Genomic DNA, 53,768 nt, shown 5'->3' with positions numbered 1-53,768 from the left:
CGAGGCCCGGCGAAGCCGGTTCCTCGGTGTTTCCCGAAGAGACCGCGAGGCGCGGCAAGTGTTTGAGTAGCTGACATGTTGACCATTCTTTTCGACGGCATCGCCTACGGCATGCTGCTCTTCGTGCTCGCCGTGGGGCTGGCCGTGACGCTCGGGCTGATGAACTTCATCAACCTCGCGCACGGCGCCTTTGCCATGGCCGGCGGATATCTCACGGTGTTTGCCATGCAGAAGCTGGGCGTGCCGTTCCTGGCCTGCCTGCCGCTGGCGTTCATCGTCGTCGCGCTGGCCGGAGCCTTGCTGGAACGCACGCTCTACCGGCCGATGTACGGCAAGCCGCACCTGGACCAGGTGCTCTTTTCCATCGGCCTGGCCTTCATGGCGGTGGCCGCCGTCGACTACTTCGTCGGCTCTTCTCAACAGAACGTGCAGTTGCCCGAATGGCTGCGCGGGCGCACCGAGATCGGCGACGGCGCGCTGCTGCTGGGCATGGGGCACTACCGGCTCTTCATCATCGCGGTCTGCGCGGTGCTGACGGTGGTGCTGCAGCTCATCCTGTCGAAGACGCGCTTCGGCAGCCGGCTGCGCGCGGCGGTCGACGACCCGCGCGTGGCGGCGGGGCTGGGCATCAACGTGAACATCGTGTTCCTGCTGACCTTTGCCGTGGGCTCGGGCCTCGCGGGGTTGGGCGGCGCGCTGGGCGCCGAGATCCTCGGGCTCGACCCGACCTTCCCGCTCAAGTACATGATCTATTTCCTGATCGTGGTTTCGGTCGGCGGCACCTCGTCGATCACCGGGCCGCTGGCGGCCGCGCTGCTGCTCGGCATTGCCGACGTGGCGGGCAAGTACTTCATTCCGAAGATGGGTGCGTTCACCGTCTACCTGCTGATGATCCTGATCCTGATGTGGCGCCCACAGGGCCTGTTCACGCGCAAGGGGGGCCGCTGAATGAGCGCTCCTTCTTCCGCCGCCGATTTCCAGTCGGCCCTGCTGCGCAAGGCGCGCTGGCATCCGCTCGAGTTCGTGGCCTGGGCCGTGGCCTTCGCGCTGCCGCTGGTCATGCCTTCGCATTCGCTGCTGGTCAACGAGATCGCCATCGTCGCGCTGTTCGCGATGTCGCTCGACCTGATCCTGGGCTACACCGGCATCGTGTCGCTGGGCCATGCCGCCTTCTTCGGCTTCGGCGCGTATGCGGCGGCGCTGTTCGCCAAGCTGGTGATGCCCGACCCGACCGTGGGCCTTCTGTTCGCCGTCGTGCTGTCGGCGTTGCTGGGCCTGGTGGCGAGCGTGACCATCCTGCGCGGCAGCGACCTCACGCGGCTGATGGTCACCCTGGGCACGGCGCTGCTGCTGCTCGAACTGGCGAACAAGCTCGACTGGCTGACCGGCGGCGCCGACGGCCTGCAGGGCGTGGTGATGGGCCCGGTGCTCGGCATGTTCGACTTCGACCTGTACGGCCGCACGGCGGCCTGGTATTCGCTGGCCGTGATGCTGGTGCTGTTCCTGCTGATGCGCCGGCTCGTGCATTCGCCGTTCGGCGCCACGCTGAAGGCGATCCGCGACAACCGGCTGCGCGCGATGGCCATCGGCATCCCGGTGGTGCCGCGCCTGGTCACGGTCTACACCGTGGCGGCCGGCGTGGCCGGCGCGGCGGGCGCGCTGCTGGCGCAGACCACCGGCTTCGCATCGCTCGACGTGCTGGCCTTCGACCGCTCGGCCGACGTGCTGCTGATGCTGGTGATCGGCGGCGTGGGCTGGCTCTACGGCGGGGTGGCGGGCGCCATCGTCTTCAAGCTCCTGCAGACCTGGCTGTCGGCGGTGACGCCGCAGTACTGGATGTTCTGGATCGGCCTGATCCTGGTGCTGCTGGTGCTGGTGGGCCGCGACCGCCTGCTGAAACCCTGGACGTGGTTCGGCGCCGGCAGGAAGAAGGGCGGTGCGGCATGAGCGACACCGTGCTCTCCACCCACGGCCTCGTGATGCGCTTCGGCGGCATCACTGCCACCAACAACGTGACGATGGAGCTCAAGCGCGGCGCCCGCCATGCGCTGATCGGCCCCAACGGCGCGGGCAAGACCACGCTCATCAACCAGCTGACGGGCGTGCTCACGCCGACCGAAGGCCGCATCACGCTGCTAGGCGAAGACATCACGAAGCTCGCGCCGCACAAGCGCGTGGCGCGCGGCCTGGTGCGCACATTCCAGATCAACCAGCTTTTCGACTCGATGACGCCGCTGGAAACGCTGGCGCTGGTGGTGTCGCAGCACCAGGGCGCGGGTGCGCAGTGGTGGCGGCCGCTCGGCTCCAGCAAGGCGATCGTCGAACGCGCGACTCAACTGCTCGAGCAGTTCCACCTGAGCGACGTGGCCCGCCAGCAGGTGAAGCACCTGGCCTACGGCAAGCGCCGCCTGCTGGAAATCGCGATCGCCCTGGCCTGCGAGCCGCGCGTGCTGCTGCTCGACGAGCCGGTGGCGGGCGTGCCCGCCGGCGAGCGCGAAGAGCTGCTGCAGACCGTGGCCGCGCTGCCGGCCGACGTGTCGGTGCTGCTGATCGAGCACGACATGGACCTGGTGTTCAGCTTTGCCGACCGCATGACCGTGCTGGTCAACGGCACGCTGCTGACCGAGGGCGACCCCGAAACCATCGCCAACGATCCCAAGGTGAAAGAGGTCTATCTGGGCCACGGAGAAGCTGCCCATGTCTGAGCTGCTGCGAATAGAAAACCTGAGCGCCGGCTACGGCGAGGCCGTGGTGCTGCACGACGTGGCGTTCACGCTGGGCGAAGGCCAGACGCTGGCGCTGCTGGGCCGCAACGGCACCGGCAAGACCACGCTGATCAACACGCTGGCGGGCGCGACGCGCCAGCACGGCGGCAGCATCGCGCTGGGCGGCCAGGCGCTGCACAAGCTGGCGCCGCACCAGCGCGCGGCGGCCGGCATCGGCTGGGTGCCGCAGGAGCGCAACATCTTCAAGTCGCTCACGGTGCACGAGAACCTCACCGCCGTGGAGCGGCCCGGCAAGTGGAACACCCAGCGCGTCTACGAGATGTTCCCGCGTCTTGCCGAGCGCAAGACCAACCTGGGCACGCAGCTCTCCGGCGGCGAGCAGCAGATGCTGGCCGTGGGCCGCGCGCTGGTGCTCAACCCCAGGCTGCTGCTGCTCGACGAGCCGCTCGAGGGGCTCGCGCCCATCATCGTGGAAGAGCTGCTGCGCGCCATCCGCCGCATCACGCAGGACGAGGGGCTGGCCGCGATCATCGTGGAGCAGCATCCGCAGGCGATCCTCGCGATTTCCGACGAGGCGGTGGTGCTGGACCACGGCACCATCGTGCACACCGACTCGGCCGCGGCGCTGCGCGCCCAACCGCAGGTGCTGGACCGGCTGCTGGGCGTCGCGCGCTGAAGCCTCTTCAGATCGCGCAGCCGTCGGGGCCGCACACCGGCGGCGTCGCGGCGGTGTGGGTGGCGGCGGGCTGAGACGCCGCGACCAGCGCGGCGAGCTGCGCCTTCCAGTCTTCGGCGCGGCCCAGCCAGGGGCCGATGTCGATGCGGCCCGCGCGGCCGTCGGCCTGCGTCAGCACGAAGGTCGGAAAACCCTGCCCGCCCGCGCGCTGCAGGAATTGCCGGCTCTCGGCAATGTGCTGCGCAGTCGGCGCGCCCGCGAGGCGATCGAATGCCGCGGCGAAAGCCTCGGCGCCGAGACCGAGTTCGGCCGCCAGTGCCTTCAGCACTCCCACGTCGGCGATGCGCCGGCCTTCCACGTAGTGCGCTTGCTGCAGGCGATGCGCCATGTCCAGCCCGCCGCCGTCGCGCAGCGATTCGGCCGCGAGTACGGCGGTGGTCGGCGGTTCGGAGTCCATCACCGCGCCGGTGTCGCGCAGCAGGCCTTCGAAGTAGTTCTCGCCGAAGGGTTGGCCCGTCATCTCGGCGATGCGGTGGTCGTGCGGCAGCACATAGTCGCGCCACTGGGGCGTGATCTGGCGGCGGTTGGCGCCGGTCATCATGCCGCCGCCGTGGAACTCGACCCTCAGGCCGGGTACGCCGCGCGCCGCGTCGACCAGCGGCGCGGCGGCGTAGCACCAGCCGCACAGCGGGTCGAAGATGTAGTGCAGGGTGGTGCCTTGGTCGGTTGCTGCGTTCATTGCGGCCATTTCATTTCTCCCTTGAAGACCTTGGCGCCGAGTTCCAGCGACGAGGCGTCTTCCAGTTTCGGGTAGCGCTTCTTCATCGCGGCGATGAGCGCGGCCGAGTCCTGGGCCTTGGCAGCCTCGGTCTCGAAAGCCTTGAGGTAGCCGCGCGTGAATTTCACCGACGCGATGGTGTACGGCGCCGAGCCGTCGGCATTCGGCAGGTAGTGGCCGGGCACCACCGTCTTGGGGTGCAGGGCCTGGATGCGGTCCAGCGTCTTGAGCCAGTCGCGGCGCGATTCGGGCGTTTGCGTGTCGGCCACCCACACATGGATGTTGGCCGACACGGGGATGCCGCCGACCACCGCCTTCAGCGAGGGAATCCACGCGAAGCTGCGCTCGGGCGTGGGGCCGTCGAGGCCGACGACCTGGATCTTGCGGCCTTCGAGTTCGAGGCTGTCGCCGGACAGCGCCTCGGGCACCACCAGCGACCTGGGCGCGTTGTCCTTCAGGATCGGGCCCCAGTGCGCGAGCTTGCCGTCCTTCGACGCCTGGATGGCAGCCACCGTCTGCGGCGTGGCGACGATCTTCGCGTCGGGGAAGGCGGCGTGGATCACGTCGAGGCCGAAGTAGTAGTCGGGGTCGCTGTGGCTGATGTAGACCGTGGTGAGCTTCTTGCCCGTGGCCTTGATCTTCTGCACCAGCGCCTCGGCGTCGTTGCGCTGGAACTGCGCGTCGATCAGCACGGCGTCGGTCTGGCCGGTCACGATCTCCGAGGAGACCGGGAACATCGACTTTGCGCCCGGGTTGTAGACGTCGAGCTTGAGCGGTCGGGCGGCCGTTGCGGCCTGCGCGGCCAGCGGGGCGAGGCTCAGGGTAGTGGCGAGGGCGGCGGCGGAGAGTAGGGCTCTGCGGAACATGGTGCGATCTTTCTGTGTGCGGTGAGGGGTGTGACAGCGCTGATGTTTCGAATGTTAGGTTGCGTGAACCGAAACAAAAACCCGACGAACCGCAATGAATCGTTTCCGATTCCGGTCGAATCGGAATCCCGGCGCCCTTATTAGTCCGTCGCGCAGCGCTGCAGATGCGCCACCAGCAACTGCGCCGAGGGCGACAGTGTGGCCTCGTCCCTGAAGCAGATCGCGAACCGCCGGCGCGCCCAGGCATCGGTCAGCGGCATCAGCCGCAGGCCGTAGGCATCGGTGAAGGGCCGCGCCACTTCCGCCGGCACCACGCTGATCGCCAGCCCGGCCCGCACCACGCGCAGCGCGGCGTCGAAGTTCGACACCAGCACCCGGTGCACCAGCGGCTTGCCCGCCACCGCCGCCTCGCGCGCCAGCATCAGCTGCACCGCGCTGAGCGCGGGCATGCCGACGAATTCATGGTCGAGCACGTCCTCGAAGCGCACCTGCGCGTGTTGCGCCACCGGGTGCGACGGATGCGCGACGATGGCCAGGTGGTCGGCGCGGTAGCTGCGCCGCTGCAGGCCTTCGAGGTCGGCCGCGTCCCAGCACAGGCCGATGGAGGCAATGCCTTCGCGGATGCCGCGCACGATCTCCGGGCTCACGCGCTCCTCCATGTCGACGCGGATGTTGCGGTGCGCCGGGTTCTGCAGGAAGCCGGCCACGTCTTCCGCCAGCGATTCGGCCATGACCGACGCCGAAGCCAGGATGCGCACATGCCCGCGCGCGCCGCCGGCATAGGCGGCCATGTCACGCTCGATGCGGTTCACGCTGCCGAGCATGGCGCGGGCGTGCTCCAGCAGGGTCTCGCCGGCCGGCGTCGGCACCACGCCGCGTCGCTTGCGCAGCAGCAGCGGCGTGCCCACCGCCTCTTCAAGCTGCGCCAGCCGCTTGCTGATGGCCGAGCCGACGATGCTGGCCTGCTCGCCCGCGCGCGCGATGCTGTGCGTTTCGCAGACGGAGACGAAGAGGCGGAGGGTGGTCAGGTCGAGGTCGCGCATGGTGTCTCAAGATGTTCCAGTTTGGAAGCGAATCGCTTCCAAAATATACCTTCTGGATCGAATCGGAACTTCTAACATCCGGCCCATACCCTCACGACGGAGACAAAGTCTTGATTCACGCCTTCCTGCCGCCCCGCGCGGTCGTCCGCGAAGTGGGCCTGCGCGACGGCCTCCAGAGCATCGCCCGCGTGCTGCCCACCGAACGCAAGCTCGAATGGATCCGCGACGCCCATGCGGCCGGCCAGCGCGAGATCGAAGTCGGCTCTTTCGTGCCGGCGCACCTGCTGCCGCAACTGGCCGACACCGCCGAACTGCTGGCTTATGCGAAGACGCTGCCGGGCCTGTTCGCCTCGGTGCTGGTGCCCAACCTCAAGGGCGCCGAGCGTGCCATCGCGGGCGAGGCTGACCTGATGATCGTGCCGCTGTCGGCCAGCCATGCGCACAGCCTTGCCAACCTGCGCAAGACGCCGGACGAAGTGGTGGCCGAGGTCGGCCGCATCCGCGCGGCACGCGATGCGGCGGGGTCGAAGACGCTGATCGACGGCGGCGTGGGCACGGCCTTCGGCTGCACGCTGCAGGGCCGTGTCGATCCCGACGAAGTGCTGCGGCTGATGCAGGCGCTGCTCGACGCCGGCGCCGACCGCGTGAGCCTGGCCGACACCGTCGGCTATGCCGATCCGGCGATGGTGCGCAGCCTGTTCGAGCGCGCGCTGCGCATCGCGGGAGACCGGCTGTGGTGCGGCCATTTCCACGACACCCGCGGCATGGGGCTCGCGAACGCGTATGCGGCGCTGGAGGTCGGCATCACGCGTTTCGACGCCTGCCTGGCCGGCATCGGCGGCTGCCCGCACGCGCCCGGCGCCAGCGGCAACGTCGACACGGAGGACCTGGTGTTCATGCTCCAGAGCATGGGCGTCGAGACCGGCGTCGACCTGCCGAAACTGCTCGACCTGCGCCGCCGCGTGGCGGGCTGGCTCGATGGCGAAACGCTGCAGGGCACGGTATGGCGCGCGGGTTTTCCCAAGACCTTTGCCGTGGCCGAGGGAGTCGCCGCATGAGCGCCGCCGAAGAAAAGAAGCGCCTGCCGCTCGCGGGCATCCGCGTGGTCGAGTTCACCCACATGGTCATGGGCCCGACCTGCGGCATGGTGCTCGCGGACCTGGGGGCGGAAGTCATCAAGGTCGAGCCGATCGAGGGCGACCGCACCCGGCACCTGCTGGGCGCGGGCGCGGGCTTCTTTCCCATGTTCAACCGCAACAAGAAGAGCATCGCGCTCGACCTGCGCAACCCCCAGGGGCTGGAAGCCGCGCTGCGCCTGTGCGCCACGGCCGACGTGGTGGCGCAGAACTTCAAGCCCGGCACCATGGACAAGCACGGCCTGGGCTACGCCGCGCTCGGCAAGCTGAACCCGCGCCTCGTGTACGTCAACCACACCGGCTTCCTGCCCGGCCCCTACGAGCACCGCACCGCGCTCGACGAGGTGGTGCAGATGATGGGCGGGCTGGCCTACATGACCGGGCGCCCGGGCGATCCGCTGCGCGCAGGCACCAGCGTGAACGACATCATGGGCGGCATGTTCGGCGCCATCGGCGCCATTGCCGCGCTGATGCAGCGCGCCGAGACCGGCAAGGGGCAGGAAGTGCAGTCCGCGCTGTTCGAGAACAACGTGTTCCTGGTCGGCCAGCACATGCTGCAGTACGCCATCACCGGCCAGGCCGCCGCGCCGATGCCCGAACGCATCTCGGCGTGGGCGCTGTACGACGTGTTCACGGTGAAAGACGGCGAGCAGATCTTCCTGGCCGCGGTGAGCGACGCGCAATGGAAGACGTTCTGCGACGCGCTGGGCTTCGACGACCTGAAGGCCGACGCCGCCCTGCAGACGAACAACGAGCGCGTGCGTGCGCGGCCCACCTTGCTGGCCGACTTGCGCGAGCGGCTGGCCGGGCGTTCGGCGTCGGAACTGTCGGCCATCTTCGAGGCCAACGGCCTGCCTTTCGCGCCGATCACGCGGCCCGAAGACCTCTATGCCGATCCGCACCTCCAGGCCACCGGCGGCCTCGTGGACATCCGCCTGCCGGACGGCGAGCGTGCCGGCGAAATGGCGCAGACCACGCTGTTCCCGATCACGCTCGGCGGCGAGCGCCTGGGCGTGCGCATGCACCCGCCGACGCTGGGCGAGCACACCCGCGAACTGCTGGCCGAGCTGGGCTATGCGCGCGAGCAGGTCGATGAACTGCTTGCGGGCTCGGCGGTGGCCTGATCCACGCGCCGGCGCGAATTTTCAAAACCATAAAGAGAGACAAAGCCATGAGCGACAAGACATTCCTCCCGATGAACCGCCGTTCGGTGCTGGGCCTCGGCGCCTGCGCCGCGGCGGTGGCCGCATGCCCGGCGCTCGCGCAGGGCTCGGACAAGCCGATCCGCTTCATCCTGCCGATCAGCGCCGGCTCCGGCGTCGACACCATCGTGCGCGCGGCGGCGCCCGCGCTCGGCAAGGCCTTCGGCCAGCCCGTGGTGATCGAGAACCTGCCGGGCGCCGGCGGCATCACCGGCGCGGCGGCCATCGTCAAGGCCGCGCCCGACGGGCTCACGCTGGGCATGGTGTCGAACAACCACGTCATCAACCCGGCGGTGTTCAAGAAGATGCCATTCGACGCGATCACCGACATCACGCCGATCAGCGTGGTGGGCGCCACGCCGCTCGTGTTGGTGGCCAACCCGAAGCTGCCCGCAAAGAACGTGCAGGAGCTGATCGCGCTGCTGCGCGCCAAGCCCGGCGGCTACAACTACGCGTCGTCGGGCAACGGCACCATCATTCACCTGGCCGGCGAGATGTTCATGGACGAGGCCGGCGTGAAGGCGCGGCACATCCCGTACAAGGGCACGGGCCCGATGGTCACGGACATGATCGGCGGGCAGGTCGAGATGGGCGTGGTGTCGTTGCCAGCGGTGCAGCCGCACATCAAGAGCGGCGCGCTGCGCGCCATCGGCCTGTGCGGCGCCACGCGTTCGCCGGCCGCGCCGGACATCGCGACCATCGCGGAGCAGGGGCTGCCCAACTACGCGGTCGAAGGCTGGTTCGCGGTGATCGGGCCGGCGAAGATGCAGGCTGCCGACGTGCAGCGTGTGCACGACGCGGTGGCGGCGGCCTTTACCAGCGCCGAGGTGAAAGAGGCAATGGACAAGCAGGGCAACGCCATCAAGCCCACCACGCCCGCGCAGGCCGCGGCGTATTTCCGCAGCGAGGCGGCGCGATACGCGGCGCTGGTGAAGAAGGCGAACGTCGTCCTGGAATGAAGGATTCGCTCCTTCCCCTTCCGGGGGAAGGCTGGGATGGGGGCAGGCAGAGCGTCTGCAATGGGCGCCGCTTTGGGCAATGCATCAGGGCCTAGGCCGGACCGACCGCGCGGTAGAGCGCCCGCACGAAATCCGACTGCGTGATCATTCCCGTCAGGCGCTTCTCGTCGTCGATGATCGGGATGTGGTGATGCCCGCCTTCGGAGAACAGCGGCACCAGGTCGACCACCGGCCGGTCGGCGCTGGCCACGCGCACCTGGCGCGTCATGATCTGGCCGACCACTTCGGGCTTGTTCGACATCACGGTGCGCGTGGCACGGATCAGCTCGCGCAGCCTGCCCGCGATGCCGTCGTGGTGCTGCAGGTCGAGCTGGCGGAAGAAGTCGGCCTGCGTGACGATGCCGACCACGCGGCGCGTGCGGTCCGTGACCGGCAGGGCCTTGATGCGGCGTTCGTGCATCAGCGCCCAGGCCTCCTGCAGCGGCGTGCCGAACTCCACCGAGACGGGCTCGCGCGACATGATGTCGGCGCAATGCAGCGTGCCGAGGCGGCGCTTGTACGACTCCAGCTCGGTCTGCTGGATCAACGATTCGAGGTCGTCGCGGCTGATGTCCAGCACCTGGTTGTAGCGGGCCAGCACGGCGTCGATGTCGGCCTGGCTGAAACGCGCGTCGGCGGCCGGCGGGCGCGCGACCTGCACATGCGGATAGCGCCGGCCGGTGAGGGTGTTGTAGAGAACGCCCGCCAGCACCAGCAGCAGCGAGTTGGTGAAGAAGGGAAACAGCGCGGACGAGAAATGCGTGGTGTGCGTCAGCACCGCGAGCAGCGCCGCGGCGCCGCCGGGCGGGTGCAGGCAGCGCGCGCCGAACATGAGCGCGACGGCCAGTGCCACGGCCACGGCTGCGGCGATGGTCGGCTCGGGAATCCAGCTGGCGCAGGCGATGCCCACCACCGCCGACAGCGTGTTGCCGCCGATCACCGGCCAGGGCTGCGCCAGCGGGCTGGCCGGCACCGCGAACACCAGCACCGCGCTGGCGCCCAGCGGCGCGATCAGCCAGACGCTTGCGTGCAGCGGACCTGCCAGCCAGTGCGACAGCAGCGCCGCCGCCAGCAGGCCGAGGCCCGCGCCGGCCACTGCGCGCAGACGTTCGCGCGCATCGACGGTGGTGCGTGCCGGCAGCCAGGCGCGCGCGTGGGCCAGCAGGGCGTCGAACCGCATAGGAGCGTGCGCTGCCTGCTCAGCCTTCGTGCGCCACCATGCGCCCGATCTCGGGCCATCGGCCGTGCAGCCACACCCAGGCGACGAGTCCGATGGCGAGCATGGCCATGGAGGTCAGCGCCAGCGCGAGCGTGGAGTGCATCACCAGCGGCGCCACCGCGCCGGCCACGATGCCGTTGGCGGTGGAGCCGATCACCGCCTGCAGCGACGAGGCCATGCCGCGGCGCTCGGGGTGCAAATCGAGCACCAGCAGCGTGACCACCGGCACCATCAGCGCCCAGCCGAAGGCGAACACCGCCAGCGGCCACAGCGCCCATGCCACGTGCGCCTGGAAGAAGGTGTTGGCTACCACGTTGACCACCGAGGTGACCAGCATGATGAGAAAGCCGTCGCGGATCTGCCGCTTGGGCGCCACCTTGCCCGCCATGCGCCCGCTGGCGCGCGCGCCGAGCATGATGCCGCCGATGGTCAGCAGGAAGAACCAGAAGAACTGCTGCGGCTGCAGCGCGAGGTGGTCGCCGAGGAACGCGGGCGCGGCCAGCACGTAGAGGAACATGCCGTTGAAGGGCACACCGCTGGCAAAGGCCAGCAGCAGGAAGCGCGGGTCGGAGCACAGGTCCCAGTAGCCGCGCATCAGGTGGCGCACCTGGAAGGGCTGGCGGTGGTCCTTGTGCAGTGTCTCGGGCAGCAGCTTGTAGTTGGCCGTGAACAGCACCACGCCCACCGCCACCAGGAACCAGAACACCGCATGCCAGCCCGCGTGCACGAACAGGAAGCCGCCCACGATGGGCGCGATGGCCGGCGCCACGCCGAAGTAGATCGTGACCTGGCTCATCACCCGCTGCGCCTCGGCGGGCGGGAACATGTCGCGGATCACCGCGCGCGAGACCACGATGCCCGCTCCGGTCGACAGTCCCTGCAGTCCGCGGAACAGCACCAGCTGCGTGATGTTCTGCGACAGCGCACAGCCCAGCGACGCCAGCGTGAACACCGCCAGGCCCCACAGCACCACCGGGCGGCGCCCGAAGCTGTCCGACAGCGCGCCGTGGAACAGGTTCATGAACGCGAAGCCGAACAGGTAGGCCGAGAGCGTCTGCTGCATCTCTGCAGGCGTGGCGCCGATCGACTGCGCGATGCCGGAGAACGCCGGGATGTAGGTGTCGATCGAGAAGGGCCCGAGCATGCCCAGCACGGCGAGCAGCACGGCAAGCGCCCAGCGCGGGGCCTGCCAGAGTTTGTCTGCATCGGGATTCATGGAAAGGCAGCTCCGTTGTACTTGTTGTCTGTCTACGAAAAAGAGAACGCCCGCCGCCCGTATGAGGGGCAAGGCGGGCGCTTTGGCTTCAGCGAACCCGGATTACAGGGTGTCGATGAAGCTGCGCAGCTTGTCCGAACGGCTCGGGTGCTTCAGCTTGCGCAGCGCCTTGGCTTCGATCTGGCGGATGCGCTCGCGGGTCACGTCGAACTGCTTGCCGACTTCTTCCAGCGTGTGGTCGGTCGACATTTCGATGCCGAAGCGCATGCGCAGCACCTTGGCTTCGCGCGGCGTGAGCGAGTCGAGGATGTCCTTGACCACGTCGCGCAGGCCGGCCTGCATGGCGGCTTCGATGGGCGCCGTGTTGCTGCTGTCCTCGATGAAATCGCCCAGGTGCGAATCGTCGTCGTCGCCGATGGGGGTTTCCATCGAGATCGGCTCCTTGGCGATCTTCATGATCTTGCGGATCTTGTCTTCCGGGATCTCCATCTTCGCGGCCAGGATGCCGGCGTCGGGCTCGAAGCCGAACTCCTGCAAGTGCTGGCGCGAAATGCGGTTCATCTTGTTGATCGTCTCGATCATGTGCACCGGGATGCGGATGGTGCGCGCCTGGTCGGCGATCGAGCGGGTGATGGCCTGGCGGATCCACCACGTCGCATAGGTCGAGAATTTGTAGCCGCGACGGTATTCGAACTTGTCGACCGCCTTCATCAGGCCGATGTTGCCTTCCTGGATCAGGTCCAGGAACTGCAGGCCGCGGTTGGTGTACTTCTTGGCGATGGAGATCACGAGGCGCAGGTTGGCCTCGATCATTTCCTTCTTGGCATCGCGCGAAGAAGACTCGCCTTCGTTCATGCGCTTGTTGATGTCCTTGAGCTGCGTGAGCGGCACCACCACGCGCGACTGGATGTCGGCGAGCTTCTGCTGCAGTTCCTGCACCGGCGGGATGTTGCGCCCGAGCACCGTGCTCCACGGCTTGCCGGCGGCGGCCTGCTTCTCGACCCACTTGAGGTTCAGCAGGTTGGACGGAACGACGTTGCCGTTCTTGTCGAAGCCGCTGAAGTCGCGGATGAACTCTTCCTGCGGGAAGCCGCACTTGTCCACGATGATGCGGCGCAGCTCGCGTTCCTTCTTGCGGACGTCGTCCACCTGCGTGCGCACCAGGTCGCACAGCTTCTCGATGGTGCGGGCGGTGAAGCGGATGGTCATCAGCTCGTCCGACATGGCCTGCTGGGCCTTGGCGTACGCCGGCGTGCCGTAGCCTTCCTTGTCGTAGATCTTGTGGACCTTCTCGAACAGGGCGGCGATGCGGTCGAAGCGCTCGAGCGCGTCGCGCTTGAGTTCCTCGAGCTTCTTGGTCAGGGCCTTGGAGCCGCCCTTGCCGTCGTCGTCGTCTTCCTCGTCGAATTCGTCGAAGTCTTCCTCGGCCACGTAGTCGTCGGCCTCGTTGGGGTTCGAGAAGCCGTCGACGATGGTCGAGATGACGACCTTGCCTTCACGGATCTCGGCGGCCAGGCGCAGGATTTCGGCGATGGTGGCGGGGGAGGCCGAGATGGCTTCCATCATGGCCATCAGGCCGCCTTCGATGCGCTTGGCGATTTCGATTTCGCCTTCGCGGGTCAGCAGCTCGACCGTGCCCATTTCGCGCATGTACATGCGCACGGGGTCGGTGGTGCGGCCGAACTCGCTGTCCACCGTGGACAGGGCCGCTTCGGCTTCTTCCTCGGCTTCTTCCACCGTGGTGGCGGTGGGCGCGGTGTTGTTCAGCAGCAGGGTCTCGGCGTCGGGCGTCTGCTCGTACACCGCCACGCCCATGTCGTTGAGCATGGTGACCACGACTTCCATGGTCTCGGCGTCGACCAGCTTGTCGGGCAAGTGGTCGGAGATTTCGCCGTGCGTGAGGTAGCCGCGGGTCTTGCCCAGCGTGATCAGGGTCTTCAGGCGCGAGCGGCGCTTGGCCAGGTCTTCTTCGGAGAGCACGGTCTCGTCGAGGCCGAACTCCTTCATCAAGGCGCGTTCCTTCGCCTTGCTGATCTTCATTCGAAGCGGCTTGACCTTCTCTTCGGTGGTCGTGGCTGCCGCGGGTTCGTCGCCGGCCAGGTCGTCCTCGATGTCCGACAGGTCGATGTCGCTCTCGGGCGCGTCCTTGTCAGCCTTGGGCTTGCGGCCGCGCTTGGCGCCGGTGGAGGCAGCGGCGCCGGCGGCCTTGGGCGGGCGCCCGACTTTCTTGGCGGCGGGGGCGGCGGCTTTTTTGGGATCGTCGAGAGAGGTCGATTTCGTGGGCACGGTTTTCACTTTCGTTGCGGCTGCCGATTTGGTTGCGGCGGCACCCGTCTTAGTTGCCGGCGACTGGCCGGCTTTCAACGGTTTTTCTGCTGCGGGCGTGGTGGCGACGCTTTTGGCAAGTGAAGGAGCAGGCTTCTTTGAACTGGGCATACGACCTCGTTACGGCAAGAAAAGACAAGCGGAATCACAGGCGCGCCGTCACGCAGACAGCGCCACCACGCCCGTGCACAGGCACGGACAAAACAATTGGGAAAGAGGAAGTAATTCCTCAACAGGCAAGATGTCGGGCGAACATTTGGTGTGCAGTCCTTGCGGTTATTGACCCTTTCCGCCGGAATTTACCGTTGGAGTGCGTTGCGCTAGGGGTCGGCCCGGAGGTGCTGCTGTCGCTCTTGCCTAATTTCGCCAGTTGCGAAGCCCTACATTATAGCGCGTTGCGCAAATTTCAAGCACTTTCTGTACCGGACGGGCGCAGGCGGTTGCGCAATTCGAGCCGGCGCGCCTCCAGCGCCTTGTAGCGCTCCAGGGCCTTCGGGTCCTTGCCCACGGCCGCGATGGCCTCGCTCTGCTGGGCTTTCAGGCGGTCGTCGAGCATGAAGTCGAGCACGCTGGTCAGCTCCTTGGCGGCGTCTGCCAGGTGCTGTTCTTCCTCGCCCTCGGGCACCGGTCCGGCTTCGGACACGGCCATGAGCCGCTCGGCCAGCGGCTCGAATTCGAGCCCGCGCAGGCCCTCGCGCAGCGCCGCCCAGGGCTGTACGCCGTGCTCGTGCAGCTGGCTGTCGAGCCAGGTGAAGAGGGCGCCGTGGGCGCCGGGCAGGTCGCACAGCATCAGGTGCAGCTCGTGCGAAAGCGCCTCCCACTGCGCCATGTTCGACAGCAGCAGCCGCACCGCCACGTCGGGCCGGCTGGGCGGGGTGCCGCGGCCGCGCAGCGGTTCGATGGGTTCCTCGAACTTGCCGCCCCAGCGCTTGCCCTTGGTGAACTTGCGCTGCGGCTGGAACTTGGGCTTGCTATCGCTTTCATAGCGCGGCGGCTCGTAGTCCTGCGGCGGCATGTCGGGGTAGTAGTCGTCGCCGCCGCCCGTGTACATGGGCGGCTCGTTGTGGCGCTGTCCGGCGGAGGCGCCGCCAGGCTTGCGCGGGCCGGGCGTGGAGGCCCACAGCTCCGAGAGCGCCGCCGCGTCCAGCTGCACCAGCGTGGCGATCTCGCTCAGCAGCTGCCGCTTGAGCGCGCCGTCTGGCATCGCGCTCCAGAGCGGGCGCACGTTGCTGGTCATGTGGGCGCGGCCTTCGGCGGTGGTCAGGTCGCAGCCTTCGCGGGCGGCCTCGAGCATGAAGCGCGACAGCGGGGTGGCCTCGGCCACGAAGCGGGCGAAGGCTTCGGCGCCGTGTTCGCGGATGAAGCTGTCGGGGTCGTGCTCGGCCGGCAGGAACAAGAACTTGATGCTGCGCACATCGGTGGCGTAGGGCAGCGCGCCGTCGAGCGCCTTGCGCGCGGCGCGGCGGCCGGCGGCGTCGCCGTCGAAGCTGAACACCACCGATTCGGTGAAGCGGAAGAGCTTTTGCACATGCTCGCTCGTGCAGGCCGTGCCCAGCGTGGCCACCGCATTCGGAAAGCCGAGCTGCGCCAGCGCCACCACGTCCATGTAGCCCTCGGTGACCAGTGCGTAGCCCCGGTCGCGGAAGGCGGCGCGGGCTTCATAGAGGCCGTAGAGCTCGCGGCCCTTGCTGAACACGGGCGTCTCGGGCGAGTTCAGGTACTTGGGCTTTTCGTCGCCCAGCACCCGGCCGCCGAAGCCGATGCATTCGCCCTTCACGTTGCGGATCGGGAACATCACGCGGTCGCGGAAGCGGTCGTAGCGCTTGGCTTCCTCCTCGCTGAGCTTGCCTTCCTCGTTGTTGACGATCACCAGGCCGCTCTCGGCGAGCAGCGGGTCGTCGTAGTCGGGGAACACGCTGGCCAGCGCGCGCCAGCCGGCCGGCGCATAGCCGATGCCGAACTGCTTGGCCACTTCGCCGGACACGCCCCGGCCCTTCAGGTATTCGATGGCGCCAGGCGCCTGGCGCAGGTGCTTGCGGTAGGCGTCGCCGGCCTTTTCGAGCACGTCGGTCAGCGTCGCCTGCTTCTGGCGCTGGCTGGCCGCGCGGGCGCGCTCGGCGGGGGAGGCGTCGTCTTCGGGCACCTGCAGGCCGTACTGCCCGGCCAGGTCATGCACCGCCTCGACGAAGCCCATGCCCGCATGCTCCATCAGGAAGCCGATGGCGTTGCCATGCACCCCGCAGCCGAAGCAGTGATAGAACTGCTTGGTCGGGCTGACGGAGAAAGAGGGCGATTTCTCGCCGTGGAACGGGCACAGGCCCATGAAATTGGCGCCGGCCTTCTTGAGCTGCACATAGCGGCCGACGATTTCGACCACATCGGCGCGCGCGATGAGTTCCTGGATGAATGAAGCGGGGATGGTCATGTAGGCGAAGAGCGGCAAATCATACGCAAGCCGCCGAACGCCCGGGGCCGGGCGGCATACTGGCCGCGACCGAAATCCACGCATGACGATGTCCAACCCCTTGCAACATGCTGCTCCCGTGCTGCGCCACCCCGTGCGATTCGCCTGGGAAGCGCTGAAGGAATTCCGCGCCAACCAGGGCCTGCTGCTCGCGGGCGCGGTGGCTTACTACGCGCTCCTGTCCATCGTGCCGCTGCTGATCGTGAGCGTGATCGCGCTGTCGCACGTCATCGAGCAGGCCGAATTGCTGCGCACCATCGGGCGGTACCTCGAATGGCTGCTGCCGGGGCAGTCGAAGGCCATCGTGGCCGAGCTGTCGAGTTTCCTGGACCACCGCGACGTGCTCGGGCCGGTGCTGCTGGTGACGATGATCTTCTTCAGCTCGCTGGCCTTCAGCGTGCTCGAGAGCGCAATGGCGGTGTTCTTCCACCACCGCAAGGCCGCCCACAAGCGCCATTTCCTCGTGTCGGTGGCCATGCCGTACGTCTACATCCTGTGCCTGTGCGTGGGGCTGCTGCTGGTCACGCTGGTGTCGGGCGCGCTGCAGCTGGTGGGGCAGGAGAGCGTCGACCTGTTGGGCCACAGCTGGTCGCTGTCGGGCATTTCGGGGCTTCTGCTGTACCTGCTGGGGCTGGGCGGCGAGATCTTCATGCTGACCTCGCTCTACCTCGTGATGCCGGCCGGGCGCATGTCGCTGCGGCATGCGCTGCTGGGCGGCGTGACGGCCGCGCTGCTGTGGGAGGCCACGCGGCGCGTGCTGATCTGGTACTTCTCGACGCTGTCGCAGGTGAACGTGGTCTACGGCTCGCTCACCACGGCGATCGTGGTGCTGCTGAGCCTGGAGATTGCGGCCACCCTGGTGCTGCTGGGGGCCCAGGTGATCGCGCAGTACGAGCGCCTGGACCGCACCGGCAGCACCAAGCCGCCAGCCTCGGAGGTCAGCGGGGAGCCAATCGAATCGCTCCGTCCAGACGAATCACCTCGCCGTTGAGCATGTCGTTCTCGATGATGTGCTTTGCCAGCTTGGCGTAGTCCTCGGGCGTGCCCAGGCGGGAAGGGAAGGGCACGCTGGCGGCCAGGGCGTCCTGCACTTCCTGCGGCATGCCGAACAGCATGGGCGTGCCGAAGATGCCGGGGGCGATGGTCATGTTGCGGATGCCGCTGCGCGCGAGGTCGCGGGCGATCGGCAGCGTCATGCCGACCACGCCGCCCTTGGAGGCGCTGTAGGCCGCCTGGCCGATCTGGCCGTCGTAGGCCGCGACCGAGGCGGTTGAAATCAGCACACCGCGCTCGCCGGTGGCTTCGGGCTCGTTCTTGCCCATGGCGTCGGCCGCCAGGCGGATCATGTTGAAGCTGCCGATCAGGTTGACCGTGACGGTCTTGCTGAACACCGCCAGCGCGTGCGGGCCGTTCTTGCCCACGGTCTTCTCGGCCGGCGCGATGCCGGCGCAGTTGACCAGCCCGACCAACTTGCCGAGCTTGAGCGCGGCGGCCACCACGGCCTGGCCGTCGGCTTCCTGGCTCACGTCGCACTTGACGAACACGCCGCCGATTTCCTTGGCAACGGCTTCGCCCTTGTCAGCCTGCATGTCGGCGATGACCACCTTGCCGCCGTTGGCGGCCAGCATGCGCGCCGTGCCTTCGCCGAGGCCCGAAGCGCCACCGGTCACGATAAAAACCTTGCCGTCGATCTGCATAAAAAGTCTCCTGGGATAAGCCTTTCATTATCGAAGACGCCCGCCAGGCCAAAAAAAAGGCCTCATCCGAAGATGAGGCCCTGAATTGGATCCGTGAGGACCCAAGGAGACAACTGGTGGTGGTCGGCGGCTCAGCGCTTGCGCGAAGCGGTCGCGGTCTTCGCGGCGGCGACGGCTTGGTTCGACACGGCGTTGAAGTTGGCTTCGGCGACGTCCGACGCCTGCTTGACGGCCTTCTGGACCGATTCGAAAGCGTTGTTGGCGGCGGCCACGGCGCTCTTCATCACGGCGACGGCGGTTTCCGAACCGGCCGGGGCATTCTTGGAAGCGCTGTCGACGAGGCCGACGAAGGCTTGCTGGGCTTCGGTGGCCTTGGCTTCGAATGCCTTGCCGAACTCGGCGCCGGTGCCTTGGGCGATGTCGTACAGGTGACGGCTGTAGGCGGCGGTCTTTTCAGCCAGGGGCTGGAACAGGCTGGCTTGCAGCGTCAGCAGTTCTTGCGCGTCCTTCACGCTCAGGGCGGCCTGGGCGGTGCTCTGGGCTTCGGCCAGGGCTGCCTTGGAAGCGGTCACGTTCAGTTCGACCAGCTTTTCGACGCCTTCGAATGCCTTGGTGGTCAGGCCGAACAGGGTTTCGAGGTTGGCCTTTTGGGCGGCGAGGATTTGGTCAGCGGTCAGGGCCATTTGAGATCTCCAGAAGGGATGATTGGGTGGTCGGTTCACGTTGCGCTGTCTCGCCGTCTATGTTGCGGTGCAGCATGGTCTCAAGTATAGGCAGCTGGTTTTTGCGGGCAAGGGGTTTTTGCTGCTCTGCAGCAATTTAGAACCCGTCTTCTAAATTCGGCCTGCCGCTCCAGAATGCAGCCATGCGCGCTTTCTATTCCGGCCAGTTCGTCCTGCCCCTGCCCGAGGGCCATCGCTTTCCCATGTCGCGCTACGCCATGCTGCGCGACCGCCTGCTGGAGCAGCTTCCGGCCGTGGTGATGGACGTGGCCCCGCGCGCCGGCGACGACGAACTGGCGCTCGCCCACACGGCCGAATGGATCTCCGCCGTCAGCGACGGCAGCGTCAGCCCGCAGGCGATGCGAGAGATCGGCTTTCCCTGGAGCGAGGCGATGGTCGAGCGCTCGCGCCGTTCCGCCGGCGCCACCGTCGCGGCCTGCCGCGCGGCCTTCTCGGAGGGCGTGTCGGCCAACATGGCCGGCGGCACGCATCACGCCTACGCCGACAAAGGCAGCGGCTTCTGCGTCTTCAACGACGCCGCCGTGGCTGCCCGGCTCATGCAGGCGGAGCACGCCCGCGCCGGGCAGTTGCTCCGGGTGGCGGTGGTCGATCTCGACGTGCACCAGGGCAACGGCACCGCGAGCATCTTCCAGGGCGACCCGAGCGTGTTCACGCTGTCGCTGCACGGCCAGAAGAACTTTCCCTTCCGCAAGGAGACGAGCGACCTCGATGTCGAATTGCCCGACGGCTGCGGCGACGCCGAGTACCTTGCCGCGCTGGAGCACGCCCTTGACGAGTTCGATCGGCGCTTCGCCCCCGGTCTCGTGATCTATCTCGCCGGCGCCGATCCCTTCGAGCGCGACCGCCTGGGCCGCCTCAAGCTCAGCTTCGACGGGCTGGAGGCGCGCGACCGGCGCGTCTTCGACTGGGCCTGGCAGCGCCGCCTGCCGATGGCGTTTGCCATGGCCGGCGGCTATGCCAGCGACATCGCGGAGACGGTGCAGGTGCAGGTCGGCACCTTCAGGGTGGCCCTGGAGTACTGGCGCCGCTGGCAAAATGCCGCGCGATGAGCGCCACCACCAAACCCACCCCGCATACACGCGACGGCTATCGCGCCTTTCGCAGCATCCCGACGCGCTGGGCCGACAACGACATGTACGGCCACGTCAACAACGTCGTCTACTACAGCTGGTTCGACACTGCGGTCAACGCGCTGCTGATCGAGCGCGGCGCGCTCGACATCCATCAGGGCCAGACCATCGGCTTCGTGGTCGAGACCCAATGCAACTACTTCGCTCCCATCGCGTTTCCCCAGACGGTGGAGGCGGGCATCCGCGTCGCGCAGGCCGGCCGCTCCAGCGTGCGCTACGAGATCGCGCTGTTCGCCGAGGGCTCTGACAGCGCAGCGGCGCAAGGCCACTTCATCCACGTCTACGTCGACCGCGCCACCCAGCGCCCTGTGCCGCTGCCAGAGGCCTTGCAGCAGGTGGTGGACTGGCTCAAGGCCTGAGCGGACAACCAGCTCTTCAACGAGAAACGGCGCCCGAGGGCGCCGTTCCGTCTGTTGAAGGCGCTCAGGCCTTACATCGTCTTCTTCATGGCCTTGATGTCGGCCTTGCCCTTGTCTTCGTCAGCCTTGGCCTGGTTCACGCAGGCGCTCTTGGCGTCGCCCTTCTGGTCGTCGCACTTTTCCTTGGCGACCTCGTAGGTGGCCTTCACCTTTTCCTCGGCGACCTTGCGGGCATGGCTGTCGCTCGGCTGATATTGCTGTTCCAGCTCGGCCTTGGCCACGTCTTCCTTGCCCTTGGCTTCCTTCTGGCAGACATCCTTGGCGTTGTCCTTCATCGTGTCGCACTGGGTCTTGGCGACCTTGTAGTCGGCCTCGATCTTTTCCTTGGCGACCTTGTATTCGTCCTTGGTCATCGCGCTGGCTTGCGTGGCGACGAAGCAGGTGGATGCCAGGGCGAGCATCAGCAGGTGTTTTTTCATATGAGTTTTCCTTCAGGGAGATGTTGAAACAGGGTTCGGTTCAGCGAACGGCTCAGTAGCGCTCGAACCAGAGTGCATCGGGCGTGCGGCCGTCGCGGGATTCCCACTCCTTGACCTGCTTCTCCGCCTCATCGCGGCTGATGCCGTGGCGCTCCTGGATGCGGCCCAGCAGTTGGTCGCGCTTGCCGGCAATGACATCGAAGTCGTCGTCGGTCAGCTTTCCCCATTGCTCCTTGACCTTGCCCTTGAGCTGTTTCCAGTTGCCTTCGATGGTGTCCTTGTTCATGCGACTCTCCTTTGAGATGTTGATCCGGCGGACTGTTGCGCCGCCGTGAAGTCAATGTCGCCGGGTCGATTCACCCCCGTGGTAGGACGTGCTGTCCGGGCCTCGTAGGCAGAGGCCGACGCCTCCCGTGATAATCGAGCGGACGCCGAAAGTTTGAGACACCGCATCGCGTACAGCACCATGATCATTCACAGCCTGCTCGACACCGACCTCTACAAATTCACGATGATGCAGGTCGTGCTGCACCACTTTCCCGGCGCCCGGGTCGAGTACCGCTTCAAGTGCCGCAACCCCGGTGTCGACCTGGCCCAGTTCGCGGGCCAGATCCGCGACGAGGTGCGCAGCCTGTGCTCGCTGCAGTTCCGCGACGCCGAGCTCGCCTACCTGCGCTCCATGCGCTTCATCAAGAGCGACTTCGTCGACTTCCTCGGGCTCTTCAGGCTCAACGAGAAGTACATCAACATCATTCCCCAGCCCTCGGGCGAGCTCGAGATCCGCATCAAGGGGCCGTGGCTGCACACCATCCTGTTCGAGATCCCGGTGCTGGCCATCGTCAACGAGGTCTATTTCCGCAACACCCGCAAGAAGCCCGATTTCGAAGAGGGCCGCCGCCGGCTCGAGACCAAGATCGCGCAACTGCAGGACGAGGGCCTGGCCGACCTCAAGATCGCCGACTACGGCACGCGCCGCCGCTTCTCCAAGGACTGGCATGAAGAGGTCCTGCGCACGCTCACCGCTCGGCTGGGCGCAGTCACGCCGCCGGCGGTGCAGCAGCCCACGGGCGCGCGGCTGCCGCAGCTCGCGGGCACCAGCAACGTGCTGTACGCCATGAAGCTCGGCCTGATTCCGCTGGGCACCATGGCGCACGAATACCTGCAGGCCTGCCAGGCGCTCGGCCCGCGGCTGCGCGACAGCCAGATCTTCGGCTTCGAGAGCTGGGCGCGCGAGTACCGCGGCGACCTCGGCATCGCGCTGTCCGACGTGTATGGCATGAGCGCCTTCCTGCGCGACTTCGACCTGTATTTCTGCAAGCTCTTCGACGGTGCCCGCCACGACAGCGGCGACCCGTTCCAGTGGGGCGAGCGCATGCTGGCGCATTACGTCGCCAACCGGGTCGACCCGCGCACCAAGACGCTGATCTTCAGCGACGGCCTCACGGTGCCGCGCACCATCGAGCTCTACCAGCAGTTCCGCGGCCGCTGCCAGCTGGCCTTCGGCATCGGCACCAACCTCACCAACGACCTGGGCTACGAGCCGCTGCAGATCGTCATCAAGATGATCCACTGCAACGACCAGCCGGTGGCCAAGCTGTCGGACACGCCGTCCAAGAACATGTGCGAGGACGAGAAATACCTGGCCTACCTGCGGCAGGTCTTCGAGATCGAACAACCCCCCGCCTGACGGCTGTACCCGCGCCCCGCCCCGCACGGTCTGGTACGGTACAGCCCCGATGAAAAAAACGATCCGACTGACCGCGGCCGCGGTGCCGCTGCTCCTTCTTCCCGCCCTGGCCACGGCCGCCGACTTCGACGGCGGCAAGCTGTCGCCGCTGTGGGGCGTGCCCTTCGCGGGCATCCTGCTGTCGATCGCGCTGATGCCGCTGCTTGCGCCGTCTTTCTGGCATCACCACTACGGAAAGATATCCGCGGCCTGGGCCCTGGCCTTCCTGCTGCCCTTTGCCGCCACCTACGGCGCGACGCTGGCCGGCGTGCAGCTGGTGCATGCGCTGGTGGCCGAGTACATCCCGTTCATCATCCTGCTGACGGCGCTGTTCACCGTGGCGGGCGGCATCCATATCCGGGGCAACCTGCGCGGCGCGCCGGGGCTCAACACGGCCATCCTTGCCATCGGCGCGGTGCTCGCAAGCTTCATGGGCACCACGGGGGCCTCGATGCTGCTGATACGGCCGCTGATCCGCGCCAACGACAACCGCGTGCACAGGGTGCATGTGATCGTGTTCTTCATCTTCATCGTGTCGAACGCGGGCGGCTCGCTCACGCCGCTGGGCGATCCGCCGCTGTTCCTCGGCTTCCTGAAGGGCGTCAGCTTTTTCTGGACCGTGCAGAACATCCTGCCCGAGACGCTCTTCATCCTGTCCGTGCTGCTGGCGTTGTTCTATTTCATCGACCGCCACTACTACCGCAAGGAAGGCGTGCTGCCGGTTGACCCGACGCCGGACACGACGGGCATCCGCTTCGACGGCGCCGCCAACTTCTGGCTGCTGGGCGGCATCGTCGCGCTGGTGCTGATGAGCGGCTTCTGGAAGTCGCCCGTGGTGTTCGACGTCTTCGGCACCGAAGTCGGCCTGCCGGGCCTGCTGCGCGACGTGGGGCTGGCGCTGATCGCGGTGGTCTCGTACAAGCTCACCGCGCCCAAGGTGCACGCGGACAACCAGTTCGAATGGGGCCCGATGGCCGAGGTGGCCAAGCTGTTCGCGGGCATCTTCCTGACCATCATCCCGGTGATCGCGATGCTCAAGGCCGGCACGCAAGGCCCGTTCGGCGCCATCGTCTCGGCCGTGACGCGCGCCGACGGCCAGCCCGATCCGGCGATGTACTTCTGGGCCACCGGCTTGCTGAGTTCCTTCCTCGACAACGCGCCGACCTACCTCGTGTTCTTCAACACCGCTGGCGGCGATCCGGCCACGCTGATGACCACCTATGCCTCCACGCTGGCCGCCATTTCGGCCGGGGCGGTGTTCATGGGCGCCAACACCTACATCGGCAACGCGCCGAACCTCATGGTCAAGGCCATCGCCGAAAGCCGCGGCGTGCGCATGCCGAGCTTCTTCGGGTACATGGCATGGTCGATGGCGATCCTGGTTCCGCTGTTCGTCATCTGCACCTTCATCTTCTTCCGCTGATCTTCTTCCTTCGACAAGAGACAACATCATGAGCAAGCCCAAGATCCTGGTCGCGCGCGCGATCTTTCCCGAGACCATCGAGCGCCTGTCGCAGCATTTCGAGGTCGAGTCGAACCAGTCCGACGAAAGCTGGAGCAAGGATCAGCTCATCGCGAAGCTGCAGGGCAAGGCGGGCGCCTTCACCACCGGCAGCGAGCGCATCGACGCCGCCGTGCTCGACGCCTGCCCCGACCTGAAGATCTGCGCCAACATGGCGGTGGGCTACAACAACTTCGACGTCGACGCGATGGCCGCGCGCGGCGTGCTCGGCACCAACGCGCCCGACGTGCTGACCGAGACCACGGCCGACTTCGGCTTCGCGCTGCTCATGGCCACGGCACGCCGCATCACCGAGAGCGAACACTTCCTGCGCGCGGGCAAGTGGCAGAAATGGAGCTTCGACATGTTCGCGGGCTCCGACATCCACGGCTCCACGCTGGGCATCATCGGCATGGGCCGCATCGGGCAGGGCATTGCGAAGCGCGGCGCGCACGGCTTCGGCATGAAGGTGGTCTATCACAACCGCTCGAAGCTCGACGCCTCGCTCGAGGCCGAATGCAAGGCCAGCTACGTGAGCAAGGAAGAGCTGCTCAAGACCGCCGACCACGTGGTGCTGGTGGTGCCGTACTCGGCGGCTTCGCACCACACCATCGGCGCGGCCGAAATTGCGCTGATGAAGCCGACGGCCACGCTCGTCAACATCGCGCGCGGCGGCATCGTGGACGACGCGGCACTGGCTGTTGCATTGCGCGAGAAGCGCATTGCCGCCGCCGGCCTCGACGTGTTCGAGGGCGAGCCCAAGGTCCATCCCGACCTGCTGACCGTGCCCAACGTGGTGCTCACGCCGCACATCGCCAGCGCCACCGTGCCCACGCGCCGCGCGATGGCCGACCTGGCAGCCGACAACCTCATCGCCTACTTCGGCGGCAAGGGACCGCTGACACCGGTCACGCCCGTGCCGGCCGCCCGCAAGTAAGAAGCAAGAGGCGACAACCAGACCTTGGACACTGCCCTTATCCTGATCGGACTGGCCGTACTCGCGGCCGTCCAACTCGTGCTGCTGATCTGGCTGCTGGCCCGCCGGCAGCCCCCGGCCGACCACAGCGACCTGCTGCGCGTGCTTGCCAACATCGGCTCGGCCAACGAGCGCACCGAGCGCGAACTGCGCCGGGAAATCGCCGACAGCTCGCGCGGTGCCCGCCAGGAAACCACGCAGGCCTTTGCCACCTTCCAGCGCGCGCTGGTGCAGCAGGGCGCCGAGGCCACGCGCACGCAGAGCGCGCAGCTCGATGCCTTTTCGCTGCAGCTCGCGTCGCTGCAGAAGACGCTGGCCGACACGCTCAATACGCAATTGCAGGGCCTGAGCGAATCGAACGCACGCCGCCTTTCGGAGGTGCGCGCGACCATGGAGTCCCAGCTCGCGCAACTGCAGCAGACCAATGCCGCCAAGCTCGACGAGATGCGCAAGACCGTCGACGAGAAGCTGCAGAGCACGCTCGAAACCCGGCTGGGCGAAAGCTTCAAGCAGGTGGCCGACCGGCTCGAGCAGGTGCACAAGGGGCTCGGCGAAATGCAGACGCTCGCCGTCGGCGTCGGCAGCCTGCAGCGGGTGCTGACCAACGTGAAGACGCGCGGCGTGTTCGGGGAGGTGCAGCTCGAGGCCTTGCTCGAGCAGGTGCTCACGCCCGACCAGTTCGCCAAGCAGATCGAGACCAAGCCGCGCAGCGGGCAGCGCGTCGACTTCGCGATCCGCTTTCCGGGGCGAGGCGAGGAGGGCGCGCCCGTGTGGCTGCCGATCGACGCCAAGTTCCCGCGCGACGACTACGAGCGCCTGATCGACGCGCACGAGCGCGCCGATGCGCCCGGCGCGGAGCTGGCCGCCAAGGCGCTGGAGGCGCGCATCCGCACCGAGGCCAAGTCGATCGCCGACAACTACCTCGCCGCGCCGCACACCACCGACTTCGCCATCCTCTTCCTGCCGGTCGAAAGCCTCTACGCCGAGGTGCTGCGCCGCCCCGGACTGATGGACGCCATCCAGCGCCAGCACCGGGTGACGCTGGCCGGCCCGACCACCTTGCTCGCCATGCTCAACAGCCTGCACATGGGCTTTCGCACGCTCGCGCTGGAGCAGCAGGCCTCCGAGGTCTGGAAGGTGCTGGGCGCGGTCAAGACCGAGTTCGAGCGCTACGGCGACTGGGTCGCGCGCATCAAGGAGCAGGTGGCCAAAGCGTCCGACACGCTCGACAAGGCCGACACGCGCGCCAAGCAGATGCGCCTGGCATTGCGCAAGGTCGAGGCCCTGCCCGAGGCGCAGTCGCAGGCGCTGCTGCCGCCCACCGCCGACAGCGAGGGCGACGACACCCCGTGAAAGGCTCCGAGCTTCTGCGCGTCATCGGCGCCCAGGTCTGCCTGCACGCCACCATGGCCGGCATGCGCCTCGCCACGCCGCTGCTGGCGCTGCAGCAGGGCTACAGCGCGGCGGCGGTCGGTGTGCTGATCTCGCTGTTCGCGCTGACCCAGGTGTTCCTGGCGTTGCCCGCAGGGCGCTTTGCCGACCGGCATGGCTTCAAGCGGCCGCTGTGGCTGTCGGTGATCGCGGCGGTGGTCGGCGCGGGGCTGGTGGTGGTGTTCCCCGTGTTCCCGGTGATGTGCCTGTCGGCCTTGCTGACCGGCGGCGCCACCGGCGCGACCGTCATTGCGCTGCAGCGGCATGTGGGCCGCTCCGCCCATGACCCGACGCAGCTCAAGCGCGTGTTCAGCTGGCTCGCCATTGCGCCTGCGGCCGCCAATTTCGTCGGGCCTTTCCTGGCCGGCATGCTGATCGACCACGCAGGCCGCGCGCCGGCGGACATGCTGGCCTTCCGCGTCTGCTTCGCGGTGATGGCCGCGCTGCCGCTGGTCTGCTGGTTGCTCGCACGCGGCGCTCACGAGCCGCCGCCCACGCCGCCGCTGGCCGGTGCCGTGCCCACGCGCGCCTGGGACCTGCTGCGCGAGCCGATGTTCCGGCGCCTGCTCTTCGTGAACTGGCTGCAGTCGTCGAGCTGGGACGTGCACGCCTTCGTGCTGCCGGTGCTGGGACACGACCGGGGCATCAGCGCTTCGGTGATCGGCTCGATCCTCGGCGCTTTCGCGGTCGCGGCGGCTGTCATTCGGGTGGTGCTGCCAGTGATCGCATCGCGCGCCTCGGAGCGCGGCGTGATCCTGAGCTCCACCGTGGTGACGGCGCTGGTGTTCGCGGTCTATCCGCTGCTCGACGCGGCCTGGGCCATGGGCGTGTGCTCGGTGATCCTGGGCTTTGCGCTGGGCGCCGTGCAGCCGATGGTGATGAGCATGCTGCACCAGATCACGCCGCACACGCGGCACGGCGAGGCGCTGGGGCTGCGGCTGATGACCATCAATGCGTCGAGCGTGGCGATGCCGATGCTCTTCGGCTCGCTCGGCGCGCTGATCGGCATTGCCGGCGTGTTCTGGGTGGTCGGCGGCGTGCTGGCGCTGGGTGCGCGCGCCACCTGGGGCCTGAAGGCCTGAGATGGCGCCGCCGCCTGCGGCGGACCCGGGTCAGAGCTTGTAGAAGCGCTTGATCGCGTTCCAGGCGTCGTCGGGCGCGTCGACGTACTCGAAGAGCTTCACGTCGCCCGGTGAAATGACGCCCTCGTCGACGAGGAAGTCGAAGTCGATCAGCCGCTTCCAGTAGTCCGAGCCGAACAGCACGATCGGCACCGGCTTCGACTTCTTGGTCTGCACCAGCGTGATCACTTCGAACAGCTCGTCGAGCGTGCCGAAGCCGCCCGGGAATGCCACCAGCGCCTTCGCACGCATCATGAAATGCATCTTGCGGATCGCGAAGTAGTGGAACTTGAAGCTCAGCGCCGGCGTGACGTACGGATTGGCTTCTTCCTCCATCGGCAGCGCGATGGCCAGGCCGACCGAGAGGCCGCCGCCTTCATGCGCGCCGCGGTTGGCCGCCTGCATGATGCCGGGGCCGCCGCCGGTGCAGACGAACAGCTTGTCCTGCGGTTCCTTGTCGTTGCTGTACTGCGCGACCAGCTTGCCGAAGGCGCGTGCCTTCTCGTAGTAGTGCGAGTTGCGCGCGAGACGGCGCCAGCGCTCGGAGGCGGCCGCATCGCCGGCCGCATCGGCCTGGGCGATCATGGCGGCGGCGTCTTCCTCGCTGCGGAAACGCGCGCTGCCGAACACCACCACGGTGTTCTCGATGCCGTGGGCGCGCTGCTCGACGTCGGGCTTCATCAGCTCGAGCTGCATGCGGATGCCGCGGGTTTCGCGGCGCAGCAGGAATTCGGGGTCGGCGAAGGCGATGCGCGAGGGATCGGGGTCGAGCGGGAGGCCCTGGTCGGCGTGGGACTGGAGCGTGGCCCAGGCGTCGGCCAGGCGTTTGTCGTGAAGATCGTGCGTGTTGTTCATGAAGAAACGGGACAGATGGACCTGCGTGATTGTGCAGCGTTGCAACCAGTGTGCCCGGAAACGAAAAAGGCTCCTTGCGGAGCCTTTCTACAGGGTGGTGGTCGATCGGCCGGTGAGGCTCAGACGCGCTTGCGGTATTCGCCGGTGCGCGTGTCGATTTCGATCTTGTCGCCTTGCGAGACGAACAGCGGCACGGGCACTTCGAAGCCGGTGGCGATCTTGGCGGGCTTCATGACCTTGCCCGAGGTGTCGCCCTTGACGGCGGGTTCGGTCCAGGTGATTTCGCGCTCGACGCTGGTCGGCAGTTCGACCGAGATGGCCTTGCCGTCGTAGAACACCACTTCGACGGCCATGCCGTCTTCGAGGTAGTTCAGGGCGTCGCCCATGTTCTCGGCTTCGACTTCGTACTGGTTGTATTCGGCGTCCATGCAGACATACATGGGGTCGGCGAAGTAGGAGTAGGTGCACTCCTTCTTGTCCAGCACGATCTGGTCGATCTTGTCGTCGGCCTTGAAGACCACTTCGGTGTTGAAGTTGGCGATCAGGCTCTTCATCTTCATGCGCACGGTGGCGGAGTTGCGGCCGCCGCGGCTGTATTCGGTCTTGAGGACGACCATCGGGTCCTTGCCGTGCATGATGACGTTGCCGGCGCGGATTTCTTGAGCGATTTTCATAACAGGGTCTCTGGATGTTGGCCGCTCGGTGCGCGGAGCCATCGACGGTATGTGCCGGTGTTGCTGGCCCCGCGGTACATGTCCCGCGGCAGGTTTAGCGGAGAGCATCACGGACCGAAGGAATCCGGGCCGAAATCCGCAAAGCCCGCTATTTTAGCTTTTTTGGCCGACCATTTCCTGCAGTTGCGTGACGAGATCGTCCTGCGCGAGGAGGCGCTCGCGGGCATTCCGGGCGGTTTCGCGCCACGGACCCTGCATTTCCAGCGGCGGCAACGGCCCGTCGCCGAAGCCGTTCCAGGCGTGGTGAAAAAGCCGCAGCGAGGGCGGGGCGCCCAGCCAGTCCAGCCAGGCGCCGAGCTTGACGTGGTGCGCGTCGTCATCCTGCGGGTAGATCTGCCAGACCAGCGGCGCGCCCGCCCAGAGCCCGCGCACCAGCGAATCCTCGCCGCGCACGAAGTTCACGTCGCAGGCCCAGAGCAGGTGGTCGAAATCGGGCTGGGTGAGATAGGGCAGGTATGAAATTGATAGCGCGCCGCGCGCTTCTTCCGCGCCGAGCAGTGCCTTGACCGCCTGAGCGGCGCGCCCGGCCGTCACCAGCAGCCGCGTGTGTTCAGGTCCGTGCGCCAGTTGTGCCAGCAGCGCGGCCAGCGCCGGCGGCTCGTAGCAGAACAGCGACACCAGGCGCTCGCCGGCTTGCCACGGAATCTGCCGTTCGGAAAGCCACCGTGTGCGGTCGAAGCCGGCCTGCCGCGCCGCAAGGTCGGTCTCCCGAAGCAGGCCGCCGGTCGCGGGCGTGAAGCCAGGGTAGAAGAAGCGCTTGGTCAACCCTGCGCCCGGACCCCGGAACACCGGGGAGGGCAAGCCGTGCAGCCGTTCCACGTACGGCTCGGCCGACAGGTATTCGAGATTGATCCAGGCCTTGCCCGGTGTTTCTGCAAAACGCGCGATCAGCTCCGGCGCCGGTTCGCAGCCGAAGGCCTCGACCAGCACGTCGGGCGGGGGCTGCGCCACGGCTGCCTGCAGCGCGGCGGCATCCAGCCAGTCGATCACTCGCACGCCTTCGTGTCCCGACGGCGCCATCCAGCGCAGCGCGGCCGCGTCGTCGATCCACAGCCGCACGCTTTGGCCGCGTACCGCCAGTTGGCAGGCCAGCCGCCAGCAGACGCCCAGGTCGCCGTGGTTGTCGATGACCCGGCAGAAGATGTCCCATTGCCTCGATTGCATAGGTCGCGAGTGTGCCCGTGTTCCGCGGCGTCGCTTGCTATGCTGGCCGGCACAACAACCACCGGAGAGAGACCATGAGGATGCAGACCTTCCGCGTCGTGAAGACCGTGCTCGCCGCGTCGCTGGCCCTATGCGGCATGACCGCCGCGCTGGCGCAGACGCCAACGCCGCCGCCATCGCTCACGCCGCAGCAGCAGCGCTTTCACGACATCTACAAGGAGCTGGTGGAAATCAACACCACCCATTCGGCGGGAGACAACACGGTGGCCGCGCGCGCCATGGAAAAGCGCCTGATCGAAGCGGGCTTCGCGCCGGGCGACATCCAGATCTTCGAGCCGTTCCCGAAGAAGGGCAACCTGGTGCTGCGCTTCAAGGGCGACGGCAGCAAGAAGCCGCTGCTCCTGCTTGCCCACATCGACGTGGTCGAGGCCCGCCGCGAAGACTGGAAGACCGATCCGTTCAAGCTGCAGGAAACCGGCGGCTACTTCACCGCGCGCGGCTCCATCGACGACAAGGCCATGGCCTCGGCGCTGGTGTCGGTGGTGGGGCAGCTCAAGCAGGAAGGCTTCAAGCCGAAGCGCGACATCATCCTCGCGCTGACCGCCGACGAAGAGCGCGGCGACGCGCTGAGCAACGGCGCCTTCTGGCTCATCAACAACAAGCCCGAACTGCTGCAGGCGGAGTTCGGCATCAACGAAGGCGGTGGCGGTGAACTGCGCGGCGGCAAGCCGAACCTGCACCGCATGCAGGTGGCCGAGAAGATGTACACCACCTACATGCTGGAAGTGCGAGACGTCGGCGGCCACAGCTCGGTGCCGACCAGGAGCAACCCGATCTACGCGCTGTCGGCGGGGCTGGAGCGGCTGGGCAATTTCAATTTCCCGGTCAAGCTGGCCGATGTCACCAAGACCTACTTCGCGCGCAGCGCGCCGTTTGCCACCGGCCAGCTGGCCGACGACATGCGCGCGGTGGGCGCTGGCAACCCCGACCCCTCGGTGATCGAGCGCATGTCGGCCAATCCGGCCTACAACGCGCAGTTCCGCACCACCTGCGTCGCGACGATGGTGCAGGCCGGCCACGCCGAGAACGCGCTGCCGCAGTCGGCCAAGGCCACGGTCAACTGCCGCATCCTGCCGCACGACGACCCCGACGAGGTCGAGCGCCTGCTGACCCAGGCGGTCGGCAACGACAAGATCGTGGTGCGCAACATGGGCAAGCCGCTGCGCAGCCCGGCATCGCCGCTGAACGGCGACCTGGTCAAGACGGTGGAGTCGCTCACCCAGCAGATGTGGCCGGGCGTGCCCGTGGTGCCGGCCATGAGCACCGGCGCCACCGACAGCCGCTTCATGCGCAATGCCGGCATCCCGATGTACGGCGTGACCGGCATGTTCCTGGAGCCCGCCGATGCGCGCGCCCACGGGCTGGACGAGCGCATAGAGATCCAGCGCCTGTACGACGGGCGCGAGTTCCTGTACCGGCTGGTCAGCGAACTCGCGAAGTAGGCATTCCTCGGCGGGGCTCGTTCCAGCCCTGCCGGTTTTGGGACGGGCGCTCTGCCGGGCCGTGCGCCGCACGCCACAATAGCCGCCATGTCAGACGTGCATTCCGATCAATTGCTCAGCGAAGTCGCGGCCTTGCCGCAGCTGCCCGGGGTCTATCGCTATTTCGACGCCGCGGGCGCGGTGCTGTATGTGGGCAAGGCGCGCAATCTCAGGAAGCGGGTCGCCAACTACTTCCAGAAGAGTCACGGCGGCACCCGCATCGGGCACATGATCTCGAAGATCGCGCGCATGGAGACCACGGTGGTGCGCTCCGAGGCCGAGGCGCTGCTGCTCGAGAACAACCTGATCAAGACGCTCAAGCCGCGCTACAACATCCTGTTTCGCGACGACAAGAGCTACCCCTATCTCAAGATCGCGTCGCACCAGTTTCCGCGGCTGGCCTACTACCGCGGCGCGGTAGACAAGAAGCACCGCTATTTCGGGCCATACCCCAGCGCCTGGGCAGTGAAGGAGTCGATCCAGCTGCTGCAGAAGGTGTTCCGCCTGCGCACCTGCGAAGACACGGTGTACGCCAACCGTACGCGGCCCTGCCTGCTGTACCAGATCAAGCGCTGCAGCGGACCCTGCGTCGGGCACATCGCGCCGGACGCCTATGCGCAGGACGTCGCCAGCGCCGAGGCCTTCCTGATGGGCGACACGCAGCTGGTGCTCTCCAAGCTGGGGCAACGCATGATGACGCACGCCGAGAAGCTCGAGTTCGAGCAGGCGGCCGAACTGCGCAACCAGATGTCGGCCATCTCGCGCGTGCTGCACCAGCAGTCGATCGAGATCGCCTCCGACAAGGACGTGGACATCCTGGCCGTGAAGGTGCAGGGCGGCAAGGCCTGCGTGAACCTGGCCATGGTGCGCGGCGGCCGCCATCTGGGCGACCGGCCGTACTTTCCCGTGCACGTGGAAGACGCGGCGCAGATCCATCACGGCGAGCTGGACGGCGACGAGGGCGACGATGCAGCTCCCGTGGCGGCCGACCCTATCGAGGTGCAGGTGCTCGAGGCCTTCATCGCCCAGCACTACATCGACGTGCCGGTGCCGGCCACGCTGGTGCTGAGCCAGCAGGTGAGCCGCGAGCTGATCGAGGCGATCTCGCAGCAGTCCGGCTCCCGCGTGACGGCCGTGTTCCAGCCGCGCGAGCAGCGCCGCCACTGGCTCGAGATGGCCGAGACCAACGCCGGCCTGCAACTGGCCCGGCTGCTGGCCGAAGAGGGCTCGCAGCAGGCGCGCACCCGCGCGCTGGCCGACGCGCTCGAGCTGGCCTCGGACGACCTCGACAACTTCCGCGTCGAGTGCTTCGACATCTCGCACACGGCCGGGGAGGCCACGCAGGCCTCCTGCGTGGTGTTCGAGCACCACGCCATGCAGAACAAGGAGTACCGCCGCTACAACATCGACGGCATCACGCCCGGGGACGACTACGCGGCCATGCGCCAGGTGCTGCACCGCCGCTACGGCAAGCTGGCCGAGGCGATGGCGGCCGAGACCGACGCGCTGCCGCCCGGCGACGCCGAGAGCGACGGCACCGAAGCCCCGCCGAAGCCCCGCACCGCGCGCATGCCCGACCTCGTGCTGGTCGACGGCGGCAAGGGGCAGGTTTCGATGGCGCGCGAGGTGTTCGGCGAACTGGGCCTGCCGCTGTCGCTGATCGTCGGCGTCGAGAAGGGCGAGGGCCGCAAGGTCGGGCTCGAGGAACTGGTGTTCGCCGACGGCCGCGAGAAGGTCTACCTGGGCAAGGACTCGGCCGCGCTGATGCTGGTGGCACAGATCCGCGACGAGGCGCACCGCTTCGCCATCACCGGCATGCGGGCCAAGCGCGCCAAGGTGCGGGTGGGCGGCAGCCAGCTCGAAGACATTCCGGGCATCGGGCCGAAGCGGCGGGCGCGGCTGCTGCAACGCTTCGGCGGCATCCGCGGCGTGGCCGCGGCGAGCGTGGAAGACATCGCCTCGGTCGAGGGCATCGCCTCCGACCTGGCGGAAGAGATCTACAAGGCGCTGCACTGAGGCGATTGCCCTCAACCGGTCGCCGGTCGAGGGGTAACGCCGCCATGACACAATCAAGCGATGTTCTGGACCTTACCGACCATCATGACCTGGACGCGCATCGTCGCGATCCCTTTGATCGTCGGCGTGTTCTACCTGCCGATGGCCGAGCCGATGCGCAACCTGATCGCCACGGTCATGTTCATCGTCTTCGCGGCCACCGACTGGCTCGACGGCTTCCTGGCCCGCAAGCTCAACCAGACTTCGGCCTTCGGTGCCTTCCTCGACCCGGTGGCCGACAAGTTCCTGGTCTGCGCGTCGCTGCTGGTGCTGGTCCACCTGCAGCGCGCCGACGTGTTCGTGGCGCTCATCATCATCGGCCGCGAGATCGCGATCTCGGCGCTGCGCGAGTGGATGGCGCAGATCGGCGCCAGCAAGAGCGTGGCGGTCCACATGATCGGCAAGGTCAAGACCACCGTGCAGATGGTCGCCATCCCGTTCCTTCTGTATGACGGGCGTCTCTTCAAGGTGATCGACACCGGTCTCTGGGGCCAATGGCTGATCTGGATCTCGGCCGTGCTTACCATCTGGTCGATGGTGTACTACCTGCAGAAGGCCATTCCCGAAATCCGGGCGCGCACCAAATGACCTCGGCGGTTCCGGCCCGCAATGCGGGCTGGCTGCGGGCGATGCCCGGGGTCTTCGTGCTGATCTGGAGCACCGGCTTCATCGTCGCGCGCTACGGCATGCCGTATGCGCCACCCCTCAAGTTCCTGGCTGTGCGCTATGCGCTGTCCCTGGCGTGCTTCGGCGTTTGGGTAGCGCTGGCGCGGGTCGCGTGGCCGAAGCAGCGCGCCCAGTGGGGGCACCTGGCGGTCACCGGCATCCTGATGCAGGCGGGCTACCTCGGCGGCGTATGGGCCGCGGTGCACGAGGGCATGGGTGCCGGGCTGGTGGCGCTGCTGGTCGGAATCCAGCCGGTGCTGACGGCGGTCTGGATGTCGTTCAACGGCGGGCGCATTTCCAAGCGGCAGTGGGGCGGGCTTGCGCTGGGTTTCGCCGGGCTGGTCCTGGTGGTGTCGCGCAAGCTCGGGCAGGGCGGCGAGGTGAGCGCCCTGACGATGGGCCTGGCGCTGATGGCGCTGGTCTCGATTACCGCGGGCACGCTGTACCAGAAGCGCTTCGTCGCGCCCTGCGATGTGCGCAGCGCAAGCGCGGTGCAGATGGCGGCGGCGCTGCTCGTCACGCTGCCGTTCGCGGCGCTGGAGCCGCAGCATATCGAGTGGAACCTGCAGTCGGGCGGCGCGATGGCCTGGTCGGTGCTGGCGCTGTCGCTGGGCGGGAGTTCGCTTCTATATATGTTGATACAGCGCGGCACCGCCACCGCCGTCACCAGCCTCCTGTACCTGGTGCCGCCCTGCACGGCGGTGATGGCGTGGCTGCTGTTCAGCGAGCCGATCACGCTGGTGACCGTGCTCGGCATTGCGCTCACCGCCGTCGGCGTGAGCCTGGTGGTGCGCAGCGAACGCTGAGCCGGCCGGCCCCGGTCTATTCAGCGTGCGCCGGCCTTGCCCGGCTTCCACGGTTCCGCCCGAAACTGCTCCGCGAGGTGATCGACCAGCAGCCGCACGCGGCGCGGCGTCTTCGGCCGCCATGGGGCGACCCAGTGGATGTCGGCGTCCGCCATTGCGTAATGCGGCAGCACGCGTACCAGTTCGCCGCTGGCGAGCTGCGGCGCGATGTCCCACAGGCTGCGCAGCATCACGCCATGCCCGGCCAGGCACCAGTCGCGCACCATCTCGCCCGAGTTGCTGGCAAGGCGGCCCTGCACGCGCACCCGCGCCGTGCTGCCGTCGCGCGCATGGCGCAGGCTCCACAGCGTGAACTGGCGCTGGTTGACCTCGCCGTTTTCACGCGCGACCAGGCAGTCGTGCGATGCCAGCGCCTCGACCGTGGCCGGCATGCCGCGGCGGGCCAGGTAGTCCGGTGACGCCGCCAGCACGCGCTGGTTGCGCGCGATGCGCCGCGTGACCCAGTCGGCCGCGCGGGGCTGCTGCACGGCCCAGAGCCAGATGGCGCCGTCGTAGCCTTCGGCGCCGAGGTCGGGCAGCTGCTCGGTCAGCAGCAGCTCGATCTGCAGTGCCGGGTGGCGGGTCTGGAAAGTGGCCAGCGCGGGCCCGAGCCAGCGCCGCCCGAATCCGAATGTGGCGGCAAGGCGGATCGTGCCGGCCAGCTCGTTCTGCCGCTCGCCGAGTTCGCTCTCGAGCGCGGCAAAGCCCTCGAGCAGCGTCTTCGCATGCAGGCAGACGGCCTCGCCCTCGGCCGTGACGCTGAGGCGCCGCGTGGTGCGATCGAACAGGCGCTGGCTCAGCCGCGCCTCGAGCGCGCCAAGCCGCTTGGTGATGACGGAAGGCACGACATCGAGCGTGTCGGCGGCGCCGGCCAGGCTGCCCTGGTCGCGGATGGCCAGCACCAGCGCCAAGTCGCCACGGTCCATCAAGGGGGAATTCATGCCGAAATGGAAAGTATGAATTGGCCGATTGTTGCTTGATGGCGGCGAGGGCGCAACGCACAATCGCCGACGTGACGACCTCGTTCCTCTCCTTCCCCACTTTCGACATTGCGCGCGACGGCGTGCGCATGCACGGCCGCATCGGCGGGCAGGGTGCGCCGCTGCTGCTGCTGCACGGTCATCCGCAGACGCATGCGATCTGGCACCGCGTGGCGCCGGCGCTGGCCGAGCGCTTCACCGTGGTCGCCCTGGACTTGCGCGGCTACGGCGATTCGGGCCGGCCGGCGGCCGATGCCGAGCACCGTGTCTACAGCAAGCGCGAAATGGCGCTCGACGCGCTCGCCGCCATGCGGCACCACGGCTTCGAGCGCTTCGGCGTGCTGGCGCATGACCGCGGCGCGCGCGTGGCGCACCGGCTCGCGGCGGACCATCCGGCGGCGATCGAGCGCATGCTGCTGCTCGACATCGCGCCCACCCTCGCCATGTACGAGCAGACGTCCGAGGCCTTTGCCAAGGCCTATTGGCACTGGTTCTTCCTGATCCAGCCGCCGCCGCTGCCCGAGGCGCTGATCGCCTCCGACCCGGTGCGCTACGTGCGCAGCGTGATGGGCGGGCGGCATGCGGGGCTGGCGCCGTTCGCGCCCGAGGTGCTCGCCGAGTACGAACGCTGCGCCGGCATCGCGGGCACGGCCGAATCCATCTGCGAGGACTACCGCGCCTCCGCAACGATCGACCTCGTCCATGACCGTGCCGACATCGCGGCCGGGCAACGCCTTGCACAGCCGTTGCGCGTGCTGTGGTGCGAGCATGGCGCGGTCGGCAAGGCCTTCGACGTGCTGGCGCTTTGGCGCGAGCGCGCGGCCGAGGTGTCGGGCCATGCCCTGCCTTGCGGCCACTACGTTCCCGAGGAGGCGCCCGACGCATTGCTGGCCGAGGCGCTCGAATTCTTTTCCCTTCCCCTACAAGCAGGAGCCACGTCATGAGCACCCAGAGAATCGCAGTCATCGCCGGCGACGGCATCGGCAAGGAAACCACGCCCGAGGGCCTGCGCGTGCTCGAGGCGGCGGCCACCAGGTTCGGCATCGACCTGAAGTTCGACCACTTCGACTTCTCGAGCTGGGACTACTACGAGAAGCACGGCCAGATGCTGCCCGACAACTGGAAGGACCAGATCGGCGGCCACGACGCCATCTTCTTCGGCGCGGTCGGCTGGCCCGAGAAGATCCCCGACCACGTGTCGCTCTGGGGCTCGCTGCTGATGTTCCGCCGCGAGTTCGACCAGTACATCAACCTGCGTCCGGCGCGCCTGATGCCCGGCATCATCGCGCCCGTGGTGCGGCGCGACGGCACGCCGCGCGAGCCCGGCGAGATCGACATGTACATCGTGCGCGAGAACACCGAGGGCGAGTACTCCAGCATCGGCGGGCGCATGTACCAGGGCACGTCGCGCGAGATCGTGGTGCAGGAAACCGTGATGTCGCGCGTGGGCGTCGACCGCGTGCTGAAGTTCGCATTCGAGCTCGCGCAGTCGCGGCCCAAGAAGCACCTGACCAGCGCCACCAAGTCGAACGGCATCTCGATCACCATGCCCTACTGGGACGAGCGCGTGGCCGAGATGGGCAAGAGCTATCCGGGCGTCACGCTCGACAAGTTCCACATCGACATCCTCACCGCGCACTTCGTGCAGCGGCCCGACTTCTTCGACGTGGTGGTGGCGAGCAACCTGTTCGGCGACATCCTGTCGGACCTGGGGCCAGCCTGCACCGGCACCATCGGCATCGCGCCGAGCGCCAACCTCAATCCCGAGCGCACCACGCCCTCGCTGTTCGAACCGGTGCACGGCTCGGCACCCGACATCGCGGGCAAGGGCATCGCCAACCCCATCGGGCAGATCTGGTGCGGCGCGATGATGCTGGAGTTCCTGGGCCACAAGCAGGCGCACGACGCCATCCTGTCGACCATCGAGAAGGTGCTCGCGCCCCAAAGCGGAGCGCCGCGCACCCCGGATATCGGTGGCAATGCGAGCACCTCGGACCTTGGCAAAGCCATCGCAGAAGCGCTTTGAACCGCAAGGGAAAAGGAGTTCACGAAAGGCCCCTAAAATCGCGCGCTCCGCTGATCGGCAAGGCGCCGTGTCTTATTGACACCCTGCAGACCAGTGGTTGTAATCCTCGCTGGCAGTGCGCTGCCGAGGCGTCAGGCCTGCCAGGTTCTTGAGTCGCACACATCGCGGCCAGGTCGCAGCTGACGAAAGCCGACCAACTTTTTTTCTACAAGGGGCCCTTGTGAACAAGACCGAACTGATTGAGCACATCGCAAAGAACGCCGACATCTCCAAAGCCGCAGCGACCCGCGCGCTCGAATCCACGATCGGCGCCATTCGTACCACGCTCAAGAAGGGCGGCTCTGTTTCGCTCGTCGGTTTCGGCACTTTCGCAGTCGGCAAACGCGCTGCCCGCACGGGACGAAATCCCCGCACCGGCGACGCGATTAAAATCAAGGCCGCCAAGATCCCGAAGTTCCGTCCAGGCAAGGCGCTGAAAGACGCGCTGAACTAAGGCGTTAGACTCGGAGAACAAATTCCGGTGGGGTGCTTAGCTCAGTTGGTAGAGCGGCGCCCTTACAAGGCGTAGGTCGGGGGTTCGAGCCCCTCAGCACCCACCACCACCAGATGCAAAGGCGAACCGCAAGTTCGCCTTTTTTATTGCCGTCCGACAGCCGTCGAAAAAGAGTGTTCAAGCATGTTTGAAGCCTTCCGCAAGCACACCAAGATCGTGATGATTTTCTTGTTCTTGCTGATCATTCCCTCGTTCGTGTTCTTCGGGGTCGAACGCTACCAGGGGTTCGGCGGGGACGAGAAGGTTGCGCGCATCGAAGGTCATGACATCACTCGCCCCGAGTGGGACCAGCAGCACCGCGTCGAAACGGACCGCATCCGCCAGCAGTCTCCCAACGTCGACCCGACGCTGCTCGAGTCCGATGCGCTGCGCTACGCCACCCTGGAGCGCATGGTGCGCGACCGCGTGCTGGCGGCAGCTGCTTCCAAGGCCAACATGACGGTGTCGGAAGACCGCCTCTCGCGCATCTTCGCGCAAGACCCTGGCCTGGCCTCGTTCCGCACGCCCGACGGCAAGTTCGACCGCGATACCTTCCAGCGCGTGACGGGCCGCACGCCCGAACAGTACGAAGCTTCCGTGCGTGCCGACATGGCAACGCAACAGGTCATGCTGGGCATTTCGGGCACGGCCTTCACGCCGCCGGCACTGGCCGCCACCACGATCAACGCCTTCTACGACAGCCGCGAAATCCAGGTCGCGCGCTTCGGCCCCGAGGCATTCGCCTCGAAGGTGACGGTGAGCGATGCCGACATCGAGACCTACTACAAGGACCACTCGGCGCAGTTCCAGGCACCGGAGCAGGCCAACATCGAGTACCTTGTGCTCGACCTCGACGCCGCCAAGAAGAACATCAACGTCAGCGAGGCCGATCTCAAGTCCTACTACGACCAGAACTCCGGGCGTTTCGGCACGAAGGAAGAACGCCGCGCGAGCCACATCCTGATCACCGCGCCGTCTAGCATGCCCGCAGCCGATCGCGCAAAGGCCAAGGCCAAGGCGGAAGAACTGCTGGCCGAGGTGAAGAAGGCGCCGAACACCTTCGCCGACGTGGCGCGCAAGAACTCGCAAGACCCGGGCTCGGCAGAGAAGGGCGGCGACCTCGACTTCGTCACCAAGGGCGCGATGGTCAAGCCTTTCGAAGACGCGATGTTCTCGCTCAAGAAGGGCGAGATCAGCAACGTGATCGAAACCGAGTTCGGCTATCACATCATTCACCTGACCGACATCAAGCCCGCAGTGGTGCCGCCTTTCGAACAGGTGCGTGCGACCATCGAGAACGAGGTGCGCTCGCAGCAGGCCACGCAGGAATTCGCGAAGGCGGCCGAGGTCTTCACCGACGCCGTGTACCAGACGCCCGACAGCCTCAAGCCCGCGGCCGAGAAGCTGAAGCTCACGATCCAGACCGCCAACAACGTGGCGCGCACGCCCGTGCCGGGTGCCAAAGGCCCGCTGGCCAGCCGCAACTTCCTGAACGCGTTGTTCGCTCCTGATTCGCTGCAGCGCAAGCAGAACACCGAGGCGATCGAAGTCGGCTCGAGCCAGCTCGCATCGGGCCGCGTGACGACGTACACGCCGGCGCATCCTGTGCCGCTGGCCGAGGTCAAGGACAAGATCCGTGCTCAGATCGTCAACGAGCGTGCTGCGGTGCTGGCCAAGGCCGAGGGTGAAGCAAAGCTCGCCGCATGGACGGCCAAGGCCGACGGTGCGACCTTCGGCGCGCCCATGACCGTGTCGCGCCGCGATGCGGCATCGCAGCCGCTGCCGGTGATCGACGCCGCGCTGCGTGCCGACGCCGCCAAGCTGCCGGCGCTGGTTGGCGTGGACCTGGGCGCGCAAGGCTATGCCGTGGTTCGCGTGACCAAGGTCGTCCCGCGCACGCCGCCGCCGGCCGAACTCGCGAAGCAGGAGCAGGCGCAGGTCGGCCAGTCGGTGGCCGCCGCCGAAGACGCCGCGTACTACGACATGCTGAAGGACCGGTACAAGGCCCAGATCCTGGTGCCCAAGCCGGCGGACCCGCTGCCTGGCGCAGCAGCAGCAGCCGGTCGCTGACCCGCAGCAAGAGTCTTTTCGACGCAAGACACGGCCCGAGCCAATGGCTCGGGCTTTTTCGTTTTGGTCGCACGAGGGACAAGCGGCGAACACGCTTCTTGCCAGAATCCCGCACATGGGAACCCTCTATCTCGTGCGCCACGGTCAAGCCAGTTTTGGTGCCGCCGACTATGACAACCTGAGCGAACTCGGGCACCGGCAGTCCGTTCGGCTCGGCGAGTACTGGCGCGAGCGCGGCATGGCTTTCGATGCGGTGATCACCGGCACGCTCAGGCGCCATCGCCAGACCTGGGAAGGCATCGCCAAGGGGCTGGGCCTTTCGCGCGACGACGTGCTGCCGTGGCCTGGGCTCAACGAGTACGACAGCGAGGCCGTCATTGCCACGATCCATGAAGGCAAGCTGGAGAAGCCCGATTCACCCGAGATGTACCGTCATCACTTCCGCTTGCTGCGCGAAGGATTGGGTGCCTGGATGCAGGGCAAGACCAAGCCTGCAGGCATGCCCAGCTATGTCGACTTCCTGGCGGGCGTGACCACAGCGCTCGACCACGTGCGCGACAAGCATCACGGCGCGCGAGTGCTGGTGGTGTCCAGCGGCGGCCCGATCAGCACCGCCGTCGGCCATGTGCTGGGGACGAGCGCCGAAACCACGATCGAACTCAACCTGCGCATCCGCAACACTTCGGTCACGGAATTCGCGTTCACCCCGAAGCGGCACATGCTGGTCACCTACAACACGCTGCCGCATCTGGACGGCCCGGCTTACGAAGACTGGGTGACCTACGCCTGAGTGCCTGGTCGTGGTTCGCGGGCTGGCTCAGGCCTGCCATACGCCGTAGCCGGCCTTGCGCAGCATGATGCCGAGCTCGACTTCCATCGAACGGGCGTCTTCGTACGGCATCGGGTTGTAGCGCTCGTAGAGCGCGGGCAGCAGGCGCAGGCCGAATTCCTCGACGAAGCTGTTGGCCTGGATGCCGGCCTTGTGCTTGTCGAAGCGGATGTCGGGGTCCAGCCCCGTCATGCCCACATAGACGAACGGCTTGCCGAGTTGGTAGTCGGGGTTGGCACGACGAAAGCGGCTGTTGTTCCAGACGCGGTCGTCGAGTTCGACCACATAGACGTGGTGCTTTGCGCGTGGTTTGCGGGGTGCCCGCGGCGGCATCAGCTCTTGCGCTTGATCAGGCCGTAAAGAATCAGCAGCACGATTGCGCCCAGCACCGAAGCGATGAAGCCGGCGCCCTGTCCGGCGATGTACCAGCCCATCGCCTGGCCCACGTAGGTTGCGATCAGTGAACCGGCAACGCCGATGATCGTGGTGATGATGAAGCCAGCGGAATCGTCCCCGGGCTTGACGGCGCGCGCCACTAGACCCACGACGAACCCGATCAGAATAGTCCAGACGATGCTCATGAAATTCCTTTGGAGGTGAGTGGCACTGGCGAAAGCCGGGCGGTACGCGCGGCCCTCTTTCATGATAGCGGAGCGATGTGGACCGCCGCGACACCGAGGGCGCGCGGCGTCCTACAGGAGGCGACGCAGCGCGGCGGTATACCCGTCGCATGCTGGAAAAATTGCCTGATGTCATTGGTCACGCGCTGCAGGGCGTTCGCGCGGGGCTGGACAACATCGTTTTCAATGCGCTCGGCATGCGGGAAGGCATGGCCACCATCGCCGTCACGAGCATGGCGTTCGTTGACCATGCGCCCATACCCGCGCGCTACACCGCCGACGGGGAGGGCGTGTCGCCGCCCCTGCAATGGACGGATCTGCCCTCGGGCACGGCTGCGCTGTTGCTGATCGTGGAGGACGCCGATTCGCCGACGCCCAACCCGCTCGTGCATGCCATCGTCGTGGGGTTGCCGCCCGAGAGCGGCTCTCTTGCCGAAGCTGCCATACCGAGCCCGGACAACGATGGCGCCGGCCTGCATGTCGGACGCAATTCGGCATTGCAGGCGATGTGGCTGCCGCCCGATCCGCCTCCGGGGCATGGAGAGCATCGCTATGCATTCCAGGTGTTCGCGTTGAGCGAGTCGCCCGAGTTCTCCGATACGCCCGGCCGGGAAGAGGTCTTCGAAGCCTTGCGCGCGAGCGCCATCGCCAGCGGCCTGCTGATCGGCACGTGCGAGCGGCCCGACGGCTCCATCAAGATCGAGGAAAGCGCGCCCGCCACAGGTCCGCTGGCGGCGGGTTGAGATGCACGAATGCGACTTTCGAGCAATCGAGTTGAAGTCGATCTTCAAAACAACGATTTTTAACGCTACAATCTGAGGCTCTGCGGTGGCTGTAGCTCAGCTGGTAGAGTCCCAGATTGTGATTCTGGTCGTCGTGGGTTCGAGTCCCATCAGCCACCCCAAAATATCTCCTTTGCGCTATTGCTCAATAGCAATCAAAGGATCACACCGCCGGACTTGCTCCGGCGTTGTCATTTCCGGCACCGCTTTCTGCGGCGCGCCATCTCTCATTTTCCTCCGCTGATTCGCATATCCCGTCCATGGTTGGCGCAACTTTACGTTGCGAGTTGTTGCATTAAAGCAATGAACTGAAGGTTTTTTGATCCCGAGGCACGTGCGTGACAAATGTAAATTGAATTAAAATCCGCTCGTTTTCAATTTCAGGAGTCCAACAATGGCTTCGACCCTCGCAGATATCAATTCCCAGATCAAGAAGCACGACGAGCAGATTGCGCAATTGCGCAAGCAGGCTGAAGACCTGCGCAACCAGGAGCGCGCTGGCGTGATCGAAGAGTTGCGCAAGAAGATTGCCGAATATGGGTTGACGGCTTCTGATCTGAAACTGACGGGCCGCGCTACCGCGGCCAAGCGCAGCACTGGCGCCGCTCCGGCAAAGGCAGCCGCCAAATACCGCGGTCCGACGGGCGAAACCTGGTCGGGTGGCCGGGGCCGCAAGCCGCGTTGGGTGACTGAAGCATTGGCAGCCGGCAAGTCGCTCTCCGATTACGAGATCAAGTAAGTGCCTGCGCTTTCGGTGGCAGGCAACTGCCCAATAAAAAAGCCCGCATCCGCGGGCTTTTTTATTGGGCGATGACGCGCTGCAGTCCGTTCAGTTGACCATCACGAGTTTGCCTTTGACGCCGCGCGAACCCATGTGGGCATAGGCGGCCTTCAATTCCGCCATCGGCATCGTGCTGTCGATCACCGGCTTGATCTTTCCCTGGCCGTACCACTGAGCCAATTCGGCCATCATCTGTGCATTGGCCTTGGGTTCGCGCTTGGCGAAATCGCCCCAGAACACGCCGACCAGCGAGGCGCCTTTCAAGAGCGTCAGATTCAATGGCAGCGACGGAATGGGGCCGGACGCAAAACCCACCACCAAATAGCGGCCCCGCCATCCGATCGAGCGAAACGCCGGCTCCGCAAAATCACCGCCGACCGGGTCATAAATGACATCCGGGCCTTTGCCGTCGGTCGCGGCCTTGATGGCATCGCGAAAACCGTTGGGCAGTGCGTGCGTGGTGTAGTTGATCGTCGCGTCGGCACCAATGGAGCGGCAGAGTTCACATTTCTCGTCGCTCGATGCAGCTGCAATGACCTTGGCGCCCGCGGCCTTGGCAATCTGGATGGCCGCCGTGCCCACGCCGCCGGCGGCGCCGAGCACCAGCACGGTTTCGCCGGCCTTGAGCTGGGCGCGGTCCATCAGCGCATGCCACGAGGTTGCATAGATCATGATGAAAGCGGCCGCGTCGACGTATCCGAAGCCTTCCGGCAGCGGCATGCACAGCGCGGCGGGTGCCAGCGTGTGGGTGCCGAATCCACCGGTGCCCGACAGGCAGGCCACGTTCTGGCCGACCTTGAGGTGGGTGACGCCTTCGCCGACCGCCTGCACGACGCCTGCGTACTCGGACCCCGGCACGAAGGGAAGCGGCGGCTTCATCTGGTATTTGTTCTGCACGATCAGCAGATCGGGGAAATTAAGGCTGGCCGCCTTGATCTCGATCAGCACCTGGCCGGGGCCCGGGGTCGGTGTCGGCAGTTCCTTCCAGGTCAGCGCATCGACGCCGGTGGGGTTTTCGCAAAGCCATGCGTGCATGCTCGGGTCTCCTTCGTGTGAGTCGGGTGAGGGCAATGAATGCGGGCGATGATAGGGGTCGCGGCAAGGCGGCCTTGTCCCTGCTGCGACGCACCCGGCGCCTACAATCTGGCGCATCCAGGACACCATGAAGATACTTATTTCCAACGACGATGGCTTTCAGGCGCCGGGCATCGTCGCTTTGCACGACGCGCTGAAGGACATCGCCGACGTCGAGGTGGTGGCCCCCGAACACAACAACAGCGCCAAGTCGAACGCGCTCACGCTCGCAGCGCCGCTCTACGTGCGCGAGGCGCACAACGGCTTTCGCTACGTGACCGGCACGCCGGCCGATTGCGTGCACATCGCGCTTAAGGGCTTGCTCGACTACCGGCCCGATCTGGTGGTCTCCGGCATCAACAACGGTGCCAACATGGGCGACGACACCATCTATTCGGGCACTGTCGGCGCGGCGATGGAGGCCTATCTTTTCGGTATCCCGGCCATCGCCTTCTCGCAGATCGAGAAAGGCTGGGCCCACGTCGATGCGGCCGGCCAGGTGGCGCGCCGGCTGGTGCAGCAGATCGAGCGCGAGCGCATGCTCGGCGGCGCGCCGTTCCTGCTCAACGTGAACGTACCGAACCTGCCGTTCGACCAGCTCAAGCCGGTCAAGGTCTGCCGCCTTGGCCGCCGGCACGCGGCCGAGAAAGTGATCACGCAGGACAGCCCGCGTGGCGAAACCATGTACTGGATCGCCGGCGCGGGTGGCGCAAAGGACAGCGGCGAGGGCACCGACTTCCACGCCACCGCCGCGGGCCACATCGCGCTGACGCCCTTGCAGATCGACCTGACCGACCACGCCAACCTCGGCCAATGGCGCGAGACGGTGGCCCGTCTCGGCAACTGACATGGCCACGCAGCGGCCCAGTTTCCCCGTTCGACTGACACCCACAGCTTCTGCCGCCACGCGCGGGCGCATGCCCGCCGCGCCGGTCAAGCCCATGGTGCCGTCCACTCCCTCCATGGCTTCGGACGCGGTGCGCGCACGCATGGTGCAGAAGCTTGCGGCGCAGGGCATCTCCGATCCGCGCGTGCTCCGCGCGATGGGTGCCGTGGAGCGGCATCGCTTCGTCGACAGCGCGTTGGTCAACCAGGCCTACGAAGACACGAGCCTGCCCATCGGGCTGGGACAGACCATCTCCAAGCCCAGCGTGGTGGCCCGCATGATCGAACTGCTGCTCGGCGCCCCGGCGCTGGTCGGCAAGCCGCAAGACAAGCTGGGCCGCGTGCTGGAGATCGGCACCGGTTGCGGCTATCAGGCTGCGGTGCTCGATCATGTGGCCGCCGAGGTCTACAGCATCGAGCGCCTGCGCGGGCTGCACGAGCGCGCACGCACGAATCTGCGGCACTTCCGCCTGGCCACGGTGCACCTCATGCTGGGCGACGGAATGATCGGCTATGCCAAGGGCGCGCCGTATGCCGGCATCATTGCCGCGGCGGGTGGCGAGGCCGTACCCGAAGCCTGGATCACGCAACTCGCGGTAGGCGGCCGCATCGTGGCGCCGACCCATTCCGCGAACGGCGGTCAAGCACTTGTCGTCATTGACAAGACCCCGCGGGGGTTGGAGCGGCTCATTCTTGAGGCGGTCCACTTTGTCCCCCTAAAATCGGGGATTGCTTGAAGGAATAACAAATGCAGGGTATTGGCAATCGGAGTTGGTTCGCTGGCATCACGTTGGCTTTTGTGCTCGTGATCGCGGGCTGTTCCACGCCGCGTGGGCCGGCGCCGGTCGAAGACCGCGGCACCATGACTCGCGCCCCGGCCCCCGGCACGGTTCCTGGCGGCCCGCCGATCACCACCGACGCGAACGGCAAGCCGCTTGCCGGCATTGAAAACTACGGCAAGCCCGGGTACTACGCAGTGCGTCCGGGCGACACGATTCGCCGCATCGGCATCGAGACAGGGCAGCGCTGGCAAGACATCGTGCGCTGGAACAACATCGACAACCCCGACCTCATCGAAGTCGGCCAGGTGCTGCGTGTAATTCCCCCGACCGGCTCGGGTACTTCCGTCGCTGCGGCGCCTTCGTCTTCAGCAACCAGCGGTTCTGAGGGCGCGGTCACCAAGCCCGTGACGCCGCCTCCCGTCATCGCGCCGGTAACGCCTCCCACCGGCGCAAGCAAGCCGCCGGCTCCCGTCACTGCATCTCCGGCAGGTCCGGGCAGCGGCGCGTCGGGTGACGAAGACCTCGGCTGGATCTGGCCCGCGAGCGGTTCGCTGATCGCAGGCTTCGACGAAGCCAAGAACAAGGGTTACGACATCAGCGGCAAGGCAGGCGACCCGGTGCTGGCCGCCGCCGATGGCCGCGTGGTCTACGCCGGCGCCGGTCTTCGCGGCTACGGCAACCTGATCATCCTGAAGCACAACAACACCTACCTGACCGCGTATGCGCACAACCAGGCGCTGCTCGTGAAGGAAGACCAGTCGGTTCAGAAGGGCCAGAAGATCGCCGAAATGGGCAGCAGCGATTCCGATCGCGTCAAGCTGCACTTCGAGATCCGCCGCCAGGGCAAGCCCGTCGATCCCTCGCGTTACCTGCCCAGCCGGTGATGCCATGGCTGCCTCCCGCCCCCGCCGCACGCCGCCTGTGCGCGGGTCGGCGGGCAAGGGCAGCGCGTTTCCGCCTTCCGCGGACCCTGCCGGCGAGCCACCCGAGCAAGACCCGCGCTCGATGCAGGGCGCGGCCGCACAGCCCGATGGTGCGACGGCCGATTTGATAGGCGGTGAGGGCGCCGACGCCCTCACCATCTACCTGCGCCAGGTTCGCCGCACCGAACTCTTCACTCCCGCCGAGGAGTACCAGGCCGCATGCGCCGCGCGGGCCGGCGACTTTGCCGCGAGGCAGTCGATGATCGAGCACAACCTGCGGCTCGTCGTGAGCATCGCCAAGGGCTATCTCGGGCGTGGCGTGCCAATGTCCGACCTGATCGAAGAAGGCAACCTGGGGCTGATGCATGCCATCAGCAAGTTCGAGCCCGAACGCGGCTTTCGCTTCTCCACTTACGCGACCTGGTGGATCCGCCAATCGGTCGAGCGCGCCGTCATGACACAGGCACGGGCGATCCGCTTGCCGGTGCATGTGGTGCGCGAACTCCAGCAGGTTCTGCGTGCCCGGCGCACGCTCGAAGGCGACGCCGAGTTCCTCGCTCGCCGACCCGACGGCGTGCGCGTGGAAGACATCGCCGCGCTGCTCGGACGTGACGTCCAGGCGGTGGCTGACCTGTTGGCTCTGGCGGAGGCGCCGCGCTCGCTCGACGCGGGCGATGCGCGCGGCGACGACGGCTTCACGCTGGCCGACACCGTGGCCTCCGACGACGAACAAGGCAGCCCCAGCAGCACCACGCACGCGCACGAAGTCGAGCGCCTGCTCGATCAGTGGGTGCATGCGCTCGACGCGCGCGAGCGGGAGGTGCTGGAGGGCCGCTATGGCCTGCACGATCGCGAGCCCGAAACCCTCGAGGTGCTGAGCGTCCGGCTGGGTCTCACGCGCGAGCGCGTCAGGCAGATCCAGAACGAGGCGCTGGCCAAGATGCGCCGCCAGCTGGCGCGCTCCGGGGTCGGTCGGGACGCGCTGTTCTAGGTGCTTTCAGGGTGCTTCGCCCGCGCTGAGACAATCGGGGGATGACGGAATCCATCGAAGAAAAGAAAGTCCCCACGAATCCCGGTGAAGAATGGCTGCAGGTCGAGTCGCTCGACCTCGACGCACAGGGCGTATCGCACAAGGCCGACGGCATGGTCGTGTTCATCGAAGGCGCATTGCCCTTCGAGGAGGTGCAGTTCAACGTCCATCGCCGGAAGAACAACTGGGAGCAGGGCACGGTCACGGCCATCCGCCGTGAATCATCACAGCGCGTGCGCCCGGGCTGCCCGCATTTCGGTCTGCACACCGGCGCCTGCGGCGGCTGCAAGATGCAGCACCTGGACCCGGCCGCCCAGGTGGCCGTGAAGCAGCGTGCGCTGGAAGACAACCTGTGGCACCTCGGCAAGGTCAAGCCCGAGAACCTGCTGCGGCCGCTCGAAGGCCCGGCGTGGCACTACCGCTACCGCGCGCGGCTATCGGTGCGGCACGTGGTGAAGAAGGGCACGGTGCTGATCGGCTTTCACGAGCGCAAGAGCCGCTACCTGGCCGACATGCAGGTGTGCCCGGTGCTGCCGAAGCAGGTCAGCGAAATGCTGATGCCGCTGCGCGCGCTGATTGGCTCGCTCGACGCGCGAGATACCTGCCCGCAGATCGAACTCGCCTGCGGCGACGCACCGGACTCGACCAGGCTCGGAACCATCGCGCTGGTGCTGCGGCACCTGGAGCCGCTGTCGCGTGCCGACATCGACCGCCTGAAGGCCTTTGCAGCGCAGAACGAAGGCGTGCAATGGTGGCTGCAGGCCAAGGGGCCTGACACGGTCAAGCTGCTCGAGGAGGGCGGCACGCCGCTGGCCTACCGGCTGCCCGAATTCGGCGTCACGATGCCTTTCAAGCCGACCGATTTCACGCAGGTCAATCCGCACATCAACCGAGCGCTGGTGGGCAAGGCGCTGCGCCTGCTCGACGTGCAGCCCGACGAGCGCGTGATCGACTGGTTCTGCGGCCTCGGAAACTTCACGCTGCCGCTGGCGAGCAAGGCGCGCGAGGTGCTGGGCATCGAGGGCAGCGACACGCTGGTGGCGCGCGCCACCGACAACTACCGGACCAACCAGCCCGCGACCTCCGCCCGTCGTGCGCTGTCACCCGCAAAGTTTGTCGCGCGCAACCTGTTCGAAATGACGCCGGCCATGCTGGTTGCAGACGGCAGCGCCGACAAATGGCTGGTCGACCCGCCGCGCGAAGGTGCGTTTGCGCTGGCCAAGGCCATGGCCGACCTGCATCAGCAGCCCGAACTGCGCACCGACGGCTGGACGCCGCCGAAGCGCATCGTGTATGTGAGCTGCAATCCGTCGACACTGGCGCGCGATGCCGGCCTGCTGGTGCACCAGGCGGGTTACCGCTGCACCTTTGCGGGGGTGGTCAACATGTTCCCGCACACGGCGCACGTCGAGTCGATCGCGGTGTTCGACCTGGAATGAAAAAAGGGCCCCTCGCGGGGCCCTTCTTCCTGGCGGGCGGCCCTCTGGGGGCCTATAGCTCAGTCGCGTTCGCCACCGAAGATGCCCAGCAGGGCCAGCAGGCTCTGGAACACGTTGAACAGGTCCAGGTAAAGCGCGAGCGTGGCAGTGATGTAGTTGGTTTCGCCGCCGTCCATGATCTGCTTCAGGTCATAGAGCATGTAGGCCGAGAAGATGCCGATGGCGGCCACCGAGATGACCAGCATGCCGGTGCTCGAGCCCACGAACACGTTGATGATGGCGCCGAACATCAGCACCATCGCGCCGACGAACAGGAACTTGCCCATGCCCGACAGGTCGCGCTTGATGACCGTGGCCAGCGAGGCCATCACGAAGAACACGCCGGCGGTACCGCCGAAGGCCGTCATGATGAGTTCCGAGCCGTTCTTGAAGCCCAGCACCATCGCGATCAGGCGCGACAGCATCAGGCCCATGAAGAAGGTGAAGCCCAGCAGCACCGGCACGCCGGCTGCGGAGTTCTTGGTCTTCTCGATGGCGAACATGAAACCGAACGCGCCGCCGAGGAACACGATGAGGCCGAGGCCGCCCGTGAGCGAGCGTGTGATGCCGGTGCTGACGCCGACCCAGGCGCCCAGCACGGTGGGCAGCAGGCTGAGCGCGAGCAGCCAGTAGGTGTTGCGCAGCACGCGCTGGCGTTCTGCCTGGGCCAGCGGCTGGCCGTAGCCTGTGGAGGTGTCGAGGGTGGTAACGCGGTCGTTCATGGCCGGAGCTCCTGTGGTTGCTGCTAAGACGCAGTTGGGGCGCATTCTAGGGGGCTGCAAGAGCAGGTTTCGATAAAGACCGTATGCAGGATGTTCCCAAGCTTGGCACCTGCCCGAAGGCACTGCTGGCTGCGTGGCCGTTATGCTGTGGGGTTTTTACGCAACCTGAGCCAAACCATGAAGACCAAGTCATTCCTCGAACTCGCCGACGTCAAGACCATCGCCGCAGCGGCAGAAGCCGAGGCCCTCAAGAACAACTGGGCTGTCACCATCGCCATTTCGGACGACGCCGGCAACCTGCTCTGGCTGCAGCGCCTGGACGGTGCCGCTGCTTTGTCGTCGCACATCGCCCCCGCCAAGGCCCATACGGCTGCCATGGGCCGCCGCGAGAGCAAGGTCTATGAAGACATCATCAACGGCGGCCGTACCGCGTTCCTGACCGCGCCTGAAGTGCAGGGCCTGCTCGAAGGCGGCGTGCCGATCGTGAAGGACGGACACGTGATCGGCGCAGTCGGCGTGAGCGGCGTGAAGTCGAATGAAGACGCGCAGATCGCCAAGGCGGGCATCGCGGCGCTCGGCCTCTGATTCTTTTAGGAATCGCATAAAGCAAAACGCCGACTTCAAGGTCGGCGTTTTCTTTTTGAAGGCTTCAGCGGAAAAAAAGCTTGGCTAGTCGGCGAACCGTTGGCTAGCAAAAAACGACCCTTCGGAGATGAATCTCCTTGAGTCGCCCCACGATGAAACTTGCGCGAGGGGCGGGCTGAACGACCTTACTTGGTCAGGATCAGCTTGCCGAGTTTGGTGGCTTGAAGCCGATAGAGGGAACCGTTGTGCATGATGCCCACCGTCTTGCTTCCTTTAAGAAGCTCCGTGCTTTCGACCATCGGGACCGGACGCGTTGCCTGGATCGAATGGCCGCCACCCGACTGGTCGAGCGAAGGATGGTTCAGAACAGAAAAGGCGTTGGGGGTGGCTGGCATTTGAAGTTCCCTTATCGAAGCGATGACTGAATGATAATGATTCGCAATAAAAAATCAATAGCCGCGATCAACTTTTTTTCGATCGCGATTCAGCTCACTTCGTATCGGGCTCCGTGATGAAGCCGATCTTGCGCACGCCGGCTTCGCGGGCCTCGGACATGGCCTTGGCCACGCGCTCGTAGCGCACGGCCTTGTCGCCACGGATGTGCAGTTCGGGCTGAGGGTCCTTGGCGGCTTCGGCGGCCAGGCGGCCTGGCAACTCGCTGTCGTCGATCTTCTGCTCGTTCCAGTAGTACTCGCCATTGGCCGTGATGCTGAACAGGATGTTCTGCGGCTTGGGCTGTTCCGGCTCGCTGGTGGCGCGCGGCAGGTCGATGTTGACCGCGTGCTTCATCACCGGCACGGTAATGATGAAGATGATCAGGAGCACCAGCATGACGTCCACCAGCGGCGTCATGTTGATCTCGTTCATCACCTCATCGGGCTCGTCTTGGGTTCCGAAAGCCATGATGCTCAGCCCTTCTTGAGCGGAACCACGATCGCTTCGGTGCCGCTCTGGACGCGGGCGCCGGTCACGAAGTAGGCGTGCAGGTCGTGGGCGAAGGCGTTCAGCTTGGTCAGCACGAACTTGTTGCCGCGCACCAGCGCGTTGTAGCCGAGCACCGCGGGAATGGCCACCGCCAGGCCCAGCGCCGTCATGATCAGTGCCTCACCGATCGGACCCGCGACCTTGTCGATGGTCGCCTGGCCGGCCGAGCCGATGCTCATCAGCGCGTGGTAGATGCCCCAGACCGTGCCGAACAGGCCGATGAACGGCGCGGTCGAGCCGACAGACGCCAGGATCGCCAGGCCGGTCTGCAGGCGAGCGGTGAATGCGTCAATGCCGTTGCGCAGGGAGCGCGTGATCCAGTCGCTCACGTCCAGCGCGTCATGCAGATGGGCCTTGGTGTTGCGGTGGTGCGCCGCGGCTTCGCGGCCTTCGAGGGCCAACGCGCGGAACGGGTTGCTGTCGTCCTTGCCGAGCTTGTTCAGCGCGGTCGCGAAGTCCTCGCTGTGCCAGAAGTCCTGCGAGTGCTTGGCAAGGCGCTTGTAGCGGATGACGTCGAGTGCCTTGATGATGATCACGATCCATGACGCAAGCGACATGCCGATCAACAGCACAGCCACGGCCTTGGTGACGAAATCGCCTTGGTTCCAGACGTTCATCAAGCCAAATTGGGAATCCATACGAAGTTGCTCCAGAGAAAAATTAGTTCAGAACGTAGTTGACGGGGGCGTCATAGGACATGGCCTGCACCACTCCATTGACCTTGCCGGGAACGAACCGGCATTTCAGGATGTATTCCACGGCGGCTTCGTCGAGACGGTCGAAGCCGCTGGATTTCTTGACCTCGGCGCTCTTGGGCAGTCCGTCGACGCCGACGAGCACCCGCACGATGACCTTGCCCTGTTCGCCGAGCCGTTTGCTCATGGCCGGGTAGGTGGCCTTGGGGTTTTGCAGATAGTCGGCGTTGCTCGACGGCAACTGCACGGCGGGCGGTGCCGGCGGAGCAGGTGGCGGTGCGGGCGGCGCTGGGGGCGCGGGCGGTGCCGGCGGAGCAG

General features: G+C 66.6%; 55 protein-coding genes, 2 tRNA genes and 1 pseudogene. 35 read left to right on the top strand and 23 right to left on the bottom strand.

The genetic code is table 11. The annotated features are described in order from the left end of the window. The first annotated feature begins 75 nt into the window (after positions 1-75). From AC1RVW_RS06935 to AC1RVW_RS06920, 4 genes are read left to right on the top strand one after another with little or no spacing between them, the layout of a single operon-like run. Positions 76-948: a branched-chain amino acid ABC transporter permease gene (locus AC1RVW_RS06935; protein ID WP_081268628.1), complete on the top strand. Its 873-nt coding sequence runs from the start codon at positions 76-78 to the stop codon at positions 946-948. Further along, the gene (locus tag AC1RVW_RS06930) at positions 949-1,947 is read left to right on the top strand and encodes a branched-chain amino acid ABC transporter permease (protein ID WP_285414467.1); all 999 of its coding nucleotides are present in this window, start codon (positions 949-951) and stop codon (positions 1,945-1,947) included. Then, positions 1,944-2,705, top strand: coding sequence for an ABC transporter ATP-binding protein (locus AC1RVW_RS06925; RefSeq protein WP_081268630.1), 762 nt, complete (start codon positions 1,944-1,946; stop codon positions 2,703-2,705). The genes AC1RVW_RS06930 and AC1RVW_RS06925 overlap by 4 nt, the downstream gene beginning before the upstream one ends. Continuing rightward, on the top strand, positions 2,698-3,402 hold the full coding sequence (locus tag AC1RVW_RS06920; RefSeq protein ID WP_106933848.1) for an ABC transporter ATP-binding protein: 705 nt from the start codon (positions 2,698-2,700) through the stop codon (positions 3,400-3,402). The genes AC1RVW_RS06925 and AC1RVW_RS06920 overlap by 8 nt, the downstream gene beginning before the upstream one ends. Before the next feature lie 7 nt (positions 3,403-3,409). Here the strand turns inward: AC1RVW_RS06920 and AC1RVW_RS06915 are convergent, their stop codons facing one another. The 3 genes and pseudogenes from AC1RVW_RS06915 to AC1RVW_RS06905 form a co-directional block, all read right to left on the bottom strand. Continuing rightward, positions 3,410-4,150, bottom strand: a complete 741-nt coding sequence (locus tag AC1RVW_RS06915; RefSeq protein WP_493198873.1) for a DsbA family protein — start codon at positions 4,148-4,150, stop codon at positions 3,410-3,412. Continuing rightward, positions 4,144-5,046, bottom strand: a pseudogene (locus tag AC1RVW_RS06910) (MBL fold metallo-hydrolase); the annotation flags it as partial. The gene AC1RVW_RS06915 and the pseudogene AC1RVW_RS06910, both read right to left, overlap by 7 nt. Before the next feature lie 140 nt (positions 5,047-5,186). Beyond that, on the bottom strand, positions 5,187-6,089 hold the full coding sequence (locus tag AC1RVW_RS06905) for a LysR family transcriptional regulator (protein WP_081268634.1): 903 nt from the start codon (positions 6,087-6,089) through the stop codon (positions 5,187-5,189). 110 nt (positions 6,090-6,199) lie between these two features. On the opposite strand from AC1RVW_RS06905, the gene AC1RVW_RS06900 reads away from it, so the two are divergent. Genes AC1RVW_RS06900 through AC1RVW_RS06890 form a run of 3 tightly spaced genes read left to right on the top strand, consistent with a single transcriptional unit; the run spans position 6,200 to position 9,386 of the window. Beyond that, positions 6,200-7,147 (top strand): hydroxymethylglutaryl-CoA lyase, encoded by a 948-nt coding sequence (locus AC1RVW_RS06900; protein WP_493198871.1) that lies wholly within the window; start codon positions 6,200-6,202, stop codon positions 7,145-7,147. After that, positions 7,144-8,349 carry a CaiB/BaiF CoA transferase family protein gene (locus tag AC1RVW_RS06895; protein ID WP_493198869.1) on the top strand — a complete coding sequence of 402 codons (1,206 nt, stop codon included), beginning with the start codon at positions 7,144-7,146 and terminating at the stop codon, positions 8,347-8,349. Before AC1RVW_RS06900 ends, AC1RVW_RS06895 begins: the two co-directional genes overlap by 4 nt. Before the next feature lie 47 nt (positions 8,350-8,396). Then, on the top strand, positions 8,397-9,386 hold the full coding sequence (locus AC1RVW_RS06890) for a tripartite tricarboxylate transporter substrate binding protein (RefSeq protein WP_493198867.1): 990 nt from the start codon (positions 8,397-8,399) through the stop codon (positions 9,384-9,386). A gap of 91 nt (positions 9,387-9,477) precedes the next feature. Here the strand turns inward: AC1RVW_RS06890 and AC1RVW_RS06885 are convergent, their stop codons facing one another. From AC1RVW_RS06885 to rpoD, 3 genes are all read right to left on the bottom strand, one after another. Then, complete coding sequence (locus tag AC1RVW_RS06885) at positions 9,478-10,605, bottom strand: HPP family protein (RefSeq protein ID WP_493198866.1); 1,128 nt, start codon at positions 10,603-10,605, stop codon at positions 9,478-9,480. A gap of 19 nt (positions 10,606-10,624) precedes the next feature. Then, positions 10,625-11,860, bottom strand: coding sequence for a multidrug effflux MFS transporter (locus tag AC1RVW_RS06880; RefSeq protein WP_081268639.1), 1,236 nt, complete (start codon positions 11,858-11,860; stop codon positions 10,625-10,627). A 102-nt stretch (positions 11,861-11,962) separates the two neighbouring features. Further along, positions 11,963-14,146 (bottom strand): RNA polymerase sigma factor RpoD, encoded by a 2,184-nt coding sequence (rpoD, locus tag AC1RVW_RS06875; protein ID WP_493198863.1) that lies wholly within the window; start codon positions 14,144-14,146, stop codon positions 11,963-11,965. On the opposite strand from rpoD, the gene AC1RVW_RS06870 reads away from it, so the two are divergent. Then, positions 14,139-14,468, top strand: a complete 330-nt coding sequence (locus tag AC1RVW_RS06870) for a hypothetical protein (RefSeq protein WP_493198861.1) — start codon at positions 14,139-14,141, stop codon at positions 14,466-14,468. The two genes, rpoD and AC1RVW_RS06870, sit on opposite strands and share 8 nt — an antisense overlap. A 123-nt stretch (positions 14,469-14,591) precedes the next feature. Here AC1RVW_RS06870 and dnaG read toward each other — a convergent pair whose 3' ends face one another. Further along, on the bottom strand, positions 14,592-16,610 hold the full coding sequence (dnaG, locus tag AC1RVW_RS06865; protein ID WP_493198860.1) for a DNA primase: 2,019 nt from the start codon (positions 16,608-16,610) through the stop codon (positions 14,592-14,594). A gap of 82 nt (positions 16,611-16,692) precedes the next feature. Between dnaG and AC1RVW_RS06860 the strand changes: the two genes are divergently transcribed. Further along, positions 16,693-17,640: a YihY/virulence factor BrkB family protein gene (locus AC1RVW_RS06860; protein WP_081268641.1), complete on the top strand. Its 948-nt coding sequence runs from the start codon at positions 16,693-16,695 to the stop codon at positions 17,638-17,640. On the opposite strand, the gene AC1RVW_RS06855 is transcribed toward AC1RVW_RS06860, so the two are convergent. Together AC1RVW_RS06855 and AC1RVW_RS06850 are read right to left on the bottom strand one after the other, a co-directional pair. Next, positions 17,588-18,346 (bottom strand): 3-hydroxyacyl-CoA dehydrogenase, encoded by a 759-nt coding sequence (locus tag AC1RVW_RS06855; protein WP_237675241.1) that lies wholly within the window; start codon positions 18,344-18,346, stop codon positions 17,588-17,590. The two genes, AC1RVW_RS06860 and AC1RVW_RS06855, sit on opposite strands and share 53 nt — an antisense overlap. Before the next feature lie 131 nt (positions 18,347-18,477). Further along, entirely contained in the window at positions 18,478-19,029 is a 552-nt protein-coding gene (locus tag AC1RVW_RS06850; protein ID WP_081268643.1) for a phasin family protein, read from the bottom strand. A gap of 182 nt (positions 19,030-19,211) precedes the next feature. Here AC1RVW_RS06850 and AC1RVW_RS06845 point away from each other — a divergent pair, with 182 nt between their 5' ends. Beyond that, the gene (locus AC1RVW_RS06845; protein ID WP_493198858.1) at positions 19,212-20,138 is read left to right on the top strand and encodes a histone deacetylase family protein; all 927 of its coding nucleotides are present in this window, start codon (positions 19,212-19,214) and stop codon (positions 20,136-20,138) included. Next, positions 20,135-20,578 carry an acyl-CoA thioesterase gene (locus AC1RVW_RS06840; protein ID WP_493198856.1) on the top strand — a complete coding sequence of 148 codons (444 nt, stop codon included), beginning with the start codon at positions 20,135-20,137 and terminating at the stop codon, positions 20,576-20,578. Before AC1RVW_RS06845 ends, AC1RVW_RS06840 begins: the two co-directional genes overlap by 4 nt. 71 nt (positions 20,579-20,649) lie before the next feature. Here the strand turns inward: AC1RVW_RS06840 and AC1RVW_RS06835 are convergent, their stop codons facing one another. Both AC1RVW_RS06835 and AC1RVW_RS06830 read right to left on the bottom strand, forming a co-directional pair. Beyond that, the gene (locus tag AC1RVW_RS06835) at positions 20,650-21,057 is read right to left on the bottom strand and encodes a hypothetical protein (protein WP_081268646.1); all 408 of its coding nucleotides are present in this window, start codon (positions 21,055-21,057) and stop codon (positions 20,650-20,652) included. A gap of 52 nt (positions 21,058-21,109) precedes the next feature. Then, positions 21,110-21,343, bottom strand: coding sequence for a CsbD family protein (locus AC1RVW_RS06830; protein WP_081268647.1), 234 nt, complete (start codon positions 21,341-21,343; stop codon positions 21,110-21,112). Positions 21,344-21,523: 180 nt separating this feature from the next. Here AC1RVW_RS06830 and pncB point away from each other — a divergent pair, with 180 nt between their 5' ends. Genes pncB through AC1RVW_RS06805 form a run of 5 tightly spaced genes read left to right on the top strand, consistent with a single transcriptional unit; the run spans position 21,524 to position 27,773 of the window. Continuing rightward, the gene (gene pncB / locus AC1RVW_RS06825; RefSeq protein WP_081268648.1) at positions 21,524-22,744 is read left to right on the top strand and encodes a nicotinate phosphoribosyltransferase; all 1,221 of its coding nucleotides are present in this window, start codon (positions 21,524-21,526) and stop codon (positions 22,742-22,744) included. A 49-nt stretch (positions 22,745-22,793) separates the two neighbouring features. Further along, a complete protein-coding gene (locus tag AC1RVW_RS06820; protein WP_493198853.1) occupies positions 22,794-24,206 on the top strand; it encodes a sodium:proton antiporter in 1,413 nt (470 codons plus the stop codon). A gap of 28 nt (positions 24,207-24,234) precedes the next feature. After that, positions 24,235-25,221, top strand: a complete 987-nt coding sequence (locus AC1RVW_RS06815; RefSeq protein ID WP_493198851.1) for a 2-hydroxyacid dehydrogenase — start codon at positions 24,235-24,237, stop codon at positions 25,219-25,221. A 24-nt stretch (positions 25,222-25,245) separates the two neighbouring features. Then, a complete protein-coding gene (locus AC1RVW_RS06810; RefSeq protein WP_493198850.1) occupies positions 25,246-26,613 on the top strand; it encodes a DNA recombination protein RmuC in 1,368 nt (455 codons plus the stop codon). Beyond that, positions 26,610-27,773 carry an MFS transporter gene (locus AC1RVW_RS06805; RefSeq protein ID WP_081268652.1) on the top strand — a complete coding sequence of 388 codons (1,164 nt, stop codon included), beginning with the start codon at positions 26,610-26,612 and terminating at the stop codon, positions 27,771-27,773. Before AC1RVW_RS06810 ends, AC1RVW_RS06805 begins: the two co-directional genes overlap by 4 nt. Positions 27,774-27,803: 30 nt before the next feature. Here AC1RVW_RS06805 and AC1RVW_RS06800 read toward each other — a convergent pair whose 3' ends face one another. The 3 genes from AC1RVW_RS06800 to earP all read right to left on the bottom strand — a co-directional run bounded on the left by AC1RVW_RS06800 (position 27,804) and on the right by earP (position 30,565). Next, positions 27,804-28,667, bottom strand: a complete 864-nt coding sequence (locus tag AC1RVW_RS06800) for an LOG family protein (RefSeq protein WP_081268653.1) — start codon at positions 28,665-28,667, stop codon at positions 27,804-27,806. A 119-nt stretch (positions 28,668-28,786) separates the two neighbouring features. Further along, complete coding sequence (efp, locus tag AC1RVW_RS06795; RefSeq protein WP_081268654.1) at positions 28,787-29,341, bottom strand: elongation factor P; 555 nt, start codon at positions 29,339-29,341, stop codon at positions 28,787-28,789. A gap of 153 nt (positions 29,342-29,494) precedes the next feature. Beyond that, a complete protein-coding gene (gene earP, locus AC1RVW_RS06790) occupies positions 29,495-30,565 on the bottom strand; it encodes an elongation factor P maturation arginine rhamnosyltransferase EarP (RefSeq protein WP_493198847.1) in 1,071 nt (356 codons plus the stop codon). 74 nt (positions 30,566-30,639) lie between these two features. Between earP and AC1RVW_RS06785 the strand changes: the two genes are divergently transcribed. From AC1RVW_RS06785 to AC1RVW_RS06770, 4 genes are all read left to right on the top strand, one after another. Continuing rightward, a complete protein-coding gene (locus tag AC1RVW_RS06785; RefSeq protein ID WP_409195859.1) occupies positions 30,640-32,067 on the top strand; it encodes a M20/M25/M40 family metallo-hydrolase in 1,428 nt (475 codons plus the stop codon). Positions 32,068-32,154: 87 nt separating this feature from the next. Continuing rightward, positions 32,155-34,122: an excinuclease ABC subunit UvrC gene (gene uvrC, locus AC1RVW_RS06780; protein ID WP_493198844.1), complete on the top strand. Its 1,968-nt coding sequence runs from the start codon at positions 32,155-32,157 to the stop codon at positions 34,120-34,122. A 60-nt stretch (positions 34,123-34,182) separates the two neighbouring features. Next, on the top strand, positions 34,183-34,749 hold the full coding sequence (pgsA, locus tag AC1RVW_RS06775) for a CDP-diacylglycerol--glycerol-3-phosphate 3-phosphatidyltransferase (RefSeq protein WP_106933864.1): 567 nt from the start codon (positions 34,183-34,185) through the stop codon (positions 34,747-34,749). Further along, entirely contained in the window at positions 34,746-35,633 is an 888-nt protein-coding gene (locus tag AC1RVW_RS06770; RefSeq protein WP_106933865.1) for a DMT family transporter, read from the top strand. Before pgsA ends, AC1RVW_RS06770 begins: the two co-directional genes overlap by 4 nt. Before the next feature lie 20 nt (positions 35,634-35,653). On the opposite strand, the gene AC1RVW_RS06765 is transcribed toward AC1RVW_RS06770, so the two are convergent. Next, on the bottom strand, positions 35,654-36,613 hold the full coding sequence (locus AC1RVW_RS06765; RefSeq protein ID WP_106933866.1) for a LysR substrate-binding domain-containing protein: 960 nt from the start codon (positions 36,611-36,613) through the stop codon (positions 35,654-35,656). Positions 36,614-36,651: 38 nt separating this feature from the next. Between AC1RVW_RS06765 and AC1RVW_RS06760 the strand changes: the two genes are divergently transcribed. The 6 genes from AC1RVW_RS06760 (at position 36,652) to AC1RVW_RS06735 (ending at position 42,070) form a co-directional block, all read left to right on the top strand. After that, positions 36,652-37,596: an alpha/beta fold hydrolase gene (locus AC1RVW_RS06760; RefSeq protein WP_493199001.1), complete on the top strand. Its 945-nt coding sequence runs from the start codon at positions 36,652-36,654 to the stop codon at positions 37,594-37,596. Further along, a complete protein-coding gene (locus AC1RVW_RS06755) occupies positions 37,593-38,678 on the top strand; it encodes a tartrate dehydrogenase (RefSeq protein ID WP_106933868.1) in 1,086 nt (361 codons plus the stop codon). The genes AC1RVW_RS06760 and AC1RVW_RS06755 overlap by 4 nt, the downstream gene beginning before the upstream one ends. Before the next feature lie 220 nt (positions 38,679-38,898). Next, complete coding sequence (locus AC1RVW_RS06750; RefSeq protein WP_007830705.1) at positions 38,899-39,171, top strand: HU family DNA-binding protein; 273 nt, start codon at positions 38,899-38,901, stop codon at positions 39,169-39,171. A gap of 30 nt (positions 39,172-39,201) precedes the next feature. After that, a tRNA-Val gene (locus AC1RVW_RS06745) sits at positions 39,202-39,277 on the top strand. A 77-nt stretch (positions 39,278-39,354) separates the two neighbouring features. Beyond that, complete coding sequence (locus AC1RVW_RS06740) at positions 39,355-41,280, top strand: SurA N-terminal domain-containing protein (RefSeq protein ID WP_106933869.1); 1,926 nt, start codon at positions 39,355-39,357, stop codon at positions 41,278-41,280. A 115-nt stretch (positions 41,281-41,395) separates the two neighbouring features. After that, positions 41,396-42,070, top strand: coding sequence for a histidine phosphatase family protein (locus AC1RVW_RS06735; RefSeq protein WP_106933870.1), 675 nt, complete (start codon positions 41,396-41,398; stop codon positions 42,068-42,070). Between the two features lie 27 nt (positions 42,071-42,097). On the opposite strand, the gene AC1RVW_RS06730 is transcribed toward AC1RVW_RS06735, so the two are convergent. Both AC1RVW_RS06730 and AC1RVW_RS06725 read right to left on the bottom strand, forming a co-directional pair. Beyond that, positions 42,098-42,442, bottom strand: coding sequence for a hypothetical protein (locus tag AC1RVW_RS06730; protein WP_106933871.1), 345 nt, complete (start codon positions 42,440-42,442; stop codon positions 42,098-42,100). Next, the gene (locus AC1RVW_RS06725; protein ID WP_081268666.1) at positions 42,442-42,690 is read right to left on the bottom strand and encodes a GlsB/YeaQ/YmgE family stress response membrane protein; all 249 of its coding nucleotides are present in this window, start codon (positions 42,688-42,690) and stop codon (positions 42,442-42,444) included. The genes AC1RVW_RS06730 and AC1RVW_RS06725 overlap by 1 nt, the downstream gene beginning before the upstream one ends. A gap of 149 nt (positions 42,691-42,839) precedes the next feature. Here AC1RVW_RS06725 and AC1RVW_RS06720 point away from each other — a divergent pair, with 149 nt between their 5' ends. The 3 genes from AC1RVW_RS06720 (at position 42,840) to AC1RVW_RS06710 (ending at position 44,250) form a co-directional block, all read left to right on the top strand. Next, a complete protein-coding gene (locus AC1RVW_RS06720) occupies positions 42,840-43,472 on the top strand; it encodes a YbhB/YbcL family Raf kinase inhibitor-like protein (RefSeq protein WP_493198839.1) in 633 nt (210 codons plus the stop codon). 85 nt (positions 43,473-43,557) lie between these two features. Next, positions 43,558-43,633: transfer RNA gene (locus AC1RVW_RS06715), tRNA-His, on the top strand. A 272-nt stretch (positions 43,634-43,905) separates the two neighbouring features. Further along, positions 43,906-44,250 carry an H-NS histone family protein gene (locus AC1RVW_RS06710; protein ID WP_081268668.1) on the top strand — a complete coding sequence of 115 codons (345 nt, stop codon included), beginning with the start codon at positions 43,906-43,908 and terminating at the stop codon, positions 44,248-44,250. A gap of 90 nt (positions 44,251-44,340) precedes the next feature. Here the strand turns inward: AC1RVW_RS06710 and AC1RVW_RS06705 are convergent, their stop codons facing one another. Beyond that, positions 44,341-45,327 carry an NADPH:quinone oxidoreductase family protein gene (locus AC1RVW_RS06705; RefSeq protein WP_081268669.1) on the bottom strand — a complete coding sequence of 329 codons (987 nt, stop codon included), beginning with the start codon at positions 45,325-45,327 and terminating at the stop codon, positions 44,341-44,343. Positions 45,328-45,454: 127 nt separating this feature from the next. On the opposite strand from AC1RVW_RS06705, the gene surE reads away from it, so the two are divergent. The 5 genes from surE to rlmD are packed head-to-tail and all read left to right on the top strand — an operon-like array spanning position 45,455 to position 50,425. Then, a complete protein-coding gene (gene surE / locus AC1RVW_RS06700; RefSeq protein WP_106933873.1) occupies positions 45,455-46,213 on the top strand; it encodes a 5'/3'-nucleotidase SurE in 759 nt (252 codons plus the stop codon). 1 nt (position 46,214) lies between these two features. Continuing rightward, positions 46,215-46,988, top strand: a complete 774-nt coding sequence (locus tag AC1RVW_RS06695) for a protein-L-isoaspartate(D-aspartate) O-methyltransferase (protein ID WP_106933874.1) — start codon at positions 46,215-46,217, stop codon at positions 46,986-46,988. Positions 46,989-46,999: 11 nt separating this feature from the next. Continuing rightward, positions 47,000-47,917 carry a peptidoglycan DD-metalloendopeptidase family protein gene (locus tag AC1RVW_RS06690; protein WP_493198835.1) on the top strand — a complete coding sequence of 306 codons (918 nt, stop codon included), beginning with the start codon at positions 47,000-47,002 and terminating at the stop codon, positions 47,915-47,917. Positions 47,918-47,921: 4 nt separating this feature from the next. Then, positions 47,922-48,947 carry a sigma-70 family RNA polymerase sigma factor gene (locus tag AC1RVW_RS06685; protein WP_493198833.1) on the top strand — a complete coding sequence of 342 codons (1,026 nt, stop codon included), beginning with the start codon at positions 47,922-47,924 and terminating at the stop codon, positions 48,945-48,947. A gap of 41 nt (positions 48,948-48,988) precedes the next feature. After that, a complete protein-coding gene (gene rlmD / locus AC1RVW_RS06680) occupies positions 48,989-50,425 on the top strand; it encodes a 23S rRNA (uracil(1939)-C(5))-methyltransferase RlmD (RefSeq protein WP_285414497.1) in 1,437 nt (478 codons plus the stop codon). A gap of 59 nt (positions 50,426-50,484) precedes the next feature. Here the strand turns inward: rlmD and AC1RVW_RS06675 are convergent, their stop codons facing one another. After that, positions 50,485-51,186 carry a Bax inhibitor-1/YccA family protein gene (locus AC1RVW_RS06675; RefSeq protein ID WP_081268675.1) on the bottom strand — a complete coding sequence of 234 codons (702 nt, stop codon included), beginning with the start codon at positions 51,184-51,186 and terminating at the stop codon, positions 50,485-50,487. A gap of 177 nt (positions 51,187-51,363) precedes the next feature. On the opposite strand from AC1RVW_RS06675, the gene AC1RVW_RS06670 reads away from it, so the two are divergent. Further along, positions 51,364-51,771: a GlcG/HbpS family heme-binding protein gene (locus tag AC1RVW_RS06670; RefSeq protein ID WP_081268676.1), complete on the top strand. Its 408-nt coding sequence runs from the start codon at positions 51,364-51,366 to the stop codon at positions 51,769-51,771. A 185-nt stretch (positions 51,772-51,956) separates the two neighbouring features. On the opposite strand, the gene hemP is transcribed toward AC1RVW_RS06670, so the two are convergent. The 4 genes from hemP to AC1RVW_RS06650 all read right to left on the bottom strand — a co-directional run. Continuing rightward, positions 51,957-52,166 carry a hemin uptake protein HemP gene (gene hemP, locus AC1RVW_RS06665; RefSeq protein ID WP_081268677.1) on the bottom strand — a complete coding sequence of 70 codons (210 nt, stop codon included), beginning with the start codon at positions 52,164-52,166 and terminating at the stop codon, positions 51,957-51,959. Positions 52,167-52,260: 94 nt separating this feature from the next. Then, positions 52,261-52,674, bottom strand: a complete 414-nt coding sequence (locus tag AC1RVW_RS06660) for an ExbD/TolR family protein (protein ID WP_081268678.1) — start codon at positions 52,672-52,674, stop codon at positions 52,261-52,263. A gap of 5 nt (positions 52,675-52,679) precedes the next feature. Next, a complete protein-coding gene (locus AC1RVW_RS06655; protein ID WP_081268679.1) occupies positions 52,680-53,393 on the bottom strand; it encodes a MotA/TolQ/ExbB proton channel family protein in 714 nt (237 codons plus the stop codon). A 22-nt stretch (positions 53,394-53,415) separates the two neighbouring features. Next, the coding region (locus AC1RVW_RS06650) for an energy transducer TonB (RefSeq protein WP_493198829.1) at positions 53,416-53,768 on the bottom strand (353 nt) is incomplete at its 5' end.

This window comes from Variovorax sp. MPBD4-3 (genome assembly GCF_058809745.1).
This window is presented reverse-complemented; position numbering and strand designations above follow the sequence as displayed.

What these genes read in the sequence shown, in the direction of transcription:
- AC1RVW_RS06935 (WP_081268628.1), top strand. Translation starts at nt 76, where the DNA reads ATGTTGACCATTCTTTTCGACGGCATCGCCTACGGCATGCTGCTCTTC.
- AC1RVW_RS06930 (WP_285414467.1), top strand. Translation starts at nt 949, where the DNA reads ATGAGCGCTCCTTCTTCCGCCGCCGATTTCCAGTCGGCCCTGCTGCGC.
- AC1RVW_RS06925 (WP_081268630.1), top strand. Translation starts at nt 1,944, where the DNA reads ATGAGCGACACCGTGCTCTCCACCCACGGCCTCGTGATGCGCTTCGGC.
- AC1RVW_RS06920 (WP_106933848.1), top strand. Translation starts at nt 2,698, where the DNA reads ATGTCTGAGCTGCTGCGAATAGAAAACCTGAGCGCCGGCTACGGCGAG.
- AC1RVW_RS06915 (WP_493198873.1), bottom strand. Translation starts at nt 4,150, where the DNA reads ATGGCCGCAATGAACGCAGCAACCGACCAAGGCACCACCCTGCACTAC.
- AC1RVW_RS06905 (WP_081268634.1), bottom strand. Translation starts at nt 6,089, where the DNA reads ATGCGCGACCTCGACCTGACCACCCTCCGCCTCTTCGTCTCCGTCTGC.
- AC1RVW_RS06895 (WP_493198869.1), top strand. Translation starts at nt 7,144, where the DNA reads ATGAGCGCCGCCGAAGAAAAGAAGCGCCTGCCGCTCGCGGGCATCCGC.
- AC1RVW_RS06890 (WP_493198867.1), top strand. Translation starts at nt 8,397, where the DNA reads ATGAGCGACAAGACATTCCTCCCGATGAACCGCCGTTCGGTGCTGGGC.
- AC1RVW_RS06885 (WP_493198866.1), bottom strand. Translation starts at nt 10,605, where the DNA reads ATGCGGTTCGACGCCCTGCTGGCCCACGCGCGCGCCTGGCTGCCGGCA.
- AC1RVW_RS06880 (WP_081268639.1), bottom strand. Translation starts at nt 11,860, where the DNA reads ATGAATCCCGATGCAGACAAACTCTGGCAGGCCCCGCGCTGGGCGCTT.
- dnaG (WP_493198860.1), bottom strand. Translation starts at nt 16,610, where the DNA reads ATGACCATCCCCGCTTCATTCATCCAGGAACTCATCGCGCGCGCCGAT.
- AC1RVW_RS06860 (WP_081268641.1), top strand. Translation starts at nt 16,693, where the DNA reads ATGACGATGTCCAACCCCTTGCAACATGCTGCTCCCGTGCTGCGCCAC.
- AC1RVW_RS06855 (WP_237675241.1), bottom strand. Translation starts at nt 18,346, where the DNA reads ATGCAGATCGACGGCAAGGTTTTTATCGTGACCGGTGGCGCTTCGGGC.
- AC1RVW_RS06850 (WP_081268643.1), bottom strand. Translation starts at nt 19,029, where the DNA reads ATGGCCCTGACCGCTGACCAAATCCTCGCCGCCCAAAAGGCCAACCTC.
- AC1RVW_RS06845 (WP_493198858.1), top strand. Translation starts at nt 19,212, where the DNA reads ATGCGCGCTTTCTATTCCGGCCAGTTCGTCCTGCCCCTGCCCGAGGGC.
- AC1RVW_RS06840 (WP_493198856.1), top strand. Translation starts at nt 20,135, where the DNA reads ATGAGCGCCACCACCAAACCCACCCCGCATACACGCGACGGCTATCGC.
- AC1RVW_RS06835 (WP_081268646.1), bottom strand. Translation starts at nt 21,057, where the DNA reads ATGAAAAAACACCTGCTGATGCTCGCCCTGGCATCCACCTGCTTCGTC.
- AC1RVW_RS06830 (WP_081268647.1), bottom strand. Translation starts at nt 21,343, where the DNA reads ATGAACAAGGACACCATCGAAGGCAACTGGAAACAGCTCAAGGGCAAG.
- pncB (WP_081268648.1), top strand. Translation starts at nt 21,524, where the DNA reads ATGATCATTCACAGCCTGCTCGACACCGACCTCTACAAATTCACGATG.
- AC1RVW_RS06820 (WP_493198853.1), top strand. Translation starts at nt 22,794, where the DNA reads ATGAAAAAAACGATCCGACTGACCGCGGCCGCGGTGCCGCTGCTCCTT.
- AC1RVW_RS06815 (WP_493198851.1), top strand. Translation starts at nt 24,235, where the DNA reads ATGAGCAAGCCCAAGATCCTGGTCGCGCGCGCGATCTTTCCCGAGACC.
- AC1RVW_RS06800 (WP_081268653.1), bottom strand. Translation starts at nt 28,667, where the DNA reads ATGAACAACACGCACGATCTTCACGACAAACGCCTGGCCGACGCCTGG.
- efp (WP_081268654.1), bottom strand. Translation starts at nt 29,341, where the DNA reads ATGAAAATCGCTCAAGAAATCCGCGCCGGCAACGTCATCATGCACGGC.
- earP (WP_493198847.1), bottom strand. Translation starts at nt 30,565, where the DNA reads ATGCAATCGAGGCAATGGGACATCTTCTGCCGGGTCATCGACAACCAC.
- AC1RVW_RS06785 (WP_409195859.1), top strand. Translation starts at nt 30,640, where the DNA reads ATGAGGATGCAGACCTTCCGCGTCGTGAAGACCGTGCTCGCCGCGTCG.
- uvrC (WP_493198844.1), top strand. Translation starts at nt 32,155, where the DNA reads ATGTCAGACGTGCATTCCGATCAATTGCTCAGCGAAGTCGCGGCCTTG.
- pgsA (WP_106933864.1), top strand. Translation starts at nt 34,183, where the DNA reads ATGTTCTGGACCTTACCGACCATCATGACCTGGACGCGCATCGTCGCG.
- AC1RVW_RS06770 (WP_106933865.1), top strand. Translation starts at nt 34,746, where the DNA reads ATGACCTCGGCGGTTCCGGCCCGCAATGCGGGCTGGCTGCGGGCGATG.
- AC1RVW_RS06765 (WP_106933866.1), bottom strand. Translation starts at nt 36,613, where the DNA reads ATGAATTCCCCCTTGATGGACCGTGGCGACTTGGCGCTGGTGCTGGCC.
- AC1RVW_RS06760 (WP_493199001.1), top strand. Translation starts at nt 36,652, where the DNA reads ATGGCGGCGAGGGCGCAACGCACAATCGCCGACGTGACGACCTCGTTC.
- AC1RVW_RS06755 (WP_106933868.1), top strand. Translation starts at nt 37,593, where the DNA reads ATGAGCACCCAGAGAATCGCAGTCATCGCCGGCGACGGCATCGGCAAG.
- AC1RVW_RS06740 (WP_106933869.1), top strand. Translation starts at nt 39,355, where the DNA reads ATGTTTGAAGCCTTCCGCAAGCACACCAAGATCGTGATGATTTTCTTG.
- AC1RVW_RS06735 (WP_106933870.1), top strand. Translation starts at nt 41,396, where the DNA reads ATGGGAACCCTCTATCTCGTGCGCCACGGTCAAGCCAGTTTTGGTGCC.
- AC1RVW_RS06730 (WP_106933871.1), bottom strand. Translation starts at nt 42,442, where the DNA reads ATGCCGCCGCGGGCACCCCGCAAACCACGCGCAAAGCACCACGTCTAT.
- AC1RVW_RS06725 (WP_081268666.1), bottom strand. Translation starts at nt 42,690, where the DNA reads ATGAGCATCGTCTGGACTATTCTGATCGGGTTCGTCGTGGGTCTAGTG.
- AC1RVW_RS06720 (WP_493198839.1), top strand. Translation starts at nt 42,840, where the DNA reads ATGCTGGAAAAATTGCCTGATGTCATTGGTCACGCGCTGCAGGGCGTT.
- AC1RVW_RS06710 (WP_081268668.1), top strand. Translation starts at nt 43,906, where the DNA reads ATGGCTTCGACCCTCGCAGATATCAATTCCCAGATCAAGAAGCACGAC.
- AC1RVW_RS06705 (WP_081268669.1), bottom strand. Translation starts at nt 45,327, where the DNA reads ATGCACGCATGGCTTTGCGAAAACCCCACCGGCGTCGATGCGCTGACC.
- surE (WP_106933873.1), top strand. Translation starts at nt 45,455, where the DNA reads ATGAAGATACTTATTTCCAACGACGATGGCTTTCAGGCGCCGGGCATC.
- AC1RVW_RS06695 (WP_106933874.1), top strand. Translation starts at nt 46,215, where the DNA reads ATGGCCACGCAGCGGCCCAGTTTCCCCGTTCGACTGACACCCACAGCT.
- AC1RVW_RS06690 (WP_493198835.1), top strand. Translation starts at nt 47,000, where the DNA reads ATGCAGGGTATTGGCAATCGGAGTTGGTTCGCTGGCATCACGTTGGCT.
- AC1RVW_RS06685 (WP_493198833.1), top strand. Translation starts at nt 47,922, where the DNA reads ATGGCTGCCTCCCGCCCCCGCCGCACGCCGCCTGTGCGCGGGTCGGCG.
- rlmD (WP_285414497.1), top strand. Translation starts at nt 48,989, where the DNA reads ATGACGGAATCCATCGAAGAAAAGAAAGTCCCCACGAATCCCGGTGAA.
- AC1RVW_RS06675 (WP_081268675.1), bottom strand. Translation starts at nt 51,186, where the DNA reads ATGAACGACCGCGTTACCACCCTCGACACCTCCACAGGCTACGGCCAG.
- AC1RVW_RS06670 (WP_081268676.1), top strand. Translation starts at nt 51,364, where the DNA reads ATGAAGACCAAGTCATTCCTCGAACTCGCCGACGTCAAGACCATCGCC.
- hemP (WP_081268677.1), bottom strand. Translation starts at nt 52,166, where the DNA reads ATGCCAGCCACCCCCAACGCCTTTTCTGTTCTGAACCATCCTTCGCTC.
- AC1RVW_RS06660 (WP_081268678.1), bottom strand. Translation starts at nt 52,674, where the DNA reads ATGGCTTTCGGAACCCAAGACGAGCCCGATGAGGTGATGAACGAGATC.
- AC1RVW_RS06655 (WP_081268679.1), bottom strand. Translation starts at nt 53,393, where the DNA reads ATGGATTCCCAATTTGGCTTGATGAACGTCTGGAACCAAGGCGATTTC.